This is a genomic window from Bombella pluederhausensis, assembly GCF_026385525.1.
In the GTDB taxonomy this organism is placed as follows: Bacteria; Pseudomonadota; Alphaproteobacteria; order Acetobacterales; family Acetobacteraceae; genus Bombella; species Bombella pluederhausensis.
Genome location: NZ_JANIDY010000004.1, coordinates 115,343 through 173,013, shown reverse-complemented (window position 1 = coordinate 173,013; position 57,671 = coordinate 115,343). Strand labels below are relative to the sequence as shown.

General features: G+C 56.5%; 47 protein-coding genes, 2 tRNA genes and 1 CRISPR repeat array (1 of these 50 cut by a window edge). Of the genes, 23 read left to right on the top strand and 26 right to left on the bottom strand.

What is annotated here, in order from left to right; translation table 11 throughout:
* The 7 genes from cas1e to NQF86_RS08435 all read left to right on the top strand — a co-directional run.
* On the top strand, window positions 1–132 hold the end of the coding sequence (gene cas1e, locus NQF86_RS08465) for a type I-E CRISPR-associated endonuclease Cas1e (RefSeq protein WP_266117201.1). It extends 819 nt beyond the left edge of the window; the window shows 132 of its 951 coding nt (coding positions 820–951); its start codon lies off the left edge, out of view; its stop codon occupies window positions 130–132.
* Window positions 132–434, top strand: coding sequence for a type I-E CRISPR-associated endoribonuclease Cas2e (gene cas2e, locus NQF86_RS08460; protein WP_266117200.1), 303 nt, complete (start codon window positions 132–134; stop codon window positions 432–434). The genes cas1e and cas2e overlap by 1 nt, the downstream gene beginning before the upstream one ends.
* 69 nt (window positions 435–503) lie before the next feature.
* A CRISPR array of direct repeats spans window positions 504–3,277; the repeat unit is 29 nt; unit sequence CTGTTCCCCGCCCATGCGGGGATGAACCG.
* Window positions 3,278–3,329: 52 nt separating this feature from the next.
* On the top strand, window positions 3,330–4,730 hold the full coding sequence (locus NQF86_RS08455; protein ID WP_266117199.1) for an RtcB family protein: 1,401 nt from the start codon (window positions 3,330–3,332) through the stop codon (window positions 4,728–4,730).
* 167 nt (window positions 4,731–4,897) lie between these two features.
* On the top strand, window positions 4,898–6,343 hold the full coding sequence (gene cysG, locus NQF86_RS08450) for a siroheme synthase CysG (protein WP_266117198.1): 1,446 nt from the start codon (window positions 4,898–4,900) through the stop codon (window positions 6,341–6,343).
* Window positions 6,343–6,684 carry a DUF2849 domain-containing protein gene (locus NQF86_RS08445; protein ID WP_266117197.1) on the top strand — a complete coding sequence of 114 codons (342 nt, stop codon included), beginning with the start codon at window positions 6,343–6,345 and terminating at the stop codon, window positions 6,682–6,684. The genes cysG and NQF86_RS08445 overlap by 1 nt, the downstream gene beginning before the upstream one ends.
* On the top strand, window positions 6,681–8,363 hold the full coding sequence (locus NQF86_RS08440; RefSeq protein ID WP_266117196.1) for a nitrite/sulfite reductase: 1,683 nt from the start codon (window positions 6,681–6,683) through the stop codon (window positions 8,361–8,363). Before NQF86_RS08445 ends, NQF86_RS08440 begins: the two co-directional genes overlap by 4 nt.
* A complete protein-coding gene (locus tag NQF86_RS08435; RefSeq protein ID WP_266117195.1) occupies window positions 8,350–8,754 on the top strand; it encodes a DUF934 domain-containing protein in 405 nt (134 codons plus the stop codon). Before NQF86_RS08440 ends, NQF86_RS08435 begins: the two co-directional genes overlap by 14 nt.
* Window positions 8,755–8,827: 73 nt before the next feature.
* Here NQF86_RS08435 and NQF86_RS08430 read toward each other — a convergent pair whose 3' ends face one another.
* The 3 genes from NQF86_RS08430 to tauD form a co-directional block, all read right to left on the bottom strand.
* On the bottom strand, window positions 8,828–11,353 hold the full coding sequence (locus NQF86_RS08430) for a TonB-dependent receptor (RefSeq protein ID WP_266117194.1): 2,526 nt from the start codon (window positions 11,351–11,353) through the stop codon (window positions 8,828–8,830).
* Between the two features lie 69 nt (window positions 11,354–11,422).
* Window positions 11,423–12,778 (bottom strand): amino acid permease, encoded by a 1,356-nt coding sequence (locus tag NQF86_RS08425; protein ID WP_266117193.1) that lies wholly within the window; start codon window positions 12,776–12,778, stop codon window positions 11,423–11,425.
* 8 nt (window positions 12,779–12,786) lie between these two features.
* Entirely contained in the window at window positions 12,787–13,689 is a 903-nt protein-coding gene (gene tauD / locus NQF86_RS08420; protein ID WP_266117191.1) for a taurine dioxygenase, read from the bottom strand.
* Between the two features lie 487 nt (window positions 13,690–14,176).
* Between tauD and NQF86_RS08415 the strand changes: the two genes are divergently transcribed.
* The gene (locus NQF86_RS08415) at window positions 14,177–14,947 is read left to right on the top strand and encodes an SDR family NAD(P)-dependent oxidoreductase (RefSeq protein ID WP_266117190.1); all 771 of its coding nucleotides are present in this window, start codon (window positions 14,177–14,179) and stop codon (window positions 14,945–14,947) included.
* A gap of 100 nt (window positions 14,948–15,047) precedes the next feature.
* On the opposite strand, the gene cysK is transcribed toward NQF86_RS08415, so the two are convergent.
* Window positions 15,048–16,049, bottom strand: coding sequence for a cysteine synthase A (gene cysK, locus NQF86_RS08410; protein ID WP_323670752.1), 1,002 nt, complete (start codon window positions 16,047–16,049; stop codon window positions 15,048–15,050).
* A gap of 195 nt (window positions 16,050–16,244) precedes the next feature.
* Between cysK and NQF86_RS08405 the strand changes: the two genes are divergently transcribed.
* Window positions 16,245–16,700, top strand: a complete 456-nt coding sequence (locus tag NQF86_RS08405) for an RrF2 family transcriptional regulator (protein WP_266117189.1) — start codon at window positions 16,245–16,247, stop codon at window positions 16,698–16,700.
* Between the two features lie 289 nt (window positions 16,701–16,989).
* Complete coding sequence (locus NQF86_RS08400; RefSeq protein WP_266117188.1) at window positions 16,990–20,898, top strand: autotransporter domain-containing protein; 3,909 nt, start codon at window positions 16,990–16,992, stop codon at window positions 20,896–20,898.
* Window positions 20,899–21,016: 118 nt separating this feature from the next.
* Here the strand turns inward: NQF86_RS08400 and NQF86_RS08395 are convergent, their stop codons facing one another.
* Window positions 21,017–21,643, bottom strand: coding sequence for a LysE/ArgO family amino acid transporter (locus NQF86_RS08395; protein ID WP_266117187.1), 627 nt, complete (start codon window positions 21,641–21,643; stop codon window positions 21,017–21,019).
* A 72-nt stretch (window positions 21,644–21,715) separates the two neighbouring features.
* Here NQF86_RS08395 and NQF86_RS08390 point away from each other — a divergent pair, with 72 nt between their 5' ends.
* The 3 genes from NQF86_RS08390 to NQF86_RS08380 all read left to right on the top strand — a co-directional run bounded on the left by NQF86_RS08390 (window position 21,716) and on the right by NQF86_RS08380 (window position 25,641).
* Window positions 21,716–22,609 carry a LysR family transcriptional regulator ArgP gene (locus tag NQF86_RS08390; protein ID WP_266117186.1) on the top strand — a complete coding sequence of 298 codons (894 nt, stop codon included), beginning with the start codon at window positions 21,716–21,718 and terminating at the stop codon, window positions 22,607–22,609.
* Between the two features lie 159 nt (window positions 22,610–22,768).
* Window positions 22,769–25,090, top strand: coding sequence for a Hint domain-containing protein (locus NQF86_RS08385; protein WP_266117185.1), 2,322 nt, complete (start codon window positions 22,769–22,771; stop codon window positions 25,088–25,090).
* Entirely contained in the window at window positions 25,087–25,641 is a 555-nt protein-coding gene (locus NQF86_RS08380; RefSeq protein WP_266117184.1) for a hypothetical protein, read from the top strand. The genes NQF86_RS08385 and NQF86_RS08380 overlap by 4 nt, the downstream gene beginning before the upstream one ends.
* Window positions 25,642–25,646: 5 nt before the next feature.
* Here NQF86_RS08380 and NQF86_RS08375 read toward each other — a convergent pair whose 3' ends face one another.
* Together NQF86_RS08375 and NQF86_RS08370 are read right to left on the bottom strand one after the other, a co-directional pair.
* Window positions 25,647–27,107, bottom strand: coding sequence for a hypothetical protein (locus NQF86_RS08375; RefSeq protein WP_266117183.1), 1,461 nt, complete (start codon window positions 27,105–27,107; stop codon window positions 25,647–25,649).
* Between the two features lie 5 nt (window positions 27,108–27,112).
* Window positions 27,113–27,322 (bottom strand): helix-turn-helix domain-containing protein, encoded by a 210-nt coding sequence (locus NQF86_RS08370; RefSeq protein WP_266117217.1) that lies wholly within the window; start codon window positions 27,320–27,322, stop codon window positions 27,113–27,115.
* Between the two features lie 161 nt (window positions 27,323–27,483).
* Here NQF86_RS08370 and NQF86_RS08365 point away from each other — a divergent pair, with 161 nt between their 5' ends.
* Window positions 27,484–28,791 carry a hypothetical protein gene (locus NQF86_RS08365; RefSeq protein WP_266117182.1) on the top strand — a complete coding sequence of 436 codons (1,308 nt, stop codon included), beginning with the start codon at window positions 27,484–27,486 and terminating at the stop codon, window positions 28,789–28,791.
* A gap of 5 nt (window positions 28,792–28,796) precedes the next feature.
* Window positions 28,797–29,972, top strand: a complete 1,176-nt coding sequence (locus NQF86_RS08360; protein WP_266117181.1) for a DNA methyltransferase — start codon at window positions 28,797–28,799, stop codon at window positions 29,970–29,972.
* Between the two features lie 217 nt (window positions 29,973–30,189).
* Here NQF86_RS08360 and NQF86_RS08355 read toward each other — a convergent pair.
* The 6 genes from NQF86_RS08355 to NQF86_RS08330 form a co-directional block, all read right to left on the bottom strand.
* A tRNA-Glu gene (locus tag NQF86_RS08355) sits at window positions 30,190–30,265 on the bottom strand.
* A gap of 40 nt (window positions 30,266–30,305) precedes the next feature.
* Window positions 30,306–32,084, bottom strand: coding sequence for a single-stranded-DNA-specific exonuclease RecJ (recJ, locus tag NQF86_RS08350; RefSeq protein WP_266117180.1), 1,779 nt, complete (start codon window positions 32,082–32,084; stop codon window positions 30,306–30,308).
* 46 nt (window positions 32,085–32,130) lie between these two features.
* Complete coding sequence (gene glpX, locus NQF86_RS08345; protein ID WP_266117179.1) at window positions 32,131–33,135, bottom strand: class II fructose-bisphosphatase; 1,005 nt, start codon at window positions 33,133–33,135, stop codon at window positions 32,131–32,133.
* Complete coding sequence (locus NQF86_RS08340; protein ID WP_266117178.1) at window positions 33,132–34,466, bottom strand: homoserine dehydrogenase; 1,335 nt, start codon at window positions 34,464–34,466, stop codon at window positions 33,132–33,134. Before NQF86_RS08340 ends, glpX begins: the two co-directional genes overlap by 4 nt.
* A 54-nt stretch (window positions 34,467–34,520) precedes the next feature.
* Window positions 34,521–35,714 carry an LL-diaminopimelate aminotransferase gene (locus tag NQF86_RS08335; protein ID WP_266117176.1) on the bottom strand — a complete coding sequence of 398 codons (1,194 nt, stop codon included), beginning with the start codon at window positions 35,712–35,714 and terminating at the stop codon, window positions 34,521–34,523.
* Between the two features lie 218 nt (window positions 35,715–35,932).
* Window positions 35,933–36,898 carry a hypothetical protein gene (locus NQF86_RS08330; RefSeq protein WP_266117175.1) on the bottom strand — a complete coding sequence of 322 codons (966 nt, stop codon included), beginning with the start codon at window positions 36,896–36,898 and terminating at the stop codon, window positions 35,933–35,935.
* 322 nt (window positions 36,899–37,220) lie between these two features.
* Here NQF86_RS08330 and NQF86_RS08325 point away from each other — a divergent pair, with 322 nt between their 5' ends.
* Window positions 37,221–37,838 (top strand): ATP-dependent Clp protease proteolytic subunit, encoded by a 618-nt coding sequence (locus NQF86_RS08325; RefSeq protein WP_407652895.1) that lies wholly within the window; start codon window positions 37,221–37,223, stop codon window positions 37,836–37,838.
* Window positions 37,839–37,865: 27 nt separating this feature from the next.
* A complete protein-coding gene (locus NQF86_RS08320) occupies window positions 37,866–38,885 on the top strand; it encodes a ferritin-like domain-containing protein (RefSeq protein ID WP_266117174.1) in 1,020 nt (339 codons plus the stop codon).
* 109 nt (window positions 38,886–38,994) lie between these two features.
* Here the strand turns inward: NQF86_RS08320 and recA are convergent, their stop codons facing one another.
* Together recA and NQF86_RS08310 are read right to left on the bottom strand one after the other, a co-directional pair.
* A complete protein-coding gene (recA, locus tag NQF86_RS08315; RefSeq protein ID WP_266117173.1) occupies window positions 38,995–40,098 on the bottom strand; it encodes a recombinase RecA in 1,104 nt (367 codons plus the stop codon).
* 48 nt (window positions 40,099–40,146) lie between these two features.
* Window positions 40,147–41,580, bottom strand: a complete 1,434-nt coding sequence (locus NQF86_RS08310) for a gamma-glutamyltransferase (protein WP_266117172.1) — start codon at window positions 41,578–41,580, stop codon at window positions 40,147–40,149.
* Between the two features lie 351 nt (window positions 41,581–41,931).
* Between NQF86_RS08310 and NQF86_RS08305 the strand changes: the two genes are divergently transcribed.
* Genes NQF86_RS08305 through folE form a run of 4 tightly spaced genes read left to right on the top strand, consistent with a single transcriptional unit; the run spans window position 41,932 to window position 45,117 of the window.
* Window positions 41,932–42,699, top strand: coding sequence for a DsbA family protein (locus NQF86_RS08305; RefSeq protein WP_266117171.1), 768 nt, complete (start codon window positions 41,932–41,934; stop codon window positions 42,697–42,699).
* Window positions 42,700–42,728: 29 nt separating this feature from the next.
* Window positions 42,729–43,586 (top strand): dihydropteroate synthase, encoded by an 858-nt coding sequence (gene folP, locus NQF86_RS08300; protein ID WP_266117170.1) that lies wholly within the window; start codon window positions 42,729–42,731, stop codon window positions 43,584–43,586.
* Window positions 43,583–44,452 (top strand): 2-amino-4-hydroxy-6-hydroxymethyldihydropteridine diphosphokinase, encoded by an 870-nt coding sequence (gene folK / locus NQF86_RS08295; RefSeq protein WP_266117169.1) that lies wholly within the window; start codon window positions 43,583–43,585, stop codon window positions 44,450–44,452. Before folP ends, folK begins: the two co-directional genes overlap by 4 nt.
* Window positions 44,453–44,469: 17 nt before the next feature.
* Window positions 44,470–45,117: a GTP cyclohydrolase I FolE gene (gene folE, locus NQF86_RS08290; RefSeq protein ID WP_266117168.1), complete on the top strand. Its 648-nt coding sequence runs from the start codon at window positions 44,470–44,472 to the stop codon at window positions 45,115–45,117.
* 8 nt (window positions 45,118–45,125) lie between these two features.
* Here the strand turns inward: folE and NQF86_RS08285 are convergent, their stop codons facing one another.
* The 6 genes from NQF86_RS08285 to NQF86_RS08260 all read right to left on the bottom strand — a co-directional run bounded on the left by NQF86_RS08285 (window position 45,126) and on the right by NQF86_RS08260 (window position 49,404).
* Window positions 45,126–45,680, bottom strand: a complete 555-nt coding sequence (locus NQF86_RS08285; protein WP_266117167.1) for a 6-pyruvoyl trahydropterin synthase family protein — start codon at window positions 45,678–45,680, stop codon at window positions 45,126–45,128.
* The gene (gene queC / locus NQF86_RS08280) at window positions 45,677–46,417 is read right to left on the bottom strand and encodes a 7-cyano-7-deazaguanine synthase QueC (protein WP_266117166.1); all 741 of its coding nucleotides are present in this window, start codon (window positions 46,415–46,417) and stop codon (window positions 45,677–45,679) included. The genes NQF86_RS08285 and queC overlap by 4 nt, the downstream gene beginning before the upstream one ends.
* Window positions 46,417–47,058: a 7-carboxy-7-deazaguanine synthase gene (gene queE / locus NQF86_RS08275; RefSeq protein WP_266117165.1), complete on the bottom strand. Its 642-nt coding sequence runs from the start codon at window positions 47,056–47,058 to the stop codon at window positions 46,417–46,419. The genes queC and queE overlap by 1 nt, the downstream gene beginning before the upstream one ends.
* A gap of 141 nt (window positions 47,059–47,199) precedes the next feature.
* Window positions 47,200–47,276: transfer RNA gene (locus tag NQF86_RS08270), tRNA-Asp, on the bottom strand.
* Between the two features lie 121 nt (window positions 47,277–47,397).
* Window positions 47,398–48,345 carry a retroviral-like aspartic protease family protein gene (locus NQF86_RS08265; RefSeq protein ID WP_266117164.1) on the bottom strand — a complete coding sequence of 316 codons (948 nt, stop codon included), beginning with the start codon at window positions 48,343–48,345 and terminating at the stop codon, window positions 47,398–47,400.
* A 54-nt stretch (window positions 48,346–48,399) separates the two neighbouring features.
* Complete coding sequence (locus NQF86_RS08260) at window positions 48,400–49,404, bottom strand: tyrosine recombinase XerC (RefSeq protein WP_266117163.1); 1,005 nt, start codon at window positions 49,402–49,404, stop codon at window positions 48,400–48,402.
* Between the two features lie 34 nt (window positions 49,405–49,438).
* On the opposite strand from NQF86_RS08260, the gene NQF86_RS08255 reads away from it, so the two are divergent.
* Entirely contained in the window at window positions 49,439–51,688 is a 2,250-nt protein-coding gene (locus tag NQF86_RS08255) for a primosomal protein N' (RefSeq protein ID WP_266117162.1), read from the top strand.
* Window positions 51,689–51,704: 16 nt separating this feature from the next.
* Here the strand turns inward: NQF86_RS08255 and NQF86_RS08250 are convergent, their stop codons facing one another.
* Together NQF86_RS08250 and ykgO are read right to left on the bottom strand one after the other, a co-directional pair.
* A complete protein-coding gene (locus tag NQF86_RS08250) occupies window positions 51,705–52,427 on the bottom strand; it encodes a tetratricopeptide repeat protein (protein ID WP_266117161.1) in 723 nt (240 codons plus the stop codon).
* 27 nt (window positions 52,428–52,454) lie between these two features.
* Entirely contained in the window at window positions 52,455–52,580 is a 126-nt protein-coding gene (ykgO, locus tag NQF86_RS08245; RefSeq protein ID WP_266117160.1) for a type B 50S ribosomal protein L36, read from the bottom strand.
* A 187-nt stretch (window positions 52,581–52,767) separates the two neighbouring features.
* Here ykgO and NQF86_RS08240 point away from each other — a divergent pair, with 187 nt between their 5' ends.
* A complete protein-coding gene (locus NQF86_RS08240) occupies window positions 52,768–53,229 on the top strand; it encodes a hypothetical protein (RefSeq protein ID WP_266117159.1) in 462 nt (153 codons plus the stop codon).
* Between the two features lie 68 nt (window positions 53,230–53,297).
* Here NQF86_RS08240 and NQF86_RS08235 read toward each other — a convergent pair whose 3' ends face one another.
* The 3 genes from NQF86_RS08235 to NQF86_RS08225 all read right to left on the bottom strand — a co-directional run bounded on the left by NQF86_RS08235 (window position 53,298) and on the right by NQF86_RS08225 (window position 57,670).
* Window positions 53,298–55,445 carry a S9 family peptidase gene (locus NQF86_RS08235; protein ID WP_266117158.1) on the bottom strand — a complete coding sequence of 716 codons (2,148 nt, stop codon included), beginning with the start codon at window positions 55,443–55,445 and terminating at the stop codon, window positions 53,298–53,300.
* 53 nt (window positions 55,446–55,498) lie between these two features.
* Window positions 55,499–56,254, bottom strand: a complete 756-nt coding sequence (locus tag NQF86_RS08230; RefSeq protein WP_266117157.1) for an aminotransferase class IV — start codon at window positions 56,252–56,254, stop codon at window positions 55,499–55,501.
* 69 nt (window positions 56,255–56,323) lie between these two features.
* A complete protein-coding gene (locus NQF86_RS08225) occupies window positions 56,324–57,670 on the bottom strand; it encodes an anthranilate synthase component I family protein (protein ID WP_266117156.1) in 1,347 nt (448 codons plus the stop codon).
* Between the last annotated feature and the right edge of the window lies 1 nt (window position 57,671).

Here is a 57,671-nt window from a genome sequence, read left to right as displayed (position 1 = left end):
CTTCTGGAGAGGATCATTCCGACTATTGAGCAGGTTTTGTCGGCTGGTAATCTGCCACGTCCGGAACCTCCACCAGAAGCTGTACCTGTTGCCTTTGAGGATGAAACATTCGGCGATCCGGGGCATCGCTGATGCTGGTGGTGGTTGTTACAAATGCGCCGCCTCGTCTTCGTGGTCGTTTGGCGGCGTGGTTGGTGGAAATACGGGCTGGTGTTTATGTGGGCAATTACTCCAGACGGACACGGGAGATGATTTGGGAGCAGGTTCTACTCGGATTAGGGCCGCTGGGGGATGCTGTTATGGTCTGGCGTGTGCCTAACGATCAGGGGTATGAATTTCGCACGGCTGGCCAGAACCGCCGTATGCCGGTTGATTTCGATGGGCTGAAACTGGTTTCTTTTCGCCCAGAAGAAGGGAAGGGGGGAATATATTAAATTTTATTTTAAGTTGGTACGATCTTTGACAATAAAAAAAGATATATCTTACAATGCGTTGTAAGAAGTCTGTTCCCCGCCCATGCGGGGATGAACCGTAATAGATGGCGTGTTTCATAGCACTGTTGCGCTGTTCCCCGCCCATGCGGGGATGAACCGCCTTGCAGAGTTTGCAGAATTACACAACGCAACTGTTCCCCGCCCATGCGGGGATGAACCGGGCAGATTTGAAACCAAACGCCCCCGCCTTTACTGTTCCCCGCCCATGCGGGGATGAACCGCTGTCTTTACTGATTTTATTGGGAGAGTTGACCTGTTCCCCGCCCATGCGGGGATGAACCGTAATAGACGGAGTTTTCCATAGTACTGTAGCTCTGTTCCCCGCCCATGCGGGGATGAACCGCAAAACGTCTTTTCACGAACTATTTCTATACCCTGTTCCCCGCCCATGCGGGGATGAACCGACCTCGTTTGCCTGATGGACCTTGAGGCTTTCCTGTTCCCCGCCCATGCGGGGATGAACCGCATTACAATTACTAGTAACCGTCTGGTCGGCTCTGTTCCCCGCCCATGCGGGGATGAACCGCCGTTTTTCAGGATTTTATCGGGAAGGTGGACCTGTTCCCCGCCCATGCGGGGATGAACCGCAGAAAGTAAATCTGCTTAATAATGCCGTGTCCTGTTCCCCGCCCATGCGGGGATGAACCGCCTTACATAATCAGGGAACATCAGGCGGCGTTCTGTTCCCCGCCCATGCGGGGATGAACCGCTCTCTGGAGGAGTTTAAAAGATGGGCTGCCCCTGTTCCCCGCCCATGCGGGGATGAACCGGGCGCATATTCGTTATATAGAAAAGCTGAAAACTGTTCCCCGCCCATGCGGGGATGAACCGTCATTACTGTTCTGCTGGTTAGCGTTACTTAGCTGTTCCCCGCCCATGCGGGGATGAACCGTTTCTCTCTATATTTGAAACAGTGGCAAGGCACTGTTCCCCGCCCATGCGGGGATGAACCGGACATTTCCGCAAATGTCAGTGCCAACGCAACCTGTTCCCCGCCCATGCGGGGATGAACCGTTAACCAGAAACAGAACGCAATCGAAACAATTCTGTTCCCCGCCCATGCGGGGATGAACCGGTCACACTTCATACGGGCGGCGATTACTTCGCCTGTTCCCCGCCCATGCGGGGATGAACCGACAGGCAATTTATTTATTTGAGACGAACTGACCTGTTCCCCGCCCATGCGGGGATGAACCGGAACGGCGCACGGCGACGTTGGAAAACTCGGGCTGTTCCCCGCCCATGCGGGGATGAACCGTAATAGACGGAGTTTTTCATAGCACTGTAGCACTGTTCCCCGCCCATGCGGGGATGAACCGGTTAGAGATTTTGCCTTGTGCGTCCAGAGCCTCTGTTCCCCGCCCATGCGGGGATGAACCCGCCCTCAATTTAGGATGAACACCGCCACACCCCTGTTCCCCGCCCATGCGGGGATGAACCGAAACAGAGGATAATTCAAGAAATGAAGCGAAACTGTTCCCCGCCCATGCGGGGATGAACCGAATCAGATCAGCTCAATTCTGATGAGGAGCTGCTGTTCCCCGCCCATGCGGGGATGAACCGGTGGACACGATGCAGTTGGCTGCCCGTGTGGCCTGTTCCCCGCCCATGCGGGGATGAACCGTACCACGGCCCTGAAAGGTCAGTCAGAAGCGTCTGTTCCCCGCCCATGCGGGGATGAACCGGACCAGAGTACGGGTCGGGTCCAGCGGCTGCGCTGTTCCCCGCCCATGCGGGGATGAACCGCAGGCCCAGCGTTCAGCGGACATAGCGGGTCTCTGTTCCCCGCCCATGCGGGGATGAACCGTTCCTGAGCGGCCTGCTGGTCGGCAAATCCAACTGTTCCCCGCCCATGCGGGGATGAACCGCAACTTTTTCGAGCTCACTGATACGATCTGGACTGTTCCCCGCCCATGCGGGGATGAACCGTCGTCATAGACATCGCTCAGCAGGCGGCTCAGCTGTTCCCCGCCCATGCGGGGATGAACCGCACGTCCTCCTCGTTCTGGCTACACACGCCAACTGTTCCCCGCCCATGCGGGGATGAACCGTGCCTGAACAGGCTGCCCGGACGATCCCGGTGCTGTTCCCCGCCCATGCGGGGATGAACCGCTGTGGGATTGCGAAATTTCACCTTCATCTCACTGTTCCCCGCCCATGCGGGGATGAACCGATGCCGTCAGTCCAGTATTTCGGACTGCCGCCCTGTTCCCCGCCCATGCGGGGATGAACCGATACAAGACAAGCCTCCGGCAACTCCATGACCCTGTTCCCCGCCCATGCGGGGATGAACCGCCTAACAATCGCTGAAAAGCTAACATTTGCGTCTGTTCCCCGCCCATGCGGGGATGAACCGTGACGGCAAGCGCCGCCACCCCGGCCAGAACACTGTTCCCCGCCCACGCGGGGATGAACCGTTTGGCGACCCTCCCCGTGCGCTCCACAGAGACTGTTCCCCGCCCATGCGGGGATGAACCGTAGCGACCGACTTCACGGCATCCTCTATCGAGCTGTTCCCCGCCCATGCGGGGATGAACCGGGGTAGGTCGCCACGTCATTATCCACCAGAGTCTGTTCCCCGCCCATGCGGGGATGAACCGGACGGTAAAATCGCCGTTATTGACACGGAGGCCTGTTTCCCGCCCATGCGGGGATGAACCGCAGCTCCGGCGTGATCTGGCAGAGCTGAAAGGCTGTTCCCCGCCCATGCGGGGATGAACCGTCAGATAGCGTCTGTTCGACCCTATCAATTTTCTGTTCCCCGCCCATGCGGGGATAACCTATGTCATTTGCATATTTCTTATGAGTAAGGTTAAATCAAACAGGAGATTTATCATGATAAAAGCCATTACAAATAGAGACCTCGTTGATGCAGGTATTCCCGGGGGGAGTTATCTGCCGTCTCTTACCGCTCGTGGAAATAGACTGTTGGAAGATCATTCTCGGGAAGATGTGATCCAGCGTCTCAAGGCCATTTATAAGGCGGAATATACGGTACCAATCGTCCCTTTGTTGGAAGAAGGACCGGAGCTGAAAGTCAATCTCGAAGCCGGGAATGAGGCCGAACAGGCTAATCTTGAGGCCTGCGTGACAACCATGCGGGAGGCAGCCCGTACGCCAACTGTGCGGGCCGCCGCCATATTGCCGGATGCCTGTCCTTCCGGGCCAGCGGGAACCATAACAGTGGGTGGTGTTATCGCTACGGAAAATGCCATTCATCCGGGAATGCATTCCGCTGATATATGCTGTTCCATGATGGCGACCAATCTGGGGCAGGTTGATCCCAGGGCGGCTATGGATGCTGCTTTCCGGCATGTCCGTTTTGGGCCGCTCGCCAGAAATACGCCAGACCGGCTAACTCTTGATCCGCAGCTTCTGAAGGAATTTGAGCAAAATCCCTTCATGAGGGAGCAGAAGATACTGCATAATGCGGAAGTGCAGCTGGGGACTCAGGGCGATGGAAATCATTTCTATTTCATTGGGATATCCGAGCAGACCGGGGATACATATATCGTCAGCCATCACGGTTCCCGAGGTGTAGGGGGGCATCTGTATAAGTTGGGTATGAAGGAGGCTACGAAATATACAGGTAGCTGTTCTCCCGAAACATTGCCCCAGAATGTATGGATTGAAGCAGAGTCCCAAACTGGTCAGGATTACTGGGAAGCTCTGCAACTGGCTCGTGCATGGACAAAATATAATCATTCATCCGTGCATGACCTGATAGCCCGTGACCTTGGTGTAACTGGGCAGGATCGTTTCTGGAATGAACATAACTTTGTGTTCAAGCGAAACGGTCTTTACTATCACGCCAAAGGGGCCACTCCCGCATGGGAAGGGTTCGCTGATGACAATGATTCTGCGGGCCGCACAATCATTCCCCTGAATATGAGTCAGCCCGTGCTGATTGTGAAGGGACGTGATAATCCCGATGCGCTGGGCTTCTCTCCTCATGGGGCGGGACGGAATATGAGCCGTAAGGCACATAAGAGGACTCTTGAAGGCCGGACAATGGATGAAGTCTTTACGGAGGAAACAGCGCATATTGATGCCCGTTTCCAGTCAGGAAAGATCGATACATCCGAACTGCCTTCAGCCTACAAGAATGCTGAATCGGTGATCGATCAGATTGACCGGATGGCTCTGGCAACGGTTGTGGACCGCATCTTGCCTCATGGGTCTATCATGGCCGGAGAGTGTGATGCACCGTGGAAACAGCGGCGAGCTGCCCGGTAGAGAGGGGTTGTTTCACATTACGGTGAGGGGCATGGCTGTTCGGGGCAGGCAAGGCGGGGCTTTTGTCAGGAACGTGGGGACGATAATTTACACAAAAATGTATCGTTATTTATAAAAACAACAAAATAATAAGTTGATTTTTGCCCCAGATTTGACATGCTCCCCGCATGACAACGAAGCCCTTCTCCTATCTGCCTATTGTTCTGCGGACAGACCAGCGTGACGCCCTTCTTGTGGGGGGCGGGCAGGTGGCCGTGCAGAAGATGCGCCTGCTGAAGGGGCGGTGCCGGATGATTCACATCTGGGCAGAAAAATTACACCCAGAGCTGGCAGCTCTGGTGGAGCAGGGGCAGGCCGTGTTTCGGCAGGGCCGGGTAGAGGAGCAGGCATTGCAGGCCATTCTGCCCGATATGGCGTTGGTTTTTGCTGCCACGGATGATGAGGCCATTAATGAGATGGTGGCCCGTCAGGCTCATGCGCTGCGTGTGCCTGTCTGTGTGGTGGATGCACCGGCTCTTTCCAGCTTTATAACGCCGGCTCTGGTGGATCGGTCCCCTGTGCAGGTGGCCATCACCACGGGGGGAGCGTCTCCTGTCTTGGCCCGTCGTGTGCGGCAGATGGTCGAGGCCATGCTCCCTGCCAGAATGGGTGAAGCAGCCCGGTTCATGCAGAAGCAGCGTGGTTGGCTGAAAGACCGCCTGCCGGGGATGAAGCAGCGTCAGCGTGTCTGGGAATCCTTTGTTGATGGTTCAGCCTATGAGGCCGCTCTGGCCGGAGATGAAGATCGGGCACGGTCACAGCTGGAGCAGCTTGTAGAGGCTGCCGAAGGCGAGGCGGATCGTCCGCAGGGTGAAGTCTGGCTCGTGGGGGCCGGACCGGGAAACCCGGACTGGCTGACTCTTGCAGCCCTGCGCCTGATGCAGAATGCAGACAGTGTGCTGTATGATAATCTCGTGGCCCCGGAAGTTCTGGACCGTGTGCGGCGTGATGCCGAGCGTGTCTATGTCGGCAAGAAGCGGAGCCATCATACACTCCCCCAGAGTGATATAGAGGCCGAAATGCTGCGCCGTGCCCGGCGGGGCGAACGGGTCCTGCGGCTGAAGGGCGGTGATCCGTTCGTGTTCGGTCGTGGGGGGGAGGAGATGGAGACCCTGCTGGCGGCTAATGTGCCAGTACGGGTTGTTCCCGGTATCACAGCGGCAAATGGCTGTGCCGCAGCAGCCGGGATTCCTCTGACCCATCGTGACTGTGCCCAGAGCTGTGTGGTCGTGACAGGCCATGCCCGTGCTGATGGCACGCTGAATTTGCACTGGCCCAGTCTGGCCCGGAAAGGGCAGACGGTTGTCATCTATATGGGGTTGAGTTCCATGGCGGAGCTGTGCCAGCAGATGCGGGCACATGGCCTGCCGGAGGACTGGCCCGTGGCGGTTGTTCATAAGGGTTCCTGCACCGACCAGCGTTGCGTGACGGGCACGCTGGGCACGATTGCTGAGGATGTCCGCCGTGAGGGGCTTCAGAGTCCTGTACTGATTATTGTAGGGGAAGTGGTGCATCACCGGGGTGAGGTGGTGCAGGCTGTGCCCGATTGTAGCACACCGAAGGAGAGTGCCTGATGAAACGTCTGTCCCGTCCGGGAGAAGGGGAAATCCTGCTGCTGACAGCAAGCCGCCTGCTGGATGGCCGTATTGTCTGGCTTGGTGAGGGAGAGCACTGGCGTGAATCCATCGCCGAGGCCACCCGTTTCACCTATGAGGACGCTGGTGCTGCTCTGGAGCGTGCTCTGGCCGAGGCCGAGCAGAAAGAGGTTGTGGCTGTTTATGAGGTTGTGGCGAAAGACACCCAGCCGCCTGAACCCGTAACAACACGGGAAGCTATTCGTGCCCACGGGCCGAGTGTTCACCCTGATTTTTCTTACGATCATGCCCCGGTGCGGGAAAAGGAGAGTGCATTATGACACAGCCTGCTTCACGGTCTGTCGGGCATTACCAGTATGAGGAACGGGACAGAGCCTTCCTTCAGGAGCGCATCAACGAGTTTGAAGGGCAGGTCCGCCGCCGCCTTTCCGGTGAGTTGAGCGAGGAGGAGTTCAAGCCTCTGCGGTTGATGAACGGTGTCTATCTCCAGCTTCATGCCTACATGCTGCGGGTGGCCATTCCCTATGGTGTGTTGGATAGCCGCCAGCTGCACAAGCTGGCTGATGTTGCCGCAAAGTACGACCGGAATTACGGCCATTTCACCACCCGGCAGAACATCCAGTTCAACTGGATCGCTCTGAAGGATGTGCCTACCATCCTGCGGGAGCTGGCTGAGGTGGACATGCACGCCATCCAGACCAGCGGTAACTGCATCCGTAACGTCACGTCCGATGAGTTCGCCGGGGCGGCCAAGGATGAGCTGATGGACCCCCGCATCCACGCTGAGATTGTGCGGCAATGGTCCACCCTGCATCCTGAGTTCACCTTCCTGCCCCGCAAGTTCAAGATTGCCATTTCTGGCAGCCCGGAAGACCGTGTGGCGGCCCGCTTCCATGATATCGGCCTGCTGGCCCGCCCCAGTGAGAACGGTCCGTTGTTCCGTCTCTTTGTGGGCGGCGGTTTGGGTCGGACGCCGGTTGTCGGTCAGGAACTGTTTGATTCCGTGAAGGAAGAAGACCTGATCGCTACGCTGGAAGCTGTCCTGCGTGTCTATAATGCCTTCGGGCGGCGGGATAATCTCTATAAAGCCCGTATCAAGATTTTGGTGCAGACTATTGGTCTGGAGGCCTTTCGCAAGGCCGTGGAGGAGGAGCTGGCCCGCATGGACCGTGCTGCCTACCGACTGACACCGGAACATGTGGCGCAGATTCGTGCTCGTTTCGCCCTGCCGGACCTGAAAGCCCCGGCAGATGCCTCCGATGTGCTGGAGCAGCACAAAAAGGCTGATCCTGCTTTTGCCCGCTGGGTAGCGAGTAATACGCACCCCCATCAGGATGAGGGCCATATCTGTGCGGTCATTTCCCTGAAGACACCTGGTGACATTCCCGGTGATGTGACGTCCGAGCAGATGCATGGTCTGGCGGACCTTGCCGAGCGTCATTCATTCGGTGAAGTGCGGGTGACGCATCTTCAGAATCTGGTGTTCGGGCATGTCCGTAAGGACCAGCTCCATGAGCTGTGGCAGGGCCTGAAGGCGCTGGGCCTTGCGGCCCCGAATGTCGGTCTTATTAGCGATATCGTGAGCTGCCCGGGGCTGGATTACTGCAATCTGGCCAATGCCCGCTCCCTTCCACTGGCGCAGAAGCTGGGTGCCCGGTTCGGTGATGCTGCCCTTCAGGCGGAAATCGGTGCGCTGAGCATTCATATGTCAGGCTGCATCAATGCCTGCGGTCATCATCATGTGGGCAATATCGGTCTTCTGGGTGTTGATAAGCGGGGGGCTGAGACCTACCAGATTCTTCTGGGGGGTGATGCTGGAGAGAATGCCGCCATTGGCGGGATTCTGGGGCCGTCTTTCGCAGAGGATGAAGCCGTGGATGCCGTGGCCCGGATTGTGGAGTTCTATCTTGGGCAGCGGCAGAAAGGGGAGACCTTCTCCGCCATGCTCAAGCGGTGCGGCCTGAAGGCCTTCAAGGAGGTGGCATATGAAACTGTTTGATCTCAGCGGGCGTAAAACGCTGGAAGCTGCCTCTCCCGTTCCCTTTGCGGAGTGGAAGGACAGCCAGCAGGGCACGGCTATTTCCCTGCCGCAGGATGTCGAGGTGGAGGAGCTGCGCCCTTACCTCAGCAGCCTGACACTGATCGTGCTGGAATTCCCTGTCTTCCGGGATGGGCGGGCTTTTACGCAGGCCCGGTCCTTGCGGGAATATGAAGGCTACAAGGGCGAAATCCGGGCTTCCGGTCATCTTCTGCCGGATCAGGCCATCCACCTCAGACGCTGCGGGTTCGACAGTGTGGCTCTGTCCGAAGACGCCAATGTGAAGGACTGGGAAGAACAGCTTGGCCGTTACCAGTTCTATTATCAGAATACCGCTGTCAGCCCTGTCTGAAAGGGCGATTGCTGACTGTTCATAAAAAGAAACGGGCTGGAAGGGATGTTCCTTTCCGGCCCGTTTTCTGTTTTCAGAACTCTGCCTTGACGGACCCGAAGAACTGCCGGGGTGCGCCAAGAAGAATGGACTGGTTGTTGTAGGCCGCTCCGCCTTTGTTATCCATCGTAAAGCCATTCTGCCCTACGGTGGAGGCGTATCTGGTATTGGCCAGATTATAGATGTTGAAGGCGAAGATCAGGTTGCGCACGGCTGTGGGGTTGCGCATCCCGAGATGGGTCATGTCCAGCGTGTAGATGAGGCCGAAATTGGCCAGCCAGTAGGTCGGCAGCTTGTAGTCACCGACATAGTCATAGTTGCGCTTCCCATAATACTGGGTATCGACATAGGCCTGTAGATGCCGCCATTCGTAGGAGAGGCGGGCCTTGTACATGAAGCGGGGATAGGCCACCACCTGCTGGCCTTTTGTGGAGTAGAGCGTTCCACCGCTGCGTATGTCCTGATCGTATGTCGCCTTGTCGTAGCTGATGCTGTTGAACAGGGCGAGACCGGGCAGCGGCGTGATGGTGATGGCACCATCGACACCATCCATGGTGACGCCTCCCACATTCTGCACGGTAGAGGTGTTGTTGGTGAGGATGGACCCAGCCCCCGCACTGCCCAGAATCTGCTGGAGACGGTTATGGAAATTCGTCCGGTACAGATACAGGCTGCTCTGGATGAGCTTGTCGGTGTAGCGGTAGCCAGCGGCAAAGGTCCATGCCGTTTCCGGCTTCAGGCTGTCCTTCGTGGCGTTATAGGCCAGCTGGGACACGGCAAACGGTGAGTTGCTGGAGTTATAGCCGGACTGGCTATAGGCGTGGGCATTTTCCGAAATATCGAAGAACAGCTCATGATGGCGGAGGAAATGCCAGTCCCCGCTGATATGGGGCAGGAAGGCCTTGGCGGTTGTCAGGCTCTCACCACTGGCCAGAGCGGGGAAGCGGGGCGCCCAGTTGGTCGCATGACCGACACGGGTCGTATTGAGGATGGATTTGAAGCCGAAATGCAGCGCAACGGACTTGATGGGGTGATAGGTGTCCTGCACATAAGCGGTGAAGCTGTTGGTGTTGTAACGCTGTCCCCAGAGTGTCCGGCTGGGAACACCCTTGAAACTCCCGAAGGGATTTAGCGGCGTACCATCAGGGCTGTTAGGCTGCTGGTAAGCATAGGCGTAAGAATCATACTGGTTGTTCTCGTACCAGAAGCCTGTTGAGAGTTCATGCCGCTTCAGCCGGTAATCGAAGGAGGTCAGTCCACCAAATCGTTCTATGGAAGGGCGGCGGACCTGTTCGAAGATGGGACCACCATTGAGCTGAACCGTATCAACACCATTCTGGTAGGCATAGGGGCTGGCATAGGTGCCGTGCCCTGTCTCGCTGTGGCCGTAGAGGCTGCTTTTCCATGTCAGGCGGTCTGTCAGGGCAAGGTCAGCCTTGATTCCTCCGAACAGGTCGGACGAGCTGGCCGTACTGTCGTAATAGGAAACATCCTTTGGGTCTGCCAGCCCTCTGTAGGAGGCGGGATACTGTCCCTGTGCGGCCCGATAGGCCCGTGCCCATGCGCCGGGTTTCCCGTAGAAATTGTCCAGTCGGGACCCTGCCTGATCCAGCCAGCTGGGGGCGTAATCCTGATAATTCACCATCTGGAGGGCGTCCCAGTTGAAGAAGGCAGAAACCTGACTCCGCTCGCCGATGGGCTGGACCAGCTTGGCATTGACCTGCTGCATGAACTGGTCTCCGCCCCCTTTCCATTTGTCGCCCTGGTTGCGCATGTAGGAGACATAGAATTTCGTGCCGCTCTCATTCAGCCTGCCGGAATCAAATCGGAAGAAGGAATGGAACAGCGCATTGCTGCCAAAGGTCTGGGCAACAAGCCCGCCTGTTTTATTTTTTGGATTGCTGGAGACGTAATTGATGCTGCCGCCCAGATTGTTGGTGCTGGCTGTACTTTCCGCCCCGGCACTCTGGGTGACTTCCAGACGCTCCACATTCTCTGAGGAAATGGCCTGTAGCGGGTTCAATCCGTTATAGTTGCGGAAGGTTGGTTCCCCGAGGGGCAGGCCATCCAGCGTCATGCCGATCTCGTTCTGGACGAAGCCATGCATGTAAAGCTGTGTCGAATAGGTATCGACACCCTGCGGGTCATCGGACTGGAACTGCACCCCCGGCATCTGGGCCAGTGTGCGGAGTGGGTTGGTGCCGGGTACCTGCTGTTCCAGCTGTTTATGGCCCAGCACGAGCTGTGTGCCCTGTACGATATGGCGGGTATGGACGGAAAGGGATTCATATCCGCCATGAACGGCCTTGCGGGGCCGGTGCCCTGTCTTGGCCGTTACGGGAACAGAACGGGCCTGTCGTGTGGCTGTGGTCCCCGGATGAGGGGATGATGATCGGGCACGGCCTGCTTTTCCCCCTGTATGGCGGGAAGATGCGTGATAGGTCTGATGATCTGTTTCTGAACCCTCGTGTGGGGAAATGGTCTGGGCGGAAGCAGGCACAACAAAGGGCACGGACAGGCCAGTAAGGCCCATCCAGAGCAGATGGCGGTATGTTTTCATTGTAAGTCCGTTAGGCGAGGGAGGGCAGGCTGCCGGGACAGACTCGTCCCGGATTTATTGGAAAAACGATCAGGCCTTGCTCAGACATCGCCGGGCGACAGACACCAGACTGGTCAGTGTCAGCAACAGAATGATGGCGAGAGACAGTAAGGTGTCTCCTCGTGCTGATGGCAGAACGAGCAGGATGACTCCCAGAACAGGGATGAGAACGGTCAGCCCTTTGGCCAGTGGCAGGGCCGTGGCAGTTTGTGACTGTCGGGCCCAGAGCCAGTAGGCAATGGCGATCATGAAATAGATGAACAGGATGAGCCCGCCAGAAGACCCCAGAAGAATGGGGTAGATTGTCTCTGGTGAGCCAATGGCAGCAGCGATGACGGCCAGCTCCAGCAGGGTCGTCAGGCGCAGGGACCAGATGGGTACCTGCTGGGCGGTTTCCTCTGTCAACTTTTGCGGGGCAAGGCGGAGGTCTGCAAGCTCACGCAGGGTACGGGACACGACATAGACAGCCGAGTTGAGGCAGGAAAGAACAGCTACGAGTGTCACGGCAATGGCGGCGTAGCGGGCCAGCGGCACTTTGAGATATTCCAGCACGCTCAGGAAAGGGGACTGCCCGACATGTACGGCATTCCATGGCAGCAGGGAGATGATGACCAGTACGGACCCGGCATAGAAGAACAGGACCTGCAAAGGAAGCCGCCTCATGGTGCGGGCAATGGCACGCAGGGGGCGATCACTGTCCGTTGCGGCGATAATGGCGATCTCGCAGCCCGTGAAGGTCTGCACGATCATGGGCACAGCCCCGATGACGGCCCAGCTCCCTTTGGGAAAGAGCCCTCCATGGGAGGTCATGTTATTAAGGGCGTGCGTGAGAGGGTGGCCGGACAGGATGAGCCAGCCCAGCCCAAGGGCGATGAATCCCCCCAGAAAGAGCAGCTTGAAAATGGAGAGGCCCGTTTCTGCCTGTCCGTAATGGCGCAGGGAGAGACGGTTGATGGTCCATGCAATGGCGACAAGAACAAGTGCGCCCCAGAGTGGGGCTATGTCCGCCAGTCGGCCAATAATCATCCCGCCAGCCACGGCCTGCGCTCCTGCCGTCACGGCCCAGAGAAAGGCGTAGCTCCAGCCGGTGATGAAGGCGGCTCTGGGGCCGTTATGTGTGGCGATGTGGGTGATGAAGGAACCCTGCCCCCGTGCACTGATAGCCAGCCCACCCAGCAACCGCATGACCAGCCAGACAACAAGCCCTGCCGCAAGATAGGAAAGAAGGACGGCAGGACCGGCGGCGGCGATGGTGGCGGATGTTCCCACAAACAGCCCTGCTCCGATGATGCCGCCGATGGAGATCATGGCGACATGTAGCCCCTTGAAGCGGTTTGTAGAGGGGCTGGCAGATGTGGCCGTTGAGGTGCTGGTGGGCTGGTTCATCGGGCTTTTTATCCTTCCTGACGTGTGGGGCCATAAGGACGGTCCCCGATGATGGTGACACGATTCATGATCCGCCGGGCTGGGAGATAGTCATTCACGGCATAATGCTGGGTGATGCGGTTGTCCCAGAAGGCAACATCGCCTTCCTCCCAGCGCCAGCGGATGGAGAACTCCGGCCGTGTGGCGTGGCGGGTCAGGTAGGACAGCAGGGCAGCGCTTTCCTCAGGGTCAATATCGTTGATTTCGGTTGTAAAACCTTCATTCACGAATAAAGCCTTTGCGCCAGTTTCCGGGTGAATGCGGACGACAGGATGCGTCACCGGGGGGAAGTTATTGCGTGTTTCGGCCCATTTTTCCAGCTCCGCTTCTGTCCGGCCATAGCGGGAGACAGGGAAGGAGCGAAGAAAGTCGTGCTGGGCTGTCAGCGTGTCGATGCGCTGCTTCATGCCATCAGAGAGAGCATCATAGGCTGCCGTACCGCTGGCCCAGAGTGTATCTCCACCGCCGGTTTCCGGCAGGAGGCGGCTGGTCAGCACGGCACCCATCGGGGGTTCCTGCTGAAAGGTGACATCTGTGTGCCAGAGGGCGTTGTCCCGCAGGTCGTTTTTGGCTGTGTCCAGCACGATGGCTTCCGGCACATCGGGCACAGTGGGGAAAATGGGGTGAAGGTGCAGCTTGCCGAAATTGCGGGCGAAATCACGCTGTTGTGCCGGAGAAATGGTCTGCTTGCGGAAAAACAGGACCTGATGGCGCAGAAGCAGCTGATGAATGTTGTTTTTCTGCGAGGGGGACAGGGGGTGAGAGAGGTCCACGCTTTCTACGATGGCACCGATGGCCGGGCTGAGCGGGGTGGCTTTCAGTTCTGTATTGGCGGGGAGTGGGAAGGAGGGGGCAAAGGCGGTGGAAGCCATGATGGAAACTCCATAGAACGAAGATTGATAGTTCTTTATGTAATCAACAGATTCTGTCGTCATAATGGGGTAATCATTCAATTTTGAAAGTGAAAAATGCAGTCTGTGATGAACTTTTTTATATCATATTGTTTTATAAGGATAATTCTTTCCTATGCCTTGTGAGGATGTGCCACTGAAGTGGTGATCTGGAGGGTATTTTAAATAACTATAATATTTAGTTATTAAGAAATTGTTGTTGTGAGCCTGTCCTGTCGAAGGAGAAATGCGGTTTTCTGGCCGTCTGGATGTGCTTCAAAGGCATGGAAGATATGCATTAATGAAACATAAAGAGGGAAAAGGCTGTAAACTGCGGCAGGCAGCCTGATCCGGGATGTGTTGTATGGTTCTTGCAGCAAAGGCCATGCCTTATTTTGATATAAGTCAAAGCGATTTCATGCAAAAAAGGTAGCGTGAAAACAGACCCCTTTATCTGAGGAGATGACAGATGGGACGGATTGCTGGGAAAATCGCACTCGTAACCGGCGCTGGTAGCGGAATTGGTAAAGGCATTGCCAAGGTTCTGGCCAAGGAAGGCGCCAAGGTCATCGTGGCAGACCTCAACCCGAAGGGTGGTGAGGAGGTCGTTGAGGAGATTCGCAAGGCTGGCGGCAAGGCCTGCTTCCTTCCGCTGAACGTGGCGAAGGAAGATGAGTGGAAGAAGACAATGGCCGCCATCAAGGAGCATGATGGTCGTCTGGACATTGTCGTCAATAATGCTGGCATTGCCTTTGATGGCACCATCGAAAGCACATCTCTGGAAGACTGGCGTCGTGTGCAGTCCATCAATCTGGATGGTGTGTTCCTCGGTACGAAATATGCCGTTGAGATTATGCGTGAGCTGAATGGCGGTGAAGGTGGCTCCATCGTCAATATGTGTTCCAGCTCTGCACTGGTTGGTATTCCCAATCTGGCCGCTTATGGGTCTTCCAAGGGTGGCGTGAAGATGCTCACCAAATCTGCTGCTCTGCATTGCGCACGCAGCGGGTACAAGATTCGTATCAACAGCGTGTGCCCGGGCTACATCCAGACCCCGCTGGTTGATGAGCTGACCCACACTGATAAGGCTGCTTACCAGCATCTGGTGGACATCCACCCGGTCGGTCATCTGGGTACGCCGGAAGATGTGGCTTACGGTGTCCTGTATCTGGCTTCTGATGAATCCAAGTTCGTTACGGCAACCGAGCTGGTGATTGACGGCGGTTACACCTCCGAGTGAGATGATCTCACCTGTGACGGGATGGTCCATGGCCATCCCGACATGAAAAAAGCCTCCGCCCTTTTTCGGGAGCGGAGGCTTTTTTATGGCTGGCTGATTCTTACAGGCCAGCGAAAAGTGGCGTGGACAGATAACGCTCTGCAAAGTCGGGGATGATGGCGACAATGGTCTTGCCTGCCCATTCATCTTTCTTTGCCAGCTCCATGGCGGCAAAGAGAGCGGCCCCGGCGGAAATACCGATGGGTAGACCTTCCGTGCTGGCGCAGAGGCGGGCTGTTGTCAGGGCATCATGCTCGGTGACAGGGATGACCTTGTCCAACGCACGGACATCCAGCGTATCCGGCTTGAAGCCCGGGCCAAGCCCCTGAATGCCATGCGGGCCGGGGTCATCCCCGTTGAGAACGGCACTCTCGGAAGGCTCCAGACCGAAGACCTTCAGCCCTTCCTTGCGGGGCTTGAGGGCATGAGCAATGCCAGAGGCTGTCCCACCCGTGCCAAGGCCAGCGACAACGGCATCCACGGAACCGGCAGTATCGGTCCAGATTTCTTCAGCCGTTGTTTCCTCATGCACTTTCGGGTTGGCTGGGTTGGTGAACTGGCTGGGCATCCAGGCATTGTCTGTCTTTTTCAGAATTTCCTGCGCCTTGGTGATGGCCCCTTTCATACCCTGCTGGGCGGGGGTCAGCTCCAGCGTCACACCCATAAGGGCCAGCATCTTCCGCCGTTCCATCGAGGCGCTTTCCGGCATGGTGACGATCATCTTATAGCCCATGGCTGCCGCAGCGAAGGCAAGGCCAATACCTGTATTGCCGGATGTCGGTTCTACAAGAACAGATTTGCCCGGGGTGATGAGGCCTTTCTCCTGTGCTTCCCGCAGCATGGCGACACCGATGCGGTCTTTGACGGAAGCGAGAGGATTAAAGAACTCAAGCTTAAGCAGCACATGCGCCTTCAGCCCTTCCTTCTTTGTCAGGTGAGGGATGGCAACCAGAGGCGTTCCGCCCACGACTTCCATAAAGGAGGGGTAAACATGCCCGCGCGGTGCCGCAAAAGGGGTTTTGGAGAGTGGAAAAGGAGGTTTGGATGGAGATGAACCTGTCATTGGTGGGCTCCCTGCCGTAAGTAAAAAACTGTGGTAAGAAGAAGCAGCCTTCGGGTCTGCCCGGCATTCACCCTGCCTATCCTAGCTCATTGCAGGCGGAATGACCAAAGAAACGAGAGTCATTCGCATAATTTCCTTTTCTATGCTGTAAGATGAGCTAAAAGGGGACGATACTGTGATGGTAAAGAGTGAATAATGTATCTGAAGAATGACCGTATTCTGACGGCCCTGTCCATTATGCTTGATGTTGCCTTCCATGCCGGGCGTTCCGGAGTTGTCAGCGGCGCAGACATTGCTCGGCGCAGCGGGTTGCTGAGGCGGGGGATTGAGCCGGTGTTGCAGGCACTCTCTCGTGCAGGGTTGCTGGACAGTGTTCGGGGGCCAAAAGGTGGGTACCGGCTGGGTCGGTCGCCCCGTGTGGTGACCTTGCATGAAATTGTCTGTGCTGTTGGCATCCGTGATGAAGTTGCAGCTTTGCAGGGAAAAGATAATAATCCATTGCAGTCCTTGGTTGTTGCGCCGTTATGGGCAGAACTGAATGATAGCGTGAAAGAACGGCTGGCTGGTATTACGCTCGCTGATCTGCTTCAGAAAGCAGAACGTTCTGGTTTGGAGCGCCCCCGTCAGGCGCCTATTTCCTTTACCATTTGAGAGTCGTTTTCCTTTGCCTTCATCAAGGGTCTGTTTGTCATGGATGTAAGTCCATTTTATTGTGAGAATTATTTTAAGTATTACTTTGTCTATTCGAGAGTATGAAATCCAGATGGTTAGAATCCAGAGTCATCATCGTAATAGTTAATAATATGGTTGTTTCTTAATTAATTCTCTGTTATCTCTCCGTTGAGAAATTTGTATTCTTGAGAAGTGTCCCCCGGGCTTTTTCCTTGTGGTGCCAGTCAGGGCAGGGAAGGGTGCGGTCTGGCGTGGCGTGGGAGGAATCATGCGTAATAAGCTCTTGTTTACGGCAGCCTTGTTCTGTGTAGAGATGACTCCCTTCGGGCGCATCTTCACACCTGCATATGCCGAAGATACCGTTGTCAGCGACAAGATCGGTAATGAGACGGTTGACTTCGTTGTTGCGCCGAGCCTGCCTAATCAGGAGATCGTGAATACGGGCACTAAAGTGTATCGTGTTCAGGGTGATGGGACGAATCAGACCTTCTCAGGCAGCGTACGTGGGAACACGGATAATACGGCGTCTTTGGGTACGGCCGGCGGTATCGATGTTAACTCTGGCGATACTGTAAATAATCCAGAGCAGACCAACGCCAATAACCTGACCATGAATGGCCAGAACGTTTATAATGGCTATACGTTTGTTCGTGGTAATGGTTCGCTCACCCTGACAGGCAATGGTGACCGGATTGGCGGTATCATTTCTGGTGGTGAAACCGAGGTTGGTCTTGCTGCAAATGATTCGGCTACGCTGACAGTTGATAAGAATGGTATTCTGCTGCTTCGTGGGCAGACAGATAGCAATGGCAAGGCCTTGCCTGCCTATGGTCAGCTCGTGGTCGGCAATGGTGATACGCATTACGGCTCGACCCCGTCTGTTGGGCAGTCGAACCGTCTGATTATCAAAAATGGTGGTCAGGTTGGTGCTCAGACGCTCATCGCCGGTAACTATAAGGATGGTCGTGGTGATGTGTCCGTCATCGGGGCCGGTAATGGTCTGACTGTTGGCGTTGGCGGCATGACGATCGGCTCTCAGGGGCAGGGTTCTTTCTCTGCGACTCAGGGCGGTAAAGCCGTTGTGGGTGGCGATCTGACTCTGGGAGCCCAGAAGGGTGGACAGGGTAGCGCAACGATTGACGGCACCAACTCCTCCCTGACGGTTAAAAATGGCCAGACGATTGTTGGTGATCAGGGTCAGGGCAGCCTGAACGTCCAGAATAGCGGTTCCTTTGCAACCAACGGCAATCTGTCCGTGGGTGGCCAGAAGAATGGCGTTGGCTCTGTAACGGTTGACGGTGCCGGTTCGTCTGTTGCCGTCAATGCCGATCAGAATGGAACAGTCCAGACCACTGTTGGCGATCGTGGGCAGGGTAGCCTGAATGTCCAGAATGGCGGTGCCTTCACCAGCAATGGTAATCTTGTTGTTGGGAATGAGGCAGGCAGCACGGGTGCTGTGGCCGTTGCTGGTAACAATGCCAGCATCGCTCTGAATAAATCTGGTGACAATACAGGTAATGTTACGGTCGGTAATGCCGGTAACGGCTCTCTGACAGTTGGTAATCAGGGTAGCCTGACCACAGATGGTAATGTCACCATTGGTAGTCAGGCTGGTTCTACCGGCAATGTGGTTGTCGGTAACGAGCAGAACACGGGTAGCGATGTTCAGGCCAAGATGAACCTGACGGGTAGTGGCAGCACGGGTAACCTCGTTGTTGGTCAGCAGGGCACGGGTCATCTGAGCGTCCAGAAGGGCGGTGAAGTGACGGCTTATGGCGTGTCTGTCGGTGGGCAGGACACGGATGGTCATCTTGCGTCCAACAGTTCCGTCAATGTTGGTTCTGACGAAGATGGTGCTTCCCATGCCGGTGGCCAGCTCAACATCGGTCAGGGTGGTCTGACGGTTGGTACGGGCACAGGCTCAACACCGCTTTACTCCGCTGGCGTGACGGCTGGTGGTGTCATCAACAACGCTGGTACCGTCAACATCAAGAGCGATGGTCAGCTGAAGGTTGGTGGTGCGGATCAGTCCGTCAATGGTGCTGGAACTGGTACCCTCATTGCGGGTGACACGAGCAACGGCGCCGGTATCACCAGCGATGCTACGCAGGTTGATAAAACCAATCCGACAGCCAATGGCGGCGTTGTCATGTATGGCAATGGTGTCATCCAGAACCGTCAGGGCAGTGACCTGCATGTGAACTCGAATGTCTATCTGGCTGATGGCACACCTGCCGGTGGGGCTGTCCGTCACGGGACATTCAACACGAACCAGCAGAACACATATCTGAATGGCAAGCTGACAGGCACGGGCGGTCTGGAAGCAACAGGCGGCGGTACGCTGTATGTTGCCAACCACGACAACAGCTATCAGGGTGAAACGGTTGTTTCCGGCAAGGATACGACTCTGGCCGTGGCGTCTGGCTATGGTACGGCTTCTGACAGCAATAACACCTCGTCTTCTGGTATCACGGTTGAGAATGGTGCCCGTCTGACGGGTAACACAACCGACAATGGCGCTGCCGCTGCAACGACTGTTGAAGGTGGTGGTACGGTTGAAGCCAACTGGAACCAGTCCAGCGGCACGCTGAACATTGGTGCTGCCGGTAATCAGGGTACGGCCCTGACGATGAATGGCAGCGCTGGTAATCAGTCCGTGCTGTCCGTTGGTGCCAGCTCCACACCGGTATCTTCTGGCTCCTACATCACGCTGAATAACGTGAAGGGTTACAGCCGTAGCGGCAGCACGATTGATACGACAGGTCGGTCTCTGACAGGTTCTTACCGTCAGCTCAATTCTGGCCTGATTCATGTTAATGGTGATGCCCAGCTGAACAGCGCTACCATCAATGTCGTGAAGAATGACAGCCAGCGCATCTATGATGGTGACGGTTATCGTGTCCTGACAGCAACGGGCACAGTCAGCGCCAACCATGATAACGCTCTGACAGGTAACCTGCCGAACACGCTGTTCCTTTCACCGTATCTGGTGTTCGAGAATCAGGCTGTGGACGTGATCTATTCACGCAGTGAGACATCCTTCAGCAGCGTGGCAACGAATCGTAACGAGCGTGAGACTGGCCGTGCCCTTGATAGCCTGTCTGACAACAGCGCTATCGTTCATGCTATGACAGGCATTAATTCGCAGGGTGAGGCCCGCCGTGCCCTGACCAACCTGTCTGGTGACATTCATGCGTCTGCCCGTACGGCCATGATTCAGGACAGTTACCTGCTGGAACAGGCCGTGCTGGATCGTCTGGCAGATGCCGGGTGTGATGGTGACGGGACAGTGTCGTCTCATGGGCGGTATGACCTCTATACACGCCGCAAGGAATCCCAGTGCTATAGCGACCATGCCATCCTGTGGGGTCAGGCTTATGGTAGCCTTGGTCACAATGGCGGCGGCGGTAATGCTGGTCTGCTGCATCATCAGACAGCCGGTTTCGTCATGGGTGTGGATACGCCGATTGATGACCGCTGGCGTCTGGGTGGCATGATTGCCTATGGTCACTCCATGTTCAACACGAACGGGGCCAGCAACTCCTCCGGTAACAGCAACAATATCAGCCTTGGCAGCTATGCGGGGTCTCATTGGGGCCGGTTCAACCTGCGCCTCGGTGCGTTCTATACATGGAACCTGATGAACACCCGCCGTCATGTTCAGGTTGCTGATTTTGGTGGTCGTCAGACCAGCCATTACCGCAGCGGTACGGCCCGTGCCTTCACGGAGCTGAGCTATAAGTTCAACTTCGGTAAGCTCCAGTTCGAGCCGTTCCTTGAAGGGTCCTACGTCAACCAGTATGCAGGCCGCTTCCGTGAGCATGGTGTGGCTGCTCTTTATGGTCAGTCCAAGGATCGTAGCGTTGGCTTCACAACCTTCGGGTTCCGCTTTGCTCGTAGCTTCCAGATTGGTGAAATGTGGCTGCGTGCCCACGCCATGGCCGCTTATCGCCGTGCCTATGGTAGCCTCGGTTCCAGCCGGACAGAGCGCTTCATGGATGGTGGTAACGACATGAGCGTGAACGGTGTGCTGCTGTCTCGTGATGCTGCTGTGGCTAAGGCAGGTCTTGCTGCCAAGGTCAGCCAGCATGTTGATCTGGACCTGTCCTATATCGGTCAGTACGGCGGCCACTCTGTTGATAGTGGTGCCACTGGCTCGGTTAATGTTGCCTTCTGATGATGGAGGGCGGGCTTGCCTCGGCGGGCCTGTCCATCCAGTTCTGATGAATGACAGACAGTATATGGAAAAGGCCGCTGATGTAGCGGCCTTTTTTCGTTGTCCCCTCTCAGAAATGTCAGCCTGATAAGGCTGCGTGATAGAGAAGTGTTCCTGCCATACCAAGCATGATAATGGCTGTGAGACCGTCCAGAATACGCCATGAGAGAGGGTTGCTAAAAACGGGTCTCAATATGCGGGCGCCGTACCCCAGTAATGGAAACCAGACAAAGCTGGCGAGAATGGCCCCAAAGCTGAAATAGGGGCGGGCTGCTTCCGGTTGGGTAAGGCTGACTGAGCCCATCAGCAGGATCGTATCCAGATAGAGATGAGGATTCAGTAGGGTGAAGCCGCATGTCATGAGCATGACCTTGCGTAAGCTTTGCTGGGGCTGTGCCTCCAGAGTGATGGCGCTGCTGGTCATCATGTGGCGTAGAGCAGCCAACCCCTGCCAGATGAGAAAGGCCGCTCCACCGTAGGATAGAATAGCCGTCAGATAGGGGATGGTCTCCACGATCCGGCTGATGCCGCAGACTGATGCTGTAATCAGGACAGCATCGACTCCTGCACAAAGCAGGATGATGGGCAGAATATGCTCCTGTTTCAGTCCCTGCCGGAGAATGAAAAGATTCTGGGCACCAACGGCGATGATGGCGGAGGCACCAACGCAGAAACCTGTAATGATGGGGGTCAAGAAGATGTGCATGGCCCGTCTATGGCAGGTGCATCATATACAGGACAGCTTATTTTATTTCACTGAATGAAGGAAAACTTCATCATGTTTGATTATGCAGCCCTGACAGCCGTCAGTGCCATCGTGCGGGAAGGCAGTTTTGAGAAAGCAGCTGCGGTACTGGGGCTGACTCCCTCGGCTGTTTCCCAGCGTGTCCGTGGGTTTGAGGAGCGGTTGGGAGCCGTATTAATTATCCGTGGGCAACCCTGTCGGCTGACAGAGCTAGGCACGATGCTGTGTCGTCATTTCGACTGTGTTCGTGTGTTGGAAAATGATGTGGCGGCCCGCATGGCATGGAAGGATGATAATGCTTCCCTTCCGGCGACTGTTCGGATTGCCGTGAATGCCGACAGTATCACGACATGGTTTACCCAGGCTGTAATGGCCTTTGCCCGTCAGGAACAGACCATTACGCTGGATATTTCCATTGATGATGAAGGCTGCACGGCGGAACGTCTGCGGTCTGGTGATGTTATGGCCGCTGTGACGGCGTCTTCAGACCCGCTTCCGTGGTGTCATACGGTCTCTTTAGGCAAGATGGCGTATGTAGCCTGCGCCAGTCCGACTTTTATGGCTAGGCACTTTCCTCATGGCGTAACGGCTGCTGCGTTGCAGAAAGCGCCTTATCTGAGATTTGACAGGCATGATTTATTTCAGAGCCAGTGGGCTGAAGCGGCATATGGCGTTACGCTTGGGGCGCCGGTTTGTTGGATACACTCTGCAAATGCCTTTTTGGAGCTCTGCCTGTACGGCATGGGCTGGGCTCTGCATCCTTTGCCATTGGTGGAGCAGTATCTGCACTCTGGAGAGCTCGTTGAACTTAACCCCGCTCATCGGCCTGTTGTTCCTCTTTTCTGGTCCGTACCTCGCCTTTACGGGGCTGCTCTGAGGCGTTTGAGCCAATGTGTCCAGAATGCTGCTGAGGAGTGGTTGAGTTGATGGAGGGAGACTTCCCTCCGATATTATGCCGTTATTATATGACATATTTGTGATGTTTTGTTATTATGCATAACTTATAAAAAAATTGTATATTTACTCTGTATTGACGTTAATGTTTTTTCAACTTAAATAAAAAACATGTAATTGGGGTTTTCTGATATGAGTGATAATTCTGACGCTGTTTCCAGTTATGTGGCAGATAGTAACAAAAGCCAGATAGGTATTGCCACGAATAATAATGGGTCAAATTACCCTGTAGATGGTAAGCCACCGACTACATTCAGTATTGATCTTGACAATCATTCATCATCCTCATCTCCTGTGAAATATGCTCCGTGGCTGGTGGATACGGCGACTTATAACGGTGTTGGCGGTCCGACTGTCAATCAGGCAGGGAAAGGACCAACAGGAGACCCTATATCCAATGAGCAGATAGCTGGTGGTGGCGGATACGGATATGACCCTTTTTCTGGTTTTCATTGGGCCAGTAATGTCATTGAATCGCCTATTACGGATCCAAACTATACGGGACAGTATTTCTATTACGGAGCCCAGATTGGTGGGCGTACGTTTATTGAACCTGCCATGATCGGCGGGCATTGGGCGGCGCAGCTGGGTACTCTGACACCTTTCCATCTGGACCTTACGTTGCAGCCGGACGGGAAGACCTATGGCGTGACATCGTCTTATTCTCTTACGCAGGCCAAGGGGATGAACATTGGCAATAATGTTTATACCTATGGGCCTGATGGTTTTCAGTGGAAGACTATTTCCCCACAGCTACAGTCCCTCATGAATAGTTATGGGCAGGACAAGGTTACGAGTGGCATTTCAGCCATTATTGCAAGTAATAATCTGGTGCCCACGCAGGTGACGCTTCTGTCTCAGTTTCAGACACCAGATGGCAATAATTACACCGTTGTGCAGGGTGTTAACCCCGGTTCTGCGGCTGGGAGTGCGACAGGAACAGCACAGATCAGTCTTCAGGGTATCCAGAAGCAGGCCGTTTATGTCGTTACGTCCAGCCCGCTAGATTACAGAAAGACGTTCGATCCATACGCACTTTATAATGCCGTCATGAACAGCCCGAATGTTTCGAGTGCGAATAAGGCCTTATATTCACAGACTGTCAGTATGACGACTGGTGATAGTGGCAGTGGTACATATCCTGCTTTTATTGCCAACATACTGAGTTATGGCATTACGGCAGCTCTGTCCGGGCAGCCTGTGAATCCGGTTGCAACGGGTGGGTTCCAGTATACGAGCCTTCCAGCGGGGTTATCGGATGCCATCAAACAGGATCTGGGCACGATTGATGCGCTGGTCCAGTCTGGTGCTGTGGGGGGTATTCCCGGAGATCAGTATTCCTGCTTTCTGCCGGGTGTCATGATTGATACGGATGAAGGCCGTGTGCCTGTTGAAACATTGCAGATAGGGCAGCGGGTCTGTGTTCGTAAGCCTGATGGGACGACAGGGTTGCTGCCTATTGCCCGTCTGCATCGGCAGCATGTTGTTGTAGACCCGGCACAGTCTCGGTCCAGTGCTGGATGGCCTGTCATCATTGTTAAAGATGCGTTCTCAAAGGGTGTGCCCTCGGAGGATATGCGGGTTACTGCCGAGCACTGCTTCTATTTTGAGGGGCGTTTGGTGCCGGTGCGTATGCTGGTGAATGATACAAGCATACGTTACGACTATGAATGTCACGAATATGATTATTATCATTTTGCGACAGACCCTCACAGTATCATCTGGGCGAATGGCGCTCTTACGGAGAGTTGGCTGGATACGGCAACAGTCCTTCAGCGTGATGGTGACAATCTCTGGCATCCCTATGATGGAAAAGGGGCTGAGGTCGTAGAACTGGCTGACATACGTAAGTTGAGCTGGGAACAGGATGCCGCTGCGCCGCTGGAGGTGGGGCGTGATTTTGTGGAGCCTCTTTATTATCGCCTGTCTGCACGCGGGGCGATGCTTGCGGCTCTGTCTGGTAAAAAAACGGAACAAGTGTCTGCCCCAGCATGTAGCGTTGATTGTGGCGTGTATTTGAAAATGGCTGACGGCAGTGTCATTCGGCCGATGAGGCGTGCAGGGCGGAATCTGTTCTTCAGGCTGCCTGCATGGGCTGAGACGGGTGGATGGCTGTGCTCGACCGTTTCCCAGCCGAGCGAACAAGGAACGCCGTTTATTGATGACAGGCGGTATCTCGGGCGGTTGATTGGAGCCATGTCCATCTGGGATGGTGCTTCTCAGGTACAGCTCACCGATCATCTGACATGTGATGATCTACCGGGCTGGTTTGCACGAGAGGAGGGACCCTATCGCTGGACCATGGGGCAGGCCGCCCTGCATCTGCCGGAAAGGCAGCAGGCCATGCCGTGCGAGCGTCTCCTGGTCATGGAGATTGTGGCAGGGGACCCAGAAGAAGGGCGTGGGCATCACATCGAGATGATGAACGAGGTGAGGACTGAGGTTGTAGCGTGAAGGCTGTTTCTGTTCCGGAGACGTTATTTCGACTTGGTGAGTTTTATCCTTTTTCCAGTACGGCCAAGCAGGCTATTCCTTGTTGGTACGAGGGGGTATTCCTTGGCATTGTGTTTCAGCGGGTGGAATACCGCCTGCTGCCGCACGTGTGGGACGTGATGAAAGAGCAGTCCCATATCAGGGATGGTGAGGCCTGTTACTGGGTTGAGCTGACACGCATTAAGGCCCCACCAGCTTCTGGGCGTGGGGGCTCGAATGGAGGCCCCGTTTTTCCAGACCCTGCAACTGTGGAAGCGGCCAAGGCAGAGTTTGGTCTTCTGGGGCCAGCTCTGTTCATGTTCTGTCTTGAGAAGATTCTTGCCAAACATACGGAGACTTACGGGCAGAGCCGGTATTTCTTCGATGTGTTCAGCACTGATCTTATGAAGCTGTATCGGTTTATTCTGCGGAAAGGCATGTCTTACCCACATAGACGATACGACATGCATTACCACGAGCCTAAAGATCAATTAGGCAATGTCTTCCCTTACTACGAGGCTACGCCGCGTTGATGGAATTAAAGTTCAGGAGGGTTTTCTAATATGTTCTTTTTGATTAAGTATTGGGTTCTGCGAGCTTCGTATTCGGCTTGTAGGTCAACCGTTTTATAAGTTGGGCTCTTAACGAGTGCGCGTTGTAGGGATTTTACAACAATCTCTCCGGTAATTTTACCATCACGTTCTTTAACCATTTCCTCGCGCATAAGGAATGTTGAAAACAGCCATTCTTTGCGATCTAAAATCATCTCAAGTGCTTTTTCATTCGGCTTTGGATCCGATAGTTCATGCAGCGGTATGTTGGTAATTTTAGCTAGGAGCTCTATTTGTCCTGGTTTGATATAAAATTCAGAAGGCATTCGATCACGTTTTAAACTATTACATGATTTACAGAGAGCTGTTGCTGTTTCATCGAGCGGCCATAGATAGGCAAGCGGACGTGTGTGATCGAGGTGCATTGCTCGTGCTGTTGGCAGAGTAGTCGAACAGTTAAAGCATTTTCGATCAAATTTTTTCCAAATGTCATCCGCTAGTTCAGATTTGAAGTGATGGCGGTACAACATTTGCGCTGACCCCTCATAGAGTTCTCTGAGGAGTAGTTCGAAGGCTCGCCGGCGTGCACCATCCTCTTTCATCTGTCCTGGTGATCGTTGTGGATTATGCGCAGCGTTTACTTCGAATTTTTTACAAAAGCGACATTCTAATTGAAAACCGTAATTTAAATTGATGATATCGTTTGGGTCGTCGATATTACGAAGCATCCCGAAATTTGTATGACTACATGGGAGGCGGTGAGCAGCGACGCAGTGATTGGTAAAGCTAAGATGATTCCGTTCGTTCTGCCCATTTTCGCCGCCAATGTTGATTGGAAGATATCGACCGCAGCGGTTGCAGGATTTTAAGATTATTTCATGTTTTTCAGCGCCTGAACTATCAGGCAATATTTTCTCTATAATCGTATCTTCACCATCAACGAAGATTGCTTCTGGTGCCGTCTCGAACATATTTTTCATTAGTTTTTCGGGTGCGCCTTCATAATGTTTATGAACGACACGCCCGCAAAGGGGATTGTAAAGAGCTACCTGACCTGCTTCAGTCGCTTTTAGAATGAAGTGTATGTCAATAGGCGCAGAAACGCGTGATCTCCAAATACTTCCAGCTTTATTCCATGATTGTGAGTCAAAATTTGTTAAAGTGTATTGTTTTTTAAAGTTAATTAGCTGAACCTCTATTCCGTTTGTGCACCAAAACCACAAGCCAAAACCAAGTATGTCTCCTATTTTAGGACAATTAATTTGAAACTTTACTTCTATTTTCTCGCCTTTTGCAAGTGAGTAGATTTCTTCATTGTGCCTACGAAATTCTCCTCCAGATGTATCTTCATGGACTGAGAAACCAGACGTACGCGTTACTTTACGTCGAGGAAGGGCATAAAGGGTTTTACCTGGGATCTTACCGCCTCTTTTTTGGCCAAATTTCATAATTTTTAGTCCCTCGAGTTTTTAATGGTTAAGAGGTCAGCTGCAGTGCATCCGAGAGCTTTAGCAATTCGGGCTAGGGTGTTGACTGTAAGGTTACGCTCGCCACGCTCAATAGAGCCGATGTAAGTTCGATGAAGGTCGCAATTATCAGCAAGCACCTCTTGTGAAAGACCGATTACTTGTCGGCGATGATAGATATTTTTTGCAATAATCATATGAAATTTTTCATCTTTAGACATAGGGGATATTGTGTTGCGATGATGGTTATATATCTACAGACTAGATATAGCATTCTCTCTGTTAGCTAGCTATGTTGTATGGTATGGAGCCTTGCGACATCGCGTGGGATCAATGATCAACGGTAAAGGGCATCCTTGTGAGAGCAGTATCCACACGGCAACTGGATTATCTTAACAAGGAAAGCGATTTATGTGGCGTAGGTATACGAAATGGGTCTTCCATTGATATAGCACCCCTTGACGCCACTTTTCGTGATAGCAATCGTGCGCCACTGCATTCATGGTTTCCTTATCTCGAAGGCTATTCCCCACGTTTTGTTCAAAGTGTCATGCAAGAATATTTACCTAAAGCGAGGTCTATTCTTGAGCCATTCGCTGGTAGTGGTACGACGCCGATTGTGCTCGGACAACTCGGTATTGAATGTGCCTATTCCGAGGCTAATCCAGTGATGGCTTTTATCATTCAGACAAAACTTGAGGTGCTCAGGATGAATCGTAATGAGCGCCGATATTTGTCGAATAGGATTAGTGTTCTTAACAGGCATATTCCCGATCTTATCTTAAAATCTAGAGAAGATACTGTTATTTTTGATAATTATATTTCAGCATTTGGAAGCAGTGTCTATTTTGATTCGGGAGTTTTTAATACTGTTTTGAAGCTTCGCACCGTTGTTGATAAGATTCTTGAGGAAGATCATATCCTCGGTAAATGTCTGTTACTTGCTGTTTTTGCGATTCTAATCCCTGTTTCTCGTTTAAAGCGAGCTGGAGATCTTCGTTTCAAAACCTCAAAGGAGCTCGCAGTAGGTTCCCCTTGTATTATGCAGATGATTAGCGAGCGTTTGATGGCGCAAGCTTCTGACATAGCTTTGTTGGACGATTTGTACACCCCTGCTACTTTTGCTTGTGATAATGCTGCGGATTTACATAAGTCTGTTGAGGGTTTGTGGGATGGTATCATTACTAGCCCACCTTATTTGAATGGCACGAACTATATCCGTAATGCTAGGCTTGAGCTTTGGTTTCATCGTAAAATTAAATCAAAAGTCGATCTTCGGAGTTTGCGCGATAAAGTAATTACATCAGGAATCAATGATGTTGATCTGAAAACAGAATGGAGGCCAGTTACTGCTGGAGTTGCACATGTCGTCGCTGAACTTGAGCGAAAAGCTTATGATCAACGTATATCGAAAATGGTTGGTGGTTATTTTCATGATATGAAGGTTGCAATGACGGCAATGGCAGCCTGTCTTTGTAAGACAGGGCGACTTTGTATAGATATTGGTGATAGTATATATGCCGGTGTTCATGTACCAACGGACGATCTTCTGATTGAAGTTGCTGAAGGTATTGGGTTATGTGTTGTCGAACGTGTTCATTTGAGAAAAAGAACATCTAAAGGTGGTCAGCCACTGCATCAACAACTTTTAGTGTTTGAAAAGTAAAACTCTTGGCTAAAGTTCGTGTTCGTACACCTCAAAAATTCTTAATGTCCCATAACTGGGCGGCAAAATGGGCCAGCTTTAAGGCTACCTTTCCTCATCAGCAAGCTCCTTATTCATCGCGTGGGTGGGGTGGCCCTGCACATTCTATGTGTTCATACCAAGGTAAGATGAAGCCGGCTCTTGCTCATCATCTTCTTGATGTGTTCAGTAATGTAGATGATGTTGTCGTTGACCCTTTTTCGGGGTGTGGCACCATTCCTTTTGAGGCATGCCGGATGAGACGGCGGGGTTATGGAATAGACATATCCCATCTTGGCCATGTTCTTACACTCGGTAAGGTAGGTAAATCAAAGAGTTCTGTAATCGAGCGGTTTCTTACGGAACTTGATATTTTTATTAAGACATATCAGTTGACAGATACAGATTGGGTTAGTGCCGCTTCAGTTAAGTTTAATAGTGCGATTCCAGATTATTTTCATCCCGATACTCTGCGTGAGATCATCGCTGCGCGGCATTTTTTCCTTTCTAGGTGGGATAGTGGTCCGGAATGGGCTTTGGTTTATGCGAGTACGATGCATCTTTTGCATGGTAATCGCCCTTATGCTTTGAGTCGTAATAGTCACCCTGTGACGCCTTATAGTCCGACTGGGTCATTTGAATATCGCGCTTTAATGCCGCGGCTTCGTAAGAAACTTCAACGTTTAGAAGCCGAGATTGATGATGCCGATCGTGTATTTGGTGGGTCTGTGCAAGGTGATTGTACTGTACTCTGGCCGGACTCTATTCCGATGGCTAATGTGGTCTTAACTTCGCCACCGTTTTTCGATTCGACACGGTTCTATATGGCCAATTGGATGCGCTTCTGGTTTTCGGGGTGGGAACGTAATGATTTTGATGTAAGGCCGGCTGATTATGTGGAAATTCGGCAGAAAAGTAATTTGGATGTGTACAGGAGTTTTTTCTCAGCTGCTCGTGAGAGGCTGAAAGATAACGGTTTCCTCATTCTTCATCTTGGTAACAGTAAGAAATGCAATATGGGTGTTGAGTTATCGAAACGGATTGATCCATGGTTCAAAATTGAGGATTGCTTTACTGAAAGTGTTGAACATTGTGAAAAACATGGCATTCGCGATAAGGGAACTGTGACAGGACATACTTATCTTGTCATGAGGGCATCGTAGAAAAGTTATTAGAGTGTTCTGGAATTGTTTTAGGCTCTTTTGAGGTGTTTTTAATTTGATTTAAGAGGATAACGCACATGATTTCTGTTGTTTATGAAAGCATTATTTAAATACCCGTTAGACAGATATTACTTTTAGTCATGACAGGTCCAAGAAACCATCATTTAATGACGATGGTCTTTCCCAGTAGATCCTTTACAAAATGTAAGGAAGAATCTGGCGTCCCGTACGGGATTCGAACCCGTGTTGCCGCCGTGAAAGGGCGGTGTCCTAGGCCTCTAGACGAACGGGACTAAAGGCGTGAGCGCTTAATAGGCGGGGATGGGCATGGCGTCAAGCCCGTGCGACATCAAAAATGAAAAAAGTAAGATTTTCCTGCTCCTGCCACCGTTCCAAGCGCAGCTGTCCGGCTACATGCAGCAGCGGGCGGCTACGATCTTCCAGCAGGTCGGTGAAATGTTTGTCTCCCGCCCGGAAGACAAGCCCCTTGATGCGGCTATAGCCATCCGCTCCTTGCAGAATGACCCGGAGCGTATTGCCATCACGGCCAATCCGGTCCGCTTTTACGCAGCGGACGTCTCGTATGGCCAGAAGGGGTTCCTCATTGGCAGGGCCAAAGGGGGCGAGAAGGGCGATCTGTCGGGCAAGATCGGGCGTAGCCCCTTTGATGGTGACGACACCATCAAGCAGCAGGTCTTCCTGTGGGGGGAGATTCCGGGCTTCAGCGAGATTATCATCCAGCCGCTCATGTAAAGCTGTACAGTTTTCTTCTGCTATGGAGAAACCAGCCGCCATGGCATGGCCTCCTCCTGTCAGCAGAAGGCCAGATTGATAGGCGCTGATGATGGCAGCACCAATATCCAGACCGGGAACAGACCGGCCAGAGCCTTTCACGATGCCATCCTGCAAAGCACCGACCAGAGCGGGGCGGTTGAAGCGTTCTTTCAGCCGTCCGGCCACGATGCCAACAACACCGGGGTGCCAGTCGCTGCCATGTAGAAAGATGACAGCATGGCCTTCATCAATCTGTTTCTGGGCCATGTCCATGGCGGCATCCAGAATATGGCTCTCCACGGTCTGGCGTTTCCGGTTGACCTCATCCAGCTCCTCGGCAATGAGGCGGGCCTCTGATTCCGACTGGCTGAGGAGAAGCTGCAATCCCTGCTCTGCCTTGGCAATGCGCCCCCCGGCATTGATGCGTGGCCCAAGGGCAAAGCCGCAGCTCATGGCGCTGGCATTGGCTTTGACGCCAGCCACATGGGCCAGAGCGGCTAGGCCGATCCGCTGGCGGCGATTCATGACCTTCAGCCCCTGATGAACCAATGCCCGGTTCAGGTCTCGCAACGGCATGACATCGCAGATAGTCGCCAGAGCGGTGAGGTCCAGTAGGGATATCGGGTTAGGCTCAGGACGTGTCTCAAACCAGCCCTGCTGGCGGAGGGTACGCTGAAGGGCCACAACGGTCAGGAACGCCACGGCGGTGGCGCAGAGATGCCCAAGGCCGGAATCGCAATCCAGCCTGTTTGGGTTGACGACCAGCCCCTTCGGCAGACGTGTCCCGTCAGGTTTATGATGGTCCAGAACGATGCGGTCGGCCTGACCTTCAAAATGGTCCAGAATCTCGATGGCTGCCGTGCCGCAATCGACACAGACGAGCAGGGTAGCCCCCCGGTCAAGCAGGGATTGCAGGGCTGGAATATTGGGGCCGTAGCCTTCTTTCAGGCGGTCAGGAATGTGGGTGACGACCGTGCAGCCCAGAGTTGTCAGTGTGGAGCTGAGTAGGGCTGTACCGCAGGCACCATCCACGTCATAATCGCCCAGAATCCCGATGGTTTCCTGATTTTTCACGGCAGCGGCCAGCCGTAGGGCCGTTTCATCCATGTCTTTCAGGACGGACGGATTGGGCAGGGCATCCCGCAGGCGGGGCTGAAGATAGGCTTCCACCGTCTCGGCCGTAATGCCACGGCCTGCCAGAATACGGGCAGCCAGCTCGGACATATCCATCTTCTGGGCGAGGGCTAGGGCAAGCCGGTTGTCAGCATCAGCCAGAATAGGGTGTCGCCAGACCCAGCGGCGCAGCCCCGCACTCTGCTGAACATTGAGGACAGGCATAGGGCGGGGCTGGGAAGTGGTTTCTGGATGCATCGGGAGCGGAGAATCAGGCCTTGTGCGGGTCGAAATGGTGATAGGTTTCCATATAACGGATGGTTCCGCTTTCCGAGCGCATCATGACGGAGTGTGTGCGGATGTAGCTGTCAGAGGGGTATTCAATCCCTCGCAGAAGGTCTCCTGCCGTCACGCCCGTGGCGCAGAAGAAGACCGGCCCTGCCGCCATATCCGTCAGGCTGAGGGCCTGCGTGGGGTCGAGGTCCGGGCGGATCATGCCACGGGTGCGGGTGATCTGGTCTTCATTCTCAAAGAGAAGGCGCCCCTGCATCTGCCCGTTCATGCAGCGTATGGCAGCAGCCGCCAGAACCCCTTCCGGGGCTCCCCCACTGCCAGCGTAAATATCCACCCCGCTACCGGGCAGGCAGGTGGCGATTACGGCGGCCACATCACCATCACTGAGCAGCCGGACACGGGCACCGGCCTCTCGTGCCTTGGCAACAAGCTCATTATGGCGTTCACGTTCCAGAGCGCAGAGCGTCAGGTCGCTGACCTCGCATTTCTTGGCCTGTGCGAGGCTGGCGAGATTCTGGCCGATGGTGGCATCAATATCCACAACACCATCAGGCAGGCCGGGACCCACGGCAATCTTCTGCATGTAAATATCAGGAGCGTGGAGGAAGCAGCCCTTCTGTGCCAGAGCTACGACCGTGATGGCATTGGGCAGGCTGCGGGCGCAGAGATTGGTGCCTTCCAGCGGGTCCACGGCGATGTCCATTTCCGGCCCGCCACAGCCGACTTTCTCACCAATATAGAGCATGGGGGCTTCATCCATTTCCCCCTCGCCGATGGTAACGGTGCCATTGATGGCGACTGTATCGAAAGCCTTTCGCATGGCCTCAACGGCGGCACCATCTGCGGCATTCTTGTCGCCACGGCCCGTCCAACGGGCGGAGGCGATGGCGGCGGCCTCGGTCACACGGGCGAGGTCCAGCCCCAGATTGCGACCTGTGACACGGTATTCGTGCGGAGCGTGCTGGTTCTGCTTGGTTGTCATGGGAGGTCTTCCACTTTCAGGGCCAGCGGCGTGTCATTCACCAGAGCGGTTTCTTCAAGAATGGGCAGGATGCGGTTGATGGCATTGAGCGTGACAGGCTTTGTCAGCAGGATGAGTTGTGCGGCTGTCCCCTGCGGGGTGTGATGATGGCCATGCTCAATGGCAATATCTTCATTACCGAGAATGGTGCGGATTTCGCTCAGAGCCGTGTCTGCATTCACACCATCGGCGAGGGTGATGCGGAGATAGAAGCGGCTGACCAGACTCTCGACAGGTTCGCAGGAGATGGGGGCCTGTTCATCAACCCGGCCCCAGAGGGGTAGGCCGTGGCCACGGGCGAGGTCGATCACATCAGCCATGACGGCATCGGCGGTCGGGCCTTCCCCGGCACCCTGCCCGGAAATGGTGATGGGGCCGCTGAAAGGCCCTTCGGTCGTCAGGGCGTTATAGACACCATTCACCTGCGCCAGACCAGAGCGTGCAGGGATGAGGCAGGGTTGTACCCAAGCTTCCACACGGTCTTCCGGCAGGCGGCGGGCTACGCCCAGCATCTTGATGGCATAGCCCAGCGTGCGGGCCTGATGGATGTCATCCGTGGTGATGCGCCGCATCCCGCTGACGGCCAGACTGTCGAATACGATCGGGCGGAAGGCGATGGCGGTTAGGATGCTCAGCTTGTGGGCAGCGTCCCAGCCGTCAATGTCAGCGGAAGGATCAGCCTCGGCATAGCCCTTGTCCTGCGCTTCTTTCAGCACATCCCCGAAGGCGCGGCCTGTCTCAGCCATTTCGGTAAGAATGAAGTTGCTTGTCCCGTTGAGGATACCGCCCAGACGGGTCAGCGCATCGGCGGCCACACCTTCCCGGACCATCTTGATGGCCGGAATACCCCCTGCCACGGCGGCCTCGAACAGAAGCGGCGCCTTATGTTCATGGCTGAGGTGGGCAAGTTCCTGAGCATGACGAGCGACCAGAGCCTTGTTCGCTGTTACGACCGCCTTGCCCGCTTTCAGGGCTTCGGTCACCAGAGTGCGGGCCGAGCCTTCGGCTCCGCCCATCAGTTCGACAACAACGTCCACATCGGCATCATGGGCAAGGGCGACCGGGTCGTCATGCCAGCGGAGGCCAGAAAGGTCGATCCCACGGTCCCGTGTGCGGTTGCGGGCGCTGACAGCCACAACCTCAATGCTCCGCCCCGTGCGGCTCCGCAGCAGGTCCGTATGCTGGCGGATCAGGCGGATGACGCCTGTGCCCACTGTTCCGAGGCCGGCGATGCCCAGCCGGAGCGGGGACGAGGCGAGGGATGATACAGCGTTATGATGCACAGAGGTCATGATGAAGTCGTTTCCTGTCAGGCTGGAGGCCCCATAGGGATGGGGCCGGGGTCATTACGGTTTGGAGGCGTTATGCTGGTTCATGAAGGTTTTGATGGAGCGGGTGGCCTGCCGGAGACGCTGGTTGTTCTCGACCAGACCAATACGGACAAACCCGTCCCCATGTTCACCAAAGCCCAGTCCTGGTGCCACGGCGACTTTGGCTTCCTTCAGCAGCAGCTTGGAGAAACCAACGCTGCCCAGATGGGCGAACTGGGGCGGAATCGGTGCCCATGCAAACATGGAGCCTTCTGGTGAAGGCACGTCCCACCCGGCAGCATGCAGCCCACGGATGAGCACATCACGGCGATCTTTATAGAGCAGGCGCATGTTCTCGACATAATCCTGCGGGCCATTCAGGGCGGCGGTGGCAGCGACCTGCACCGGGGTGAAAGCCCCATAGTCCAGATAGGACTTGATGCGTGTCAGGGCCTGAATGAGGCGGGGATTGCCCGCTGCAAAGCCGATACGCCAGCCTGCCATGGAGTAGGTCTTGGACATGGAGGTGAACTCAACCGCAATATCCTTCGCCCCTTCAATGGAGAGAATGGAGGGTGGTGGTTCATCACCAAAATAGATTTCCGAATAGGCGAGGTCGGACAGGACCCAGATATTTTCCTTCCGGGCGAATTTGACAATTTCCTTATAGAACTCCTTCGAGGCCAGATAGGCGGTCGGGTTGGAGGGGAAATTGATGATGAGGGCTGTCGGCTTGGGAACGGAATGACGTACGGCCCGGTACAGGGCCTCCAGCATGGTGTCATCCGGCGAGGCGGGCACGGAGCGGACAGAAGCCCCGGCAATGATGAAGCCGAACTGGTGGATGGGGTAGGAGGGGTTCGGCACCAGAATGGTATCGCCGGGACTGGTGATGGCAGACGCCAGATTGGCCAGCCCTTCCTTGGAGCCAAGTGTGGCGATGATTTCTGTTTCCGGGTCCAGCTTTACACCGAAGCGGCGTTCATAATAGGCAGCCTGTGCCTTGCGGAGGCCGGGGATACCCCGGCTGACAGAATAGCCATGCACACGGGGGTTGCGCAGCGTTTCAGCCAGCTTGTCGATGACATGCTGGGGTGGGGGGCTGTCCGGGTTGCCCATGCCGAGGTCCACAATGTCTTCCCCGGCGGCCCGTGCGGCGGCCTTGGCTTTGTTGACTTCAGCAAAGACATAGGGCGGCAGGCGGCGAATCTTGTGGAACTCTTCAGTCATGACACTCAATCAATCAGCAGGATGGGGGCCGTCTCAGGCGCCCCGGATAAAGGATGCCCCGTTCAGGCGGGTTTTCCGCAGAAATCAGGGGCACCCCATGTTTCATGAGGCGGGCCGGTCCGACAAGGGGCTTTTGCCATAAAAGACAGAAATTTTACCCCACTTTGTCCTCTCGTTCCTTTTTAGACATGAATAGAGGAACGATGTGTCAATAACGGTCAGTAAGATGATGCCGGTGCGGGTTTTGTGTTCATTTCGTAGGAAACACGCACGCCATCACCAATAGGTTCACCTGTCAGGCGCATGTCACTTTCTGGCACGCCGAGAATAGCCAGACGCTGGGCGATGGCTCTGGCACGGAGCAGGGCCAGATTGATTTCACGGGTCTGCTCGTCAGGAGAGAGGCCGCTTTGTGCGTCCAGTGTCGTCCCAAACCCACGGATGAGCAGGCGGTGATGACGGCGATGGGCCGTGATGTCGTTAAAGGCTTTTGTCTGGTCTCCTACAAGATGGTCCGTATCCGCCTGAAAGCGAAAGAGCGTACCGGCAGGTGTGGTCGTGTCGAAATCCGGAATGACGGGCCGCACAGTGTTCGGCATGGCAAAGCCGGGGAAAATGATGGGCTGAGGGGGCTGGCCGGGGTCGGGCAGATGGACAGGCACCGTATGGGCGATGGGCTGATACGCAAGGCCTGAATTGGCGGTCGGCGTGATGACCGGCGTAGAAGAAGGGATATTTTGGGTAGTGTCAGGCTCGGAGGGCTGGCTGTTGAGGGTCATAGACCCGCCGTTGCGTGTGTGAGGTGGCGGCGGGTTGACCATGCCGATGGGCAGGGCCCCGCCCGCAGCGGCGACACGCTGGGAGTAATTGCGGTCCTGCTCCAGACGATTCGTGATGATGGCCCGTGCCTCACGGCTGGGGAATTCAGGCGTGGTGGTAGGAGTGAGGGCGATATTGGGGGCGGGCTGGTCAAATCCCGGTGTAGGAGGACGCAGATGCCGGATTTCACCGCCCATGATGTTATGGGCCACATCCCGCGTTGTATCAATTGCATCACGGTGCTGGCAGCCGGTGGTTAAGAGAGGCACGGCCAGCAGGCACATTCCCAGCCGAGAGAGGCTGGGGCGCCATGTGGTGAGGGCGGAAGGGATATGGGAAGAACGGCTGAAAAGGGTGAGTGTCATGGTCCGGCGCGCAACAGGGGGCAAGGAGGGGGCAGGGCCAAAACAGGAAAGCCCCAGAATGGAACGGTGAACCCTCAGAATATGTGTCTCTTTCCTTGGACGCAATTCCCTACGGGGAAAGAAAGGGAGAAAAAGGGTCCTGTTTTTATCATGAAAAACGATGAAAAAGCTGCATGAAAGGGTGTTTTTATGGCTTGGCAGAGAGGGAAAGCAGGGGCAGGATGGCGCCATGATGACATATGATGAACGCCACAATCATGACGCCGCCCGCCTCAGGGCTTCTGCCCCCGCTGAAGGGCCTGTCCGGCATGGTGCCGCCGTGATGAATCCCGTCATGGAGGATGAGCCAGAGGACGCTCCGGAGGGAGATAAGAAGTCTGGTTCCGCCCCAGAGGTGGAGCGTCACCTCTTTGAGCAGCGTAAGGTGCTGATCTTTGGTGGAGTGAATGATCGCATGGCCCGGGACATCACGGGGCGGTTGTTGGCTCTGGCTGGGGAGTCGGACAAACCGATTGATATTTACGTCAATTCCCCCGGTGGCCATGTAGAAAGTGGCGATACCATTCATGACATGATCCGCTTTGTGGACTCCATTGCACCTGTCAACATCATTGGCACGGGGTGGGTGGCCTCTGCCGGTGCACTGATTTTTGCAGCGGGGCGCCCGGAGCGGCGTCTGTGTCTTCCTAATACCCGGTTCCTTCTACATCAGCCGATGGGCGGCGTACGGGGACCGGCGACCGATATTGATATCGAGGCCCGCGAGATCATCAAGATGCGTGAACGTCTGAACAGGCTTTTCGCGCGTGAAACAGGGCAGCCCTACGAGAAAGTGGCCCGTGATACGGACCGTAACTACTGGATGTCGGCGAAGGAAGCGGTTGAGTACGGGCTTGTTGGCCGTATCATTTCTTCGGCAGCCGATCTCGACCGGGGCTGAGTCCTACCAAGGAAAAGGAGCCTTATCGTGAGCGATGCACGTAATGCAGCCGGAAAGAGCACTCTGGCAGATATTTATTCCCATCTGCCGGACAGTCCTTCAGAGAAAACTCTGGAGCAGGTGGACTATGATGCCCGCCACTGGAGCAGCCCTGTCAAAGGGCCGCTGAAGCCGGGCACACCGGAGCATAAGAAGGCCATGGCCGATATGTTCCGTGAGACGTTCAATCCTTATAAGCCGTCTGTCATTCCCTGGCCGGAGCTGGACCCGGAGACGTTGCATCGCATCACCTCCCTGCCGATCTGGGACATTGCCGTGCAGACCGAAGGCAAGGCCCGCCTGCGTATGGCTGCCTATGCTGATATGCTGGATGACCCGGATGTGAAGGATGCCATTGCCCGTAATGCGTGGGAGGAGAACCGGCATAAGGAAGTTCTGGCCCGCATGGTGGAGCATTATGGCATTCCGCTTGCCCCGGAAGACCCGTATATTGAGCCACGGGACACGGAGTGGGCCTATCTGGTCACGGGTTTCTCCGAGTGCTGGGATAGCTTCTTTGCATTTGGGCTGTTCTCCCTTGCCGAGAAGGCTGGCCTGTTCCCGATGGAGCTGATTGAGACATTCGAGCCGGTGATGCAGGAAGAATGTCGTCATATTCTTCTGTTCGCCAACTGGCTGGCCTATCATCGTGCCGTCATGCCGCTCTGGCGCCGCCCGTGGTTCGAGATGCGGGTGATCGGCGTGCTGTTCTTCCTGCTCTATGAGCGTCTGAGCCTTGTCCGTAGTTTTGACGATGATGGTGTGGAGCATACGCAGGACAACAACTTCACCGTAACCGGCGCGCAGAGCATGACGGATAAGCAGGTGGATTTTGTTGAGCTGATGGAGCTCTGCCTCACGGAGAATGAGCGCCGCTTTGCCGGGTATGATCCTCGTCTTCTGCGCCCGCAGATGGCCCCATTTGCAGCTCGTGTGGCTCTGGGCGGTGTCAAGCTCTGGCGCCGTCTGCGTGGGCATAAAGGTGCTGACGCACAGCAGGCTGCCTGATCTTTTTCAGCTTTTTGCGCTGAAGATAAAAACCCCGCCTCGTATTTTACGGAGCGGGGTTTTTTCTATCTGTCACCGCCTTGTTGAAGGCGATGATATTACTAGAGGCTCAGTTTTTGCGTTTACTGTTGCCGTTGTTGTTCAGGGGCAGTTCCTCGGAGGAGGCAGCGCTGTCATCCTCTGATGATTCACCGACCATCATGTCTTCAGCAATGATGCCAGCCCCTTGCCGCACTTTTTTCTCGATTTCTGCGGCCATATCCGGGTGTTCACGCAGATACTGCTTGGCATTCTCCCGGCCCTGCCCGATGCGGGTGCTGTCGTAGGAGAACCATGCGCCGGACTTCTCCACCACATTGGCTTTCACGCCGAGGTCCAGCAGCTCGCCCATCTTGCTGACGCCCTCGCCATACATGATATCGAACTCGACCTGACGGAAAGGCGGGGCCATCTTGTTCTTGACGACTTTTACCCGTGTCTGGTTGCCCACCACTTCATCTTTGTCCTTCACGGAACCGATGCGGCGGATATCCAGACGGATGGAGGCATAGAACTTCAGAGCGTTACCGCCTGTCGTAGTTTCCGGATTGCCGAACATCACACCGATCTTCATGCGAATCTGGTTCAGGAAGATAATGGTGGTGTTGGAACGGGAAACGGAGCCGGTGAGCTTCCGCAGGGCCTGACTCATCAGGCGGGCATGGAGGCCGACATGGCTGTCGCCCATATCGCCTTCCAGCTCAGCCTTGGGCACGAGTGCCGCCACGGAGTCCACGACCAGAATGTCGATGGCACCGGAACGCACGAGCGTATCGGCAATTTCCAGAGCCTGCTCTCCGGCATCCGGCTGGCTGAGCAGCAGGTTGTCGATATCCACACCCAGCTTGCGGGCATAGATAGGGTCCAGAGCGTGCTCAGCATCAATAAAGGCCGCCGTGCCCCCTTTCTTCTGGGCTTCAGCAACGGCATGGAGGGCCAGAGTGGTCTTGCCGGAGCTTTCCGGCCCGTAAATCTCGATGATGCGGCCTCGTGGCAGCCCACCAATGCCCAGCCCGATATCCAGCCCCAGAGACCCGGTAGAAATGACATCCACCTGCTCCTTGGGCCGCTGGCCCAGACGCATGATGGACCCTTTACCGAAGGAGCGTTCAATCTGGCTGAGGGCGCCTTCCAGCGCCTTGCTCTTTTCTGCGTTGTTCTTGTCTGATGACATGAAGACCTCGTGACTGTCAGACCCCGAATGTGGGGGCAGGGAATGGTTTTACTTCGCTGATTTGCCGGTGATCGTCTGGGCGCTTAGCCCTTTGCCGTTGGGAGCTGCTTGACCAGCACAGTGATTGCCAGAGCAGATGATGCTGTTGAGCTGCCCTGTTCCTGTGGATGCGCTGACGGTCTGGCCTTGCGTGAGTTGCCGGAGAGCATCTGCAACGGCCTGAGCGGCATCATTCTGTCCAGAAGCGGCAAAGACGGCCTGTACCCGTTTGCGCGGAGAATCAATGATGGCAGCGCTCAGGAGAGGGCGGGGATAGTACCGTGGTGCACCTGCCAGAATGACACCTGTGCTGCCTGCCAGACGCCCCGTGCCGAACAGGTTGTTTTCTGTCAGAACACAGCCAACGCTCAGCCCATGCCCATCACGCACGACAAAGGAGGTAGAGGCAGGCAGGGGCGGCAGGCCAGTCGCATCACTGCGGCCGGATGCCATGAAGACCTGGCCTTCCTGAAGGGTCTTCAGGCCGGAATGGCGCCATGCGCTGATGACATTTTCAGCTCGCAGGTTCTGGCGGAAGGCAACAGCACTGCCCAACCCACCATCTGCTGGTGGTGCAAGGAAGCTCAGGCGATATGGACCGCTGGAAAAATGCAGGGCGGAGGTCTGGCCGGGTAGAGAGCGGCGCAAATCGTCCCGTGTCAGGGCGGCGCCTGCCTTATTGGCCTGCGTGACGAATACGTCCGACAGAGCGCCCGTATATAGATCACCAACCCCGACCAGCTTCAGGCGGGAGAGGAAGGAGGTGAGGCGTGGCTGGGTGAGCTGGTCGCCCTCTCCCATGGCGATGTCAGTGCCATTCTTGCTGAATAGCGCTTTCATCTCCTCGTTGGAGAATAGTGGCCCTTTGACGGCTGCGATGTCCTCAGCCAGCTGGCGACTGACTGTGATACCCTGCTGGCCAAGGGTGATAGCGGGGTCAATCGTATCACCAAGCTGGACAGAACCGTACCGGAGATTGAGCAGGAACAAGCCACGGGCCATCATAGGCACGGCAGCGGGCCGGTCTCCGCCGGGGCCTGTACCATCAACAGGCATGAAGGAGATGCTTTCAGCGGGTTGGCCGGGTCGGGATACAAGGCAGGCCCCACCGCCGCCAAGAGAGGCACGGGATGGCAGCGTGACGGACAGGGCAAAGGCGGTTGCCGTGGCGGCATCGGCAGCATTGCCCCCACGGGCCAGAACGTCACGGCCAATCAGGGCGGCCTGCGGCTCATCCGCAACCACGATGCCCGTATTGGTTTTTGCGGTGGGTGTGGTCGGCCCGAAAAGATGGTGTTTGAGGCTTTTTCCACCCGAACAGGCAACGAGGCTGGTGCTGAGAAGGCTCAAGGAGGCCAGCAGGCCGAACCTGCGTGCCCACCGGGGGGCGGGTCTGTCAGACAGGCAGGGGCGGTGAGGGGGCTGGCTGTCATGCTTTACCACGGTGGCGGCTCTCCAGTGTTTCAGGTCACAACAAGGCTATAGGAATAGGGATGGCGGAAACCGCAGGCAGCTCCCAGCTCCAGGCATCATAGCGTTAAACTGCCATGGATGGGAGGGCAAGCCTGCATCTGGTGGTTTTCACGCTCCCTTCATCTTTTGGCTGTAGGCCGGAAAGTGGGGCCTGTCGGGCTGTGGGAGAGGGCAGGGGGCTTCAAAAGCGAGCTAGTTTGCTGTTTAACAGAATAGGTCAGTGGGGTTGCCCTTCCTGCATGGGTCATGTGTGGTAGGCTGCTTCTGGGTCTTTAATACAGGCAATACTGCATAACTAATAACTATATGGAAGGCACGACCATGAAGAAGCGTGTAAAGTCATTTTCCCTGTCGTTGCTGGCTGGTCTGCCCTTGGTAGGGCTGCTGCCTTCCGGCCCGGCCCATGCAGCGGGTGAAGCCGTTTTTAATGAGAAGCAGCGGGCGGCCATTGTGGAAATCGTCCGTGATGCGTTGAAGAATGATCCGAGCATCCTGTCCGATGCCATCCAGTCTATTCGTCAGCAGGCCAGCTCCCAGCAGGAAGCTCATGTAAAGGCTGCCGTGCGGGCTAATTGGCAGGCTCTTTCCACAGCGCCCTCTTATGCTGTGCGAGGCAATCCGCAGGGGCAGGTTACGGTTGTGGAGTTTCTGGACCCACGCTGCACGTATTGCCGTCATATGGCGCCGGTGGTGGATCAGTTCCTTGCCAAGCACTCGGATGTCCGCCTTGTGGAGAAGGTCATTCCCGTCTTGGGAGATGCCAGTATTCTGGATGCACGGGCTATCTATGCGGCGGCCTTTCAGGGGCAGTATGACGCCATGCGCCGCCGCCTGATGGACGAGACAGGCAAGCCCAGCATGGAGCATATTCGGGACATTGCCAAAAGTCTGAAGCTCGATATGACCCGCTTTGACAAGGATATGAAAGGTCAGGCCGTTATGGGCATTCTGGCCGCTAATCTCAGTCAGGCTCAGAGCGTGGGCGTGCAGGGAACACCGACCTTCCTGTTTGGTCAGGCGGCAGTGGCTCCCGGTGCGCTGGGCATGGAACAGATGGAGCAGTTTCTTGAGGCCGCCCGGAAAGGCTGAGTCTCATCTGCTGATGAAGGATTGAGACAATGACCCTTGCAGAGCAGATGGCGGGCTGGTGGTCGGCCCGTTCTTCTCCCTCATGGCGGCGCCCCCTGCTGATGGGGATCGTGAATGTCACACCGGACTCCTTTTCTGATGGCGGGCAGTTCTTCACACCGGATGCCGCCTTGAAGCAGGCCCATACGCTGATGGAAGAAGGGGCGGACCTGCTGGATGTGGGGGCTGAATCCACAAGGCCGGGCTTCACCCCCGTGGATGCAGAGGAAGAATGGCAGCGCCTGAAGCCCGTTCTGACCCCTCTGGCCAAAGAAGGCGCCGTGCTGTCTGTGGATACGACAAAGGCTTCCGTGGCCCGGCGGGCTCTGGTGGCTGGAGCGCAGATGGTTAATGACGTATGGGGTTTGCAGGCTGATCCCGATATGGCGTCTGTCGTGGCTGCAGCGGATGCTGTGGTCGCCGTGATGCATAATCGAGAGGTTGTCGATGCCAGTATCGATATGTGGGATGACTGGCGGCGCTTTTTTGATCGTTCCCTGAAGCTGGCCCGGCGGGCAGGTATTGCACGGGAGTCCATTCTGTTGGACCCCGGTGTGGGGTTCGGTAAGACGGTGATGCAGAATCTCTGGGCTGTGCAGAATCTGCGCCGTCTGGAGGCTTATTACGAGCTGCCCGTGCTGTTGGGTGTCTCCCGTAAATCCATGTTTGGCATGTTGCTGGGGCGGGAGGTGCATGATCGTCTTCCGGCTACTTTGGCTGCCAATCTGTACGGCGCAACGCAGGGGGCCTGCATGTTGCGGGTTCATGACGTGCAGGCACATAGGGACATGCTGGACATGACGGCTCTGCTGGCCGTGAACGGGATGGTGAAGGGAGACATGGTATGATCACTCCGGCTCTGACCAGTGTGCGGGTGCATGATCTCTGCCTGTTCGGGCATCATGGTGTCCATGCGGAAGAAACACGCCTTGGCCAGCGCTTTTATATTTCGCTGGAGGTACAGGCTGATCTCTCTGCAGCGATTGCCGGAGATGATTACACGCAGGCCGTCTGTTACGGGCAGCTTTGCCAGAGTGCTGAACGGGTCTTTCAGGCTGAACCCTGCAAGCTGATCGAAACGCTGGCCGGGCGCATCTGCGCTGCCGTGCTGGCGGACTGCCCCGCCGTGGAGGATGTGTCTGTCACGGTGCGCAAGCCTTCGGCTCCTGTGCCGCATGTGGTGGAGGATGTTTCTGTCACGGTGGCACGGCGGCGGGAACATCGGGTCGGGTTCTCACTGGGGGCGAATCTGGGCGAGCGTGAGGCCGTTCTGCGGGCCGCCGTGGAGGCGCTGGGCCATCAGGCCGGACTGGAGATTGATGCGGTTTCATCCTTCTATGATAGCGCCCCGTGGGGTGTGGAGGATCAGCCGCCCTTCGTGAATATTGCCGCACTGGGGCGGACGACCCTGTCCCCTCAGGCTGTTCTGGGGCTCTGCAAGGAGATTGAGCAGCGTCTGGGCCGTGTGCCGGGAAGGCGCTGGGGCGAGCGGGCCGTGGATATTGACCTGCTCTTTCATAGTAAGGGGGCCGTGGATCACCCTCTCCTGAAACTGCCACACGCTCATCTTTTTGATCGGGCTTTTGTGCTGGAACCTCTTGCCGAGCTGGAGCCGGGGCTTGAGATTGCTGGACGTTCCGTTACGGAAGCGTTAGCAGAGTTGGATCGTGTAGCTGGGGATGTGACACGGCGAAAGCCGGTGCAGGGTGGATGAAGTTGAGGGGATGCTGAATGTCAGCCAGTAAGATAGAGAGTCCGGGGCCAGTAGGACAGGTTCCGACACCGGAGGGAGCCGCTGGGGCGATCACCCGGCCAGATGATGCCATCAGCCGCATTGCCAGTGGTGTGCGGGAGCTTCTGCACGCCATCGGGGAAGACCCGACCCGTGAAGGGCTGCGGGACACGCCGGACCGTGTGGCAAAGATGTATCTGGAAATCTTTTCTGGCCTGTATGAGGATCCACGGGACCATCTGAAGAAACAGTTCAGTGCCGACCAGCATGGCGGCATGGTGCTGGTGAAGGATATCCGCTTTCAGTCCACCTGTGAGCATCACCTTCTGCCGGTTCTGGGGCGTGCCCATGTGGCCTATCTGCCGGAGGGGGGACGTCTGACAGGGCTGAGCAAGCTGGCCCGTGTCGTGGAAGGCTATGCTCGCCGTCCCCAGCTTCAGGAACGTCTGACAGACCAGATCGTGCAGGCAATAGTAGAGGTGCTGAAGCCGAAAGCTGTTCTGGTCGTGGTGGAAGCAGAACATATGTGCATGAGCCTGCGGGGTGTCCGCAGCCCCGGTGCCACGACCGTGACGACAGGTTCTTATGGTCTCTGGGCCGAAGATGCACAGGCCCGTCAGGAAGTCATGGCCCTGATGCGGGACTGATTCTGGCGTTAATTTCTGGTGGTATCGTCAGCCCGGTGCCACCAGCATGATTCTGCCGGACGGTCTGTGAGTGGAAGATAGAGGGACGGATCGCCATGCAGGCGCACCGTGTTGGTGGGTGTTTCCTTGATCTCCAGCGAGGCAGGAGCCAGCAGCCCGCCTTGTGCGGTTAGGAAGGCCCGGAGTTTGCTCATGAGCAGGGCAGCGAGCAGTTCCGTTGTCGGGTCGCCGGGCGTGACGACAATCCGTTCCAGCCTCTGGGGCTCGTGCTCGGCGAACCAGCCCAGAAGCGGGTCGGACTCGGAAAGCTGAAAGCTGTGATCCATCCGTTCATCAATAAAGCGATGCCAGCGGCCTTTGGCCTCTGCAAAAGGGAGCAGCATGTTGCTGTGCCCATCCAGCCGCTGATTCTGCGGAGCATTGGGGCCGGGGACCAGCGTGACGGTGACATATTCATTATGCCCGTGCGGGATGGCACAACGCTCGCTGCTGCCTGAAATGAGCCGGTGCCCCATACAGAAGCGCCGTGTAAAAACCAGTTCTGTCCGGGTGATGTCGTTCATACCCCCTCCTGATACTGCCGCCATCCTTCGGCACGCAGGGTACAGGCAGGACAGTCCCCACAGCCGAAGCCCCATGCGTGTTCATGGGCGCGGTCTCCCTTATAGCAGGAATGGCTTTCATGGCGGATGGTTTCTGTCAGCGTATCGCCACCCAGCTCATGGCAGAGCTGCCATGTCTGCGCCTTGTTGATCCACATGAGCGGCGTGTGGAGGACAAAACGCTGCTCCATACCCAGATTGAGGGCTACCTGAAGGGCCTTGATGGTGTCATCCCGGCAGTCCGGATAACCGGAATAATCCGTTTCACACACGCCAGTAATGATATGGCGGATGCTCCGGCGGAAGGCGAGAGCGGCGGCAAAGGTCAGGAAGATCAGGTTCCGGCCCGGCACGAAGGTGTTGGGCAGGCCGTTTTCTCCCATGCTGATTTCCGCATCCCGTGTCAGGGCCGTGTCGGAGAGGGCGCCGAGGCTGGCGAGGTCAATCGTGTGGTCCTCTCCCAGTTTTGTGGCCCAATGGGGATTCTGGGCGCTGATGCTCTGCCGGAGGGTGGTGCGGCAGTCCAGCTCCACGGCGTGGCGTTGCCCATAGGCAAAGCCGACTGTCTCGACATGATCGAAATGATGCAGCGCCCATGCCAGACAGGTGGCGGAATCCTGCCCCCCGGAGAACAGAACGAGCGCACGGCGATTCTGGGCGGCCTGATGGCTGGCGGAAGGTGTTGAGGAGGTCGTCATCAGGGGATTCCGATCAGTTTGTGGGTTTGCAGGCTCAGCCGCCATTGGGGATGGCTCTGGCAGTAGCGTACGGCTTGTTCCGTATTGGCAAGTCTGTCCGGTCCATCCATGGGCTGAAGCCAGAAATGCTGGAAGTTAAGCGCAGCGAACTGTTCCGGTGTCAGGGTCTGCTGTGGATAGACGAGTTTCAGCTCATGGCCGTGTGTCTGTTTCAGCGGCTGGCCGGGCTTAGGGCTGACGCATATCCAGTCAATGCCTTCAGGGGCAGGCAGGCTGCCATTGGTCTCCACGGCGATGGTGAAGCCACGGGCCTTTACGGCGGCAATCAGGGCATCATTGAGCTGAAGCAGAGGTTCCCCCCCTGTGAAGACCACATAACGGTGAGCTGCATCTGTGGTATGGGCCTGCCAGCACTCATCCAGTGCAGCGGCTAGAGCTTCGGCTGTGGTAAAGCGTCCTCCGCCGGGGCCGTCCGTCCCGATGAAGTCCGTATCGCAGAAGGTGCATTGGGCTTTATGGCGGTCTTCTTCCCGACCAGACCAGAGATTGCAGCCAGTGAAGCGGCAGAATATGGCGGCACGCCCGGCATGGGCCCCTTCACCCTGCAATGTGGCGAATAGTTCCTTGACAGTATAAGGCATGGGCAGAGATGTCGGGCAGCTGCGCTCAGGATGCAAGGGTTTTCTTGCGCCGGGAAGAATGAAATGCTCATTCCGGTGCAAGGTCAGATTATATGGTGGGGGAAGGGATAAAAAAAGCGCCACCCTTTTCTGAGAAAGGAGTGGCGCGAGTGACGGGGCTCGAACCCGCGACCTCCGGCGTGACAGGCCGGCGCTCTAACCAACTGAGCTACACCCGCAGTCTTTCGCTTTTCTGTGAAAGCGTTGTTCCCTTGGGATGGCGTCTATCTAGCGGGATACGGGGATGATGGCAATAGAGAAATATCACTTTTTTACGTTTTTCTTCATGAAGATCCTCTTTCAGGGTTTTTGTATGAAAACAGCGCGTTCCGGCCCTGCCGAGAGCCAGAGCTGATGATGGAGCAGCCAGTCGGCGCCTAAAAGCATATCGGCCTGCTCATGCAGGGAGGTTACGGTAAGCACCGGGTGAAGTTGTGTCTGACCGCCAAGGGTGAGGCGGTTAAAACGATGCCAGTGATAGCGGTGTTCCCTGTCGCCAATACCGGCGCTTGTGCCACCGGGGTCGCGGTCCAGCTCCTCTTTCGTGATGCCCAGCCTGTGCACGAAGTCCTTGCTGATGATGTGGGAGCGGGCACCGCTGTCGATCAGCGCAAGGCCTGTCTGACCATCCAGCGTAAAGGGAATGAAGAAGCGATTGCGGATGCGCTGGGAGACGAGTTTCTGCCCCGGCCGGGACCAGAAGGGTGGCTGGCGGCAGAGGATGGAACTGCTGCGAATTTCCCACAGGCTTAGCCTGTGATGGGGGAGGTCGAGGTCCAGATCATAATGACCGAGCAGATCCATGCCGATCAGCCCCAGCACGGGCGGCTGTATGGCAGGGAAGCCCGGCAGGGCGCCCAGTGGCAGGATGGGATGATGATAGGTGAGTTGCCCCAGCGTGATGGAGGCCAGCTGTATGGTCGGCACGACATGGCCTCGCCCGTCCGGCCCGGAGATGATGGTGGCGTCTTCTTCATTGGGTGTGAGATGCAGCCGACCAATGGCATCCGGCGTCAGTAGGCTGCCTTCCGACCCTGTATCGACAATCATGGAGAGGGAGCGGCCATGAATCTGCGCCACGGTTGTCAGGTAATATCCCGTTTCCTTGAGGGGGAGCGTGGTGATGTGCGTCTGGCGGCAGGCTGATTCAGGCCCGGAGGCCAGAGCCGCAGAGGAAGACAGGAAACAGTGGAAAGCCAGCAGCAGGCCGGAAAGGACAGGAAGAAAACGGGTGGTGTGCGTAGTCATGAGGTAATGGGTCTGCCCGGAAATGGCGTCAGAGAAAAGAAAGGTCAGGTACTGTCAGCGATCGGCACGGGGATGGGCTTTCTGCCAGACCTCCATAAGGTGCTGTTCATCGGCCAGCGTGTATATCTGTGTGCTGGAGAGGCTGGCATGGCCCAGAAGCTCCTGAATCGTGCGCAGGTCAGCACCATTCTGGAGGAGATGGGACGCAAAGGCGTGGCGTAGGGCGTGGGGTGTGGCAGAATCGGGCAGCCCTTCGGACATGCGCCACTGCCTCATGGCCCGCTGGGCTACGCCCGGATTGAGTCGTCCGCCCCGTACACCGCAGAAAAGCGGAGCATTGGCATGAGGGGACGGATGAACAGCCAGCCAGTCATTCAGGGCCTGCCGGACCTGCGGCAGAATGGGTACGGCTCGTTCTTTCCCGCCTTTCCCCGTGACGAACAGGATATCATCGCTGATTTTTTCTATGTCTCCGACATTAAGGTCCAGCCCTTCGCTGATGCGTAGTCCAGCCCCGTAAAGCAGGGTGAACAGGGCGGCATCCCGCAGGGCAAAACCGTTATTGATGGTCTGTTCGGCAATGCCTTCCGGGGCCATCCGGGCGGCTTCTGGCGTTAGAGGGCGGGGGAGACGGGTCTTCAGGCGGGGGCTGCGGAGGAGGGCAAGGGCAGGATTGGTGATGCGGTGTTCTTTTTCCAGATAGCGGTAAAAGGCCCGCAGGGCGGAGATGCGGCGGGCCCGGCTGCGGGCGTGGCCATCCGGCGTATGGCGGCCACCGGGATAGAGGCGGGCTGCTTTCTCGGCACGGGTTGTCTCATGGGCCAGCCATGAGCGAAAATCAGCCAGTTTCAGCTCGCCCAGTGCTGTCAGGGGCAGGTCGCCACCAAAATGACGGCTGAAGAACCCAAGAGCGAGAGAGACATCATGTAGATAGGCTGTTCGTGTGGCCTTGCTGGCCCGTTTTTCGTAGGTCAACCAGTCCTGCCATGCTGTCAGAGCCTCATGGGCGGTATGGATGTTCACGGAGCCTGAGGTGGGGCTTCCAGAAGGAAGGCTCATGGTATTTCCCCGCCGGAGAGGTTAGGATGGAAGCATGGCAGACAACAGCCTCTCCCCCCATAGCAGGAGAATGGAAGCCGGTCATCGTCTTTCCGTTCTGGTGCCGCGCCCTTTTGATGGCCCGCTGGATTATCGGTCTGACAGGCCTCTGGCACCGGGTACGCTGGTGCGTGTGCCGCTGGGGCGGCAGGAGCTGACAGGCTGTGTCTGGGACAGCCAGCCTACCCATCTTCCGCCTGATTTTCGTCCGCCCGCTAAAGGGCGGGTGATTGCTTTCGAGAAGCTGCGGTCCATCACGGGGGTGCTGGAGCATGTCCCGCCCCTGCCGGATGATCTACGCCGGTTCATTGATTGGGTGGCAGCCTATGGGCTGAGTGCGCCGGGTATGGTTCTGGCAATTGCCCTGCGTGTTCCAGCGCAGGCAGGTGGGATGAAGCCTGCCATGGGGTGGGTACGGAAACCCGGCTCTCTGCCGGAGTCCGTGCGTCTGACACCGGCCCGTAAGGCTGTTCTGGCGGCTCTGGAGGCCCGGAGTCCCAGCAGCACGGCGATGCTGAGTGCGGCAAGTGGAGCCAGCGCGGCGGTGATTCGTGGTCTGGCCAATGCGGGCGTTCTGGAAGAATGCCTCATGGAGGCATCATCTCCCTCCGAGCAGGCCAACCCCGAGCATGCTCCGCCGGTTCTGTCCGAGGAACAGGCTGAGGCGGCTGAGGCTCTGGTGGCCGGGGTGAAGGCACGGGCCTTTAATGTCACGCTGCTGGAAGGGGTGACAGGTTCCGGTAAGACGGAAGTCTATTTCGAGGCTGTAGCGGCGTGTCTGAAACAGGGGCGGCAGGTGCTGGTGCTTCTGCCGGAGATTGTCCTGACGGCCCAGTGGACAGAACGGTTTGAGCGGCGTTTTGGCATCCGGCCTGCTGTCTGGCACTCCGAGCTAGGGAAGAAGACACGGCGGGAAACATGGTGTGCCATTGCGGAGGGACGGCAGCAGGTTGTTGTGGGGGCACGCTCTGCCCTGTTCCTGCCCTTTGCCCGCCTTGGGCTTGTGGTGGTCGATGAGGAGCATGAGAACACCTACAAGCAGGAAGAAGGTGTGCTTTATCACGGGCGGGATATGGCCATCGTGCGGGCCCGTCTGGTGCAGGCGGCGGTCATTCTTGTCTCTGCCACTCCCTCTATGGAAACGCTGGTCAATGTGCAGAAAGGCCGTTTCCGTCATGAAGTGCTGGAGGCCCGGCATGGGGCAGCACAGATGCCGGAAATCATCCTGATCGACATGAAGGAGCATGGCCCGGAGCGGGGGCAGTTCCTGTCTCCTCTGCTCTGCGAGAGTATTGAGGAGCGGATGCAGGCCGGTGAGCAGAGTATGCTGTTTCTCAACCGGCGTGGCTATGCACCGATGACGCTCTGCCGGGCCTGCGGGTATCGTCTGCAATGCCCGCACTGCTCGGCATGGATGGTGGAACACAGGCGGCGGCGGATTCTGGCCTGTCATCATTGTGAATATACCCAGCCGCTCATCAGTGCCTGTTCATCCTGTGGGGCGCAGGACAGTCTCGTGCCGATCGGGCCGGGCGTAGAGCGGATTCACGAGGAAGCGCAGGCCCGTTTTCCCGATGCCCGGCTGTTGAGCATGGCCTCCGATACGCTGACCTCTCCTACAGCTATGGAAGAAGCCGTGCGGAAAATCTCCAATAAGGAAGTGGACCTGATTATTGGCACGCAGGTCGTGGCCAAGGGGTGGCACTTCCCGGACCTGACCCTTGTTGGCGTGGTGGATGCTGATCTGGGGCTGGGTGGTGGTGATCTGCGGGCAGCAGAACGGACCATGCAGCTTCTTCATCAGGTGGCAGGCCGTGCGGGGCGTGGCACGAAGCCGGGGCAGGTGATGTTGCAGAGCTATGCGGGCGATCACCCGGTGATGAAGGCCCTTCTGGCCAATGACTTCATCAGCTTCATGGAGCAGGAAGCCGCCCAGAGACGCCCCGGCTTCTGGCCGCCTTACGGGCGTCTGGCCGCGGTGATCGTCAGTGCACCAAAGGAGCGGCAGGCTGAGGAGCTGGCCCGTCTTCTGGCACTCCATGCACCACGGGGGGAAGGGATTCAGGTTCTGGGACCGGCTCCGGCTCCGCTGGCTTTATTGAGAGACCGTTATCGTTACCGTCTTCTGTTGCGGACCCATCGTAATATTGCCCTTCAGCCCCTGCTGCGGCGGTGGCTGGACGGGGCTCCACGCAAGAATGATGCCCGTATTGATGTGGATGTGGACCCGGTTTCTTTCATGTAGAGCCGGAGGGGCGTGATCAGTCCGGGATGCCGTTGGCCTGTTGCTCAAGCTGCCTGTAGCGTTTCTGCCCATTGGGGAGCAGGGGGGCGTGTGTCAGGGCCTCGGTATAGGCATGGAGGGCCTGATGCGGGTGATGGAGCTGTTCCTGTGTGCGTGTCAGAAGGTCCCAGCTTTGGGCATCGCCGGGATCACCCACCAGAGCGACCTGTAAATCCTGTACGGCGCCTGTCAGATCATTGCCGAGGAAGCGGACAGCCGCCCGTTGGCGGCGGAGAAAGGCATTATCAGGCTGGAGGGTCAGGGCAGCGGAGAGGTCTTTTTCTGCCTCACTGGTGTGGCCCTGTTTGAGCTCATCCTGTGCTTCGTTGAGCAGGATGCGGCCACTATTTTTTACGCTATAGAGGCGCAGGGTCTCGGCCTTTTTCATCAGGCTCTGGGCTTTCTGGTCGTCCTGCTCGCTGGCAATGGTCTGCTCGGTCTGTTCCAGTTTTTCTTTCAGGCTTGGCCTGTGTGGTTTTTTAGGAGGAGATGGAGCCTGTTTGTCGTGGGAAGTGGTATTGTGGCCTTGTTCATGTGCGGGCGGTGAGGCCGCCATAGTGGCGGAAGACATGACGCAGAAGCTACCGAAAACCACCACAAAAAAAGCCCCCAGCCGCAAGGCAGGAGGCTTCAGCCCCCCGAAGGAGGCTGCACGCTGGAAAGCGTGACAGACAGAGCGGTGCAGCGGAGCCGTGGACATGCCGCACCGTCTCATTGGTCTGTCAGCTCAGCCCTGACGGGCCTTCATGCGCGGGTTCTGCTTGTTGATGACATACACGCGACCACGACGGCGCACGATGCGGCAGTTCTTGTCACGAACCTTAGCGGACTTCAGGCTGTTACGGATCTTCATGATGTTCAGGCTCCCCGACAGAAAAGACAGGCCAGTCTACCCTGTTGGGCAGCGGCTCTCATAATGCAGGGCTGAAAACGCCCGCGAAACTTGGCGTCCGCATACCCTGTCAGGTAGGGGTGAGTCAAGGTTATGGAGAGGAAAAGCCCCATTTCCCCCTGATCTGTTTCCGATTATGGTGCCCGGCATGAGCCAGTCTTCTTCTTTTTTTTCCGTGCGCGTCCGTTCTGCCGGGTTTGCCCTGCTTCTGGGTGCGGCCTGTCTTGCCAGCCCGGCATGGGCTGGAGGCTCTGCCCGGACGGATGATGATGACCCCAACGTGAATGCCAAGGGTGTCGTGGTGAACAACATCCTTGCCGTTCTGCGGGTCAGCCCCAGTTCTGCGGGCAAACTCTGCCTGAAGAATCTGGATGAGATGCACAAGGTGCAGAAACAGCTTGATGTGGAAGAAACAGCCCAGCGTAGCTTTGATGTCGGTCTTCTGCGAGATGTGCTGGAATCGGACATGGAGAGCGTGGTGTCGAGCTGTGGCAAGGACGCTCAGACAGCCTGCGAAGGTGGTGCTGCGGGACAGAATGCCCGGTTGGGTAAAATATGCGCTCAGCTTTCCGAACTCGATTCGGATGAACAGAGCGATGATTTACAGTGACGTGATGAACCCGTCATGAAAAAAGCCCCTGTCCCATAAAAAGGAGCAGGGGCTTTTCTTTTAGACGGTCAGTGCGCTGCCCGTTTCAGGCTCCAGAGGGCGAAGGCCTGCACGAGGGCAACTTCCTTCAGGCGGGCAAAACGGCCTGAAGACCCGCCATGGCCTGCCTCCATGTTGATCTGGCAGAGGAAGGGGCCACCGCGTGCTTCTTCCCGCAGGCGGGCGATCCATTTGGCAGGCTCCCAGTAGGTCACACGGGGGTCGGACAGGCCACCCATTGCCAGAATCGCCGGATAGGCTACCGGGCGGATATTGTCATAGGGGGAGTAGCTGGCGATGAGGTCATAAGCCTCCGGGTCTGTCAGCGGGTTACCCCATTCCGGCCACTCTGGCGGTGTGAGAGGCAGGGATGTGTCGGACATGGTGTTGAGCATGTCCACAAAGGGCACCTGTGCGGCAATGCCTGCAAAAAGTTCTGGCGCCATGTTGGCAATAGCGCCCATCAGCAGGCCACCGGCTGAACCGCCATGCGCCACGATGTGGCGGGCGGCGGTGTATTTCTCGGCAATCAGATGGCGGGCGCAGCTGATGAAGTCGGTGAAGCTGTTGGTCTTCTTGGTGGCTCGGCCTTCAAGGAACCAGTTCCAGCCTTTCTCACTGCCACCTCGCACATGGGCCGTAGCGTGAATCACGCCACGATCAACGAGGCTGAGGGCTGTGGTGGAGAAGCTGGCCTCCATGGAGATACCGTAAGACCCATAGCCATAGAGCAGCATGGGATTCTTTCCATTTAGCTCTGTGCCTTTCTTCATCAGGAGGGTGATGGGTATCAGAGCCCCGTCATCAGCCTGTGCGAAAAGGCGGCGTGTCTCATAGGCAGCCGGGTCATGCCCGGAGGGGACATCCCGTATCTTGCGGAGCATCTTCTCGCCGGTCTGCATGTCGTAATCATACCAATGCGCCGGTGTGGTGGGGGACTGGTAGATATAGCGCAGGACAGGCTGTTCATATTCCAGAACACCCAGCAGGCTGAGCGTATAGGCGGGCTCATCCATGCTGATATGGTGGGCATGGCGGCGGATGTCGCCCTTGTCAGCATCACTGCGGCTGAGGGTGAAGATTTCCGTATTGCCGTTGCGCCGCTCAATCCATGCCAGATGGTCCCTTCCAGCGCTGACACCAAGCAGGAAGTGCCCATCCTCATGGGGCAGGAATTCCTGCCAGTGGGCACGGTCTGGCGTGGCTTCTGGGGCGGTCATCAGTTTGAAGTCGATGGCCCCGCCTGCATTGGTCAGGATGATGAAGCGGTCATGCCAGTGGGTCAGGCTATAGCGTTCGCCCCGTACCAGTGGTGCCGCCACCCTGGGCATGGCTGTCGGGTCAGCAGCGGGGATGAGCAGGGTCTCGTTCGTGTCATGATCGCCCCGTTCAATGGCGATCCATTTCCGGGAGGCGCTGACGCCAATGCTGAGGAAGAAGCCGGGGTCTGTCTCATCGAAGATGAGCGTGTCCTCACCTCCCAGAAGCGGGCGGCGGTAGATGCGGGAGGGACGGCCATGATCGTCCCGGTAAATCCAGAAAAGATACTGGCTGTCCGGTGAGAGGGTGAAGCTGCCCGTGCTGCTTTCCACGGTGGGGGCGCAGAGCGTACCCGTGGAGAGGTCCTTGACCTGAATCCGGTACACTTCCGAACCCTGCACGTCTTCAGCATAGACGTAATAGCGGTGGTCTTCTGTATGGGCGGCCTGAGCGAGGCTGTAGAAGCTGTGCTGGGCAGCAAGCTCGTTCACGTTCAGGAGGATTTCTTCCGGCCCATCGGCCTCGTTGGTACCGGCCTTGCGGGGACGGCGGACATGGAGCGGATACTGGGCGTCCTTCTCGTAGCGCAGGCTGTAGAGCCACGGGCCACTCGGCAGGGGAACGGATTCTTCTGCTGGTGGGATGCGGCCAACCATCTCTTTAAAGAGTTCTTCCTGAAGCGGCACCGTTTCGGCCAGTACGGCATCCGTATAGGCATTTTCCTGCTTCAGGTGGCTGCGGATGTCGTCACGCAGGACAGAAGGATCACGCAGGACTTTCTGCCAGTTTTCATCCTTCATCCATGCATAGGCATCTGTGCGGGTACGGCCAAGCTGTTCCAGAACGATGGGATTGCGCCGGGCCACGGGGGCCTTGGGCAGAGCGGGGGCGATGGGGGTGTGTTTATCAGAAGTCATGAAAGGAGATGTGGCGGTTGGTCTGGGGGGATTCAATGGTTCAGATGGTGGCGTCACGGGCTGTCATACAGAAAATCCCGCAGGCGGGCCGTCAGTTCTGGCTGGGGGGACATGTCTTGCGCTCCTATGGCCGTGACGGGTGTCAGGCTCAGGGCCGTGACGAGCCATGCCCCCTGAAGATGGGGAATGTCGGTTTCTGTCAGGGTGTGTTCTGTACAGAGTCCGGCTTCCAGCAGGCGGGCACGGGAGATACCGGGCAGAATCCCGGCAGAAAGGGGCGGCGTGACAATCTGCCCATCCATCAGGGCCAGAAAGCTGGCAGCGGTGGCCTCGGCAATCTCGCCTTCATGGGTCAGCCAGAGGGCGTCATCGGCTCCCTGTTCCTGTGCTTCCATGCGGGCAAGGATGGCGGGCAGGGCGTTGAGAGACTTCACCCGGTTCAGCACGGCCTGCCGGTCCCGCCTCTGTGCGCTTATGTGCAGGCGGACAGGGTGAGGAGCATGGCCGGGTGAAGGGGCTGTGGTGATGAGCAGCGTGGTGTGGGGTGTGGCGGGCGGTGTCAGTCCCCGTGGGCCGGGGCCCCGTGTGAGAGTCAGGCGGACGGAGCCATCCGTCAGGCTGTTGGCGGCGGCCAGACGGCCCAGAGCGGCATGAATCATGTTCCGGTCAGGGGATGGCAGGTGCAGGATGCGGCAGCCTTCTTCCAGCCGGGAAAGATGGTTTGCCAGAAAGGGTACCGTCCCGTTGCGGAGCTGCATGGTCTCAAAAAGCCCATCACCCAGCAGGAGGCCCCGGTCCTGTGCCGTCACGATGGGCCTGTCTGCCAGGAGAAGATCATCATTAAACCAGAGGAAAGGGCATGGCGATGATGTCATGATTTAGTGTCCGTAACGGTGCAGCACGTCCAGTAGTGGAGCGGCTTTGAGGCACATTTCATCATATTCCCGTTCCGGGTGGGATGGATAGGTGATGCCGCCGCCAGCGCCTACCCGCAGATAATGTGATGTTGCGCTGATGCTGCGGATGATGACGGCGCTGTCGAGCGCTCCATCCCAGCCCAGCCGGAACAGCGTTCCGCAATAGGCCCCTCTGGCGGAGGTCTCGACCTCATCAATGATTTCCATCGCCCGGTATTTCGGGGCGCCTGTGACAGAGCCGGGGGGGATGGTGGCGGCCAGCAGGTCGGCAGCATCATATCCAGCCTGTAGCTGCCCTGTGATGCTGGAGACGAGATGATGAACATGAGCAAAACGCTCCACAGCAAAAAGCTGAGGAACCTCCACGCTGCCCAGCTGGCAGACCCGCCCGATATCGTGGCGCATCAGGTCGGTAATCATCAGATTCTCGGCCAGTTCTTTCTCATCATGACGGAGGGCGTCTTTTAGGGCGTCATTTTTCTGGGGATCGGGGCTGATGGGGCAAGTGCCTTTGATAGGGCGTGTCTCGATCTGACCCTGACGGTTCAGCGACAGGAATCGCTCAACCGAGGCACTGAGGAGTGTGAAGTCCGGTGTATGAAACCATGCCCCGAAAGGCGCCGGGCAGGTCGTGCGGAGTTGTTCATACAGGTCGTGCAGGTCCAGCCCTTCGGGGCGGGTGGCAACCCAACGCATGGTCAGGTTGGCCTGAAAGATGTCTCCGGCTGCAATGTAATCCCGTACGGTCTGTACGGCGGCCTGCCATGTTGTGGCGTCCTGTTCTGCCACGGGTGTGATGCGGAGCTGGGGGGCTGCTGAAGGTGCGGTAGTGGGAGGCAAATCTGGCGCTGGAAGCCCATCAGCACTGGCCCACCAGAGCCTTCGCTCCAGCCTGTCGAAAATGAACAGGTCCCGACAGGCTAGAGCGTTGAAGGCAGGGCAGTCTGTCTCGTGGCGGGACGTGAGTCCTTCACGAGCCATGCCGGCTTCATAGCTGAGCAAACCGATCACGCCACCGACAAAGGGCAGGTTGGGAAAGGGAGTGGAAGGTCCGTTTACTGGCGTATGGTCTGCCAGAAATTGCCGCAGATGCTGGGGGAAAAGATGCATCTTCGCCAGGGGGAGGATCAGCTGCCCGGCAGGACGTGGGCAGAGGAAGCTCCAGCGGTGCCGGTCCTGTTCTGCTGGCCCGCCACTATCAAGAAAGACGGAGTTGTCTTCATCCCGGCAGAGGGGAAAGAGCTGCTCTGGGGGCTGCCATGGCAGTTCAGTGACGTAAGGTGCGGAAGGGAGGGCGGGCAGGAACAAA

Excerpts from the sequence above, each read along its gene's own strand:
- ykgO (WP_266117160.1), bottom strand. The coding sequence starts at position 52,580 with ATGAAGATCCGTAACAGCCTGAAGTCCGCTAAGGTTCGTGACAAGAAC.
- NQF86_RS08455 (WP_266117199.1), top strand. The coding sequence starts at position 3,330 with ATGATAAAAGCCATTACAAATAGAGACCTCGTTGATGCAGGTATTCCC.
- cysG (WP_266117198.1), top strand. The coding sequence starts at position 4,898 with ATGACAACGAAGCCCTTCTCCTATCTGCCTATTGTTCTGCGGACAGAC.
- NQF86_RS08265 (WP_266117164.1), bottom strand. The coding sequence starts at position 48,345 with ATGACTACGCACACCACCCGTTTTCTTCCTGTCCTTTCCGGCCTGCTG.
- NQF86_RS08385 (WP_266117185.1), top strand. The coding sequence starts at position 22,769 with ATGAGTGATAATTCTGACGCTGTTTCCAGTTATGTGGCAGATAGTAAC.
- NQF86_RS08445 (WP_266117197.1), top strand. The coding sequence starts at position 6,343 with ATGAAACGTCTGTCCCGTCCGGGAGAAGGGGAAATCCTGCTGCTGACA.
- queE (WP_266117165.1), bottom strand. The coding sequence starts at position 47,058 with ATGCCTTATACTGTCAAGGAACTATTCGCCACATTGCAGGGTGAAGGG.
- cysK (WP_323670752.1), bottom strand. The coding sequence starts at position 16,049 with ATGACAGGTTCATCTCCATCCAAACCTCCTTTTCCACTCTCCAAAACC.
- folK (WP_266117169.1), top strand. The coding sequence starts at position 43,583 with ATGATCACTCCGGCTCTGACCAGTGTGCGGGTGCATGATCTCTGCCTG.
- tauD (WP_266117191.1), bottom strand. The coding sequence starts at position 13,689 with ATGGCTTCCACCGCCTTTGCCCCCTCCTTCCCACTCCCCGCCAATACA.
- NQF86_RS08375 (WP_266117183.1), bottom strand. The coding sequence starts at position 27,107 with ATGAAATTTGGCCAAAAAAGAGGCGGTAAGATCCCAGGTAAAACCCTT.
- cas2e (WP_266117200.1), top strand. The coding sequence starts at position 132 with ATGCTGGTGGTGGTTGTTACAAATGCGCCGCCTCGTCTTCGTGGTCGT.
- NQF86_RS08390 (WP_266117186.1), top strand. The coding sequence starts at position 21,716 with ATGTTTGATTATGCAGCCCTGACAGCCGTCAGTGCCATCGTGCGGGAA.
- folE (WP_266117168.1), top strand. The coding sequence starts at position 44,470 with ATGTCAGCCAGTAAGATAGAGAGTCCGGGGCCAGTAGGACAGGTTCCG.
- NQF86_RS08325 (WP_407652895.1), top strand. The coding sequence starts at position 37,221 with ATGAATCCCGTCATGGAGGATGAGCCAGAGGACGCTCCGGAGGGAGAT.
- NQF86_RS08340 (WP_266117178.1), bottom strand. The coding sequence starts at position 34,466 with ATGACCTCTGTGCATCATAACGCTGTATCATCCCTCGCCTCGTCCCCG.
- NQF86_RS08240 (WP_266117159.1), top strand. The coding sequence starts at position 52,768 with ATGAGCCAGTCTTCTTCTTTTTTTTCCGTGCGCGTCCGTTCTGCCGGG.
- NQF86_RS08255 (WP_266117162.1), top strand. The coding sequence starts at position 49,439 with ATGGCAGACAACAGCCTCTCCCCCCATAGCAGGAGAATGGAAGCCGGT.
- NQF86_RS08330 (WP_266117175.1), bottom strand. The coding sequence starts at position 36,898 with ATGACACTCACCCTTTTCAGCCGTTCTTCCCATATCCCTTCCGCCCTC.
- NQF86_RS08260 (WP_266117163.1), bottom strand. The coding sequence starts at position 49,404 with ATGAGCCTTCCTTCTGGAAGCCCCACCTCAGGCTCCGTGAACATCCAT.
- glpX (WP_266117179.1), bottom strand. The coding sequence starts at position 33,135 with ATGACAACCAAGCAGAACCAGCACGCTCCGCACGAATACCGTGTCACA.
- NQF86_RS08250 (WP_266117161.1), bottom strand. The coding sequence starts at position 52,427 with ATGTCCACGGCTCCGCTGCACCGCTCTGTCTGTCACGCTTTCCAGCGT.
- recJ (WP_266117180.1), bottom strand. The coding sequence starts at position 32,084 with ATGCCTGTCCTCAATGTTCAGCAGAGTGCGGGGCTGCGCCGCTGGGTC.
- NQF86_RS08285 (WP_266117167.1), bottom strand. The coding sequence starts at position 45,680 with ATGAACGACATCACCCGGACAGAACTGGTTTTTACACGGCGCTTCTGT.
- NQF86_RS08305 (WP_266117171.1), top strand. The coding sequence starts at position 41,932 with ATGAAGAAGCGTGTAAAGTCATTTTCCCTGTCGTTGCTGGCTGGTCTG.
- NQF86_RS08400 (WP_266117188.1), top strand. The coding sequence starts at position 16,990 with ATGCGTAATAAGCTCTTGTTTACGGCAGCCTTGTTCTGTGTAGAGATG.
- NQF86_RS08425 (WP_266117193.1), bottom strand. The coding sequence starts at position 12,778 with ATGAACCAGCCCACCAGCACCTCAACGGCCACATCTGCCAGCCCCTCT.
- NQF86_RS08395 (WP_266117187.1), bottom strand. The coding sequence starts at position 21,643 with ATGCACATCTTCTTGACCCCCATCATTACAGGTTTCTGCGTTGGTGCC.
- NQF86_RS08440 (WP_266117196.1), top strand. The coding sequence starts at position 6,681 with ATGACACAGCCTGCTTCACGGTCTGTCGGGCATTACCAGTATGAGGAA.
- NQF86_RS08430 (WP_266117194.1), bottom strand. The coding sequence starts at position 11,353 with ATGAAAACATACCGCCATCTGCTCTGGATGGGCCTTACTGGCCTGTCC.
- NQF86_RS08235 (WP_266117158.1), bottom strand. The coding sequence starts at position 55,445 with ATGACTTCTGATAAACACACCCCCATCGCCCCCGCTCTGCCCAAGGCC.
- NQF86_RS08335 (WP_266117176.1), bottom strand. The coding sequence starts at position 35,714 with ATGACTGAAGAGTTCCACAAGATTCGCCGCCTGCCGCCCTATGTCTTT.
- queC (WP_266117166.1), bottom strand. The coding sequence starts at position 46,417 with ATGACGACCTCCTCAACACCTTCCGCCAGCCATCAGGCCGCCCAGAAT.
- folP (WP_266117170.1), top strand. The coding sequence starts at position 42,729 with ATGACCCTTGCAGAGCAGATGGCGGGCTGGTGGTCGGCCCGTTCTTCT.
- NQF86_RS08405 (WP_266117189.1), top strand. The coding sequence starts at position 16,245 with ATGTATCTGAAGAATGACCGTATTCTGACGGCCCTGTCCATTATGCTT.
- recA (WP_266117173.1), bottom strand. The coding sequence starts at position 40,098 with ATGTCATCAGACAAGAACAACGCAGAAAAGAGCAAGGCGCTGGAAGGC.
- NQF86_RS08415 (WP_266117190.1), top strand. The coding sequence starts at position 14,177 with ATGGGACGGATTGCTGGGAAAATCGCACTCGTAACCGGCGCTGGTAGC.
- NQF86_RS08435 (WP_266117195.1), top strand. The coding sequence starts at position 8,350 with ATGAAACTGTTTGATCTCAGCGGGCGTAAAACGCTGGAAGCTGCCTCT.
- NQF86_RS08370 (WP_266117217.1), bottom strand. The coding sequence starts at position 27,322 with ATGATTATTGCAAAAAATATCTATCATCGCCGACAAGTAATCGGTCTT.